We start from the raw sequence: 54,851 nt of genomic DNA, 5'->3' as shown, positions 1-54,851 counted from the left end.
GGGGATCGCCCAGTGGCTGATCGGCAGCGGCGTGCTGCCCGAGCGCTACACGGCCGCTCAGGGGGCGGCGCTGGGCCGCGCCGGGCGCGTGCGCGTCGAGAGCACGGACGGCGCGATCTGGATCGGCGGTGCGACGGTGACCCTGATCGACGGGGTCGTCGAGCTGTAGCGGGTCCGCCGGGGCGGCGCGGCTCAGCTCCCGAGGAGGCGCTGGACGACCGCGAGGACGTCCTCGGCCTCGCCGCGCGACTGCGAGCCCGTGGGGAGCAGGGCGGAGTTGTAGTAGAGCCCGTCGCTCATCAGGACGATCGCCCGGGCGACGAGCGGGTCGCCCACGGCGTCGGCGACCACCTCGTTCCAGCTGTCGTGGATCCGCGCGAGGCCGCCGCTGGCGCGCTCGTCGTGCCCCTGCGCGATGCGCGACACGGCGAGGATCGTGCGGTCGAAGGCCGAGTCGGCGGCGAAGGAGGTGCGCAGCAGGTAGGCGACCACGCCCTCGGGAGCGGCGAGGCTCTGCGCGACGTCCGCCTCCCGCCGCGCGTCGAGGCGCTGCAGGAGCCCGTCGACGAGGGCGTCCTTCGAGGGGAAGTGGTAGAGCAGCCCGCCCTTGGAGACTCCGGCCTCGCGGGCGACGGCGTCGAGGGTCGCGGCGCGCTCGCCCTGCTCGATGAGGAGCTGCTCGAACGCGTCGAGGACGCGGTCGCGGGCGGGGGCAGGAGGCACGGCGACCATCCTACGGCGGATCAGTGTCGACTGTACCGGCTGGACGGTATACTCTCTCCGTTCTCCTCTGAAAGGTCGTCCCCGTGTCCGCGCGCACCGCTCCCGTCTCCACCCACGACACCGCCGGCGCCGCCGACCGGGTCGGGCGACGCGCCTGGGTGGCGCTCGCGGTGCTGATGCTCCCGGTGCTGCTGGTCTCGGTCGACAACACGGTGCTGAACTTCGCGCTCCCCTCGATCGCCGAGGATCTGGGGCCCTCCGGCACCGAGCTGCTGTGGATCGTCGACGCCTACCCGCTGGTGCTCGCGGGCCTGCTGGTGGCGATGGGCAGCCTCGGCGACCGCGTCGGGCGGCGGCGCCTCCTGCTGGTCGGCGCGGTCGGCTTCGCCGCCGTCTCGGTCGTGGCCGCGTTCGCTCCCACCGCCGCGGCGCTCATCGGCGCCCGCGCGGCACTGGGCTTCTTCGGCGCGATGCTGATGCCCTCGACGCTCTCGCTCCTGCGCAGCGTCTTCCCCGACCGCGACCAGCGCCGCCTCGCGATCGCGATCTGGGCGACCGGCTTCGCCGTGGGCTCGGGCATCGGCCCGCTGGTCGGCGGCGTGCTGCTCGAGCACTTCCCCTGGGGGTCGGTGTTCCTGCTCGCGGTGCCCGTGCTGCTCCCGCTGGTCGTCCTGGTGCCGATCCTGGTGCCGGAGTCGCGCGACCCGCAGCCCGGCCCGGTCGACGTGGTCAGCATCCTGCTGTCGCTGGCGACCATGGCGCCGGTCGTCTACGCGGTGAAGTCCTTCGCCGAGCACGGGATCGACGCGGTCGGCGTCGCGGCGCTCGTCGTGGGCGTCGTCTCGGGAGTTCTGTTCGTCCGCCGCCAGCAGAGCCGGGCCTCGCCGATGCTCGATCTCTCGCTCTTCCGCCGCGGCTCGTTCAGTGCGGCGATCGTGGTCAACCTCCTCAGCGTCACCGCGCTGGTCGGCGGGCTCTTCTTCCTCTCGCAGCACCTGCAGCTCGTGGTCGGGCTCTCGCCCCTGGAGGCGGGTCTCGTGCTCGTGCCGGGCCTCGCCGTGATGATCCTGGCCGGGCTCGGCGTGGTGCCGATCGCGCGCCGCGTCGCTCCGCGCCTCGTCGTCCCGGCCGGACTGCTGGTCTCGGCCGTCGGGTACATCCTGCTGGCCCTCGGCAGCGGGGCGCCCGGAGGAGCGTCCGCGCTCACCGTCGCCGTCGCCTTCGCGTTCCTCGGCCTGGGCATCGGTGCGGCCGAGACGGTGTCGAACGAGCTGATCCTGGCCAACGCGCCCGCCGACAAGGCCGGTGCGGCCTCCGCCGTCTCCGAGACCGCCTACGAGCTCGGTGCCGTCCTCGGCACCGCGACGCTCGGCACGGTCCTCACCGCCGTGTACCGCGGGGGAGTCGTGCTGCCCGAGGGCCTCGACGCCGCGCAGGCGCAGCGGGCCGGGGAGACCCTCGGCGGCGCCGTCTCGGTCGCCGGCGAGCTGCCCGCCGACTCCGCCGCGAGCCTCGTCGCGTCGGCGAGCGCGGCGTTCGACTCGGGCGTCGGCTGGTCGGCCTGGCTCGGTGTCGTCCTCGTGCTGGCCGCCGCCGCGGTCGGCGCCTGGCGCCTCCGCCGGAGCTGACGCTCCTCCTCTCCTCCCGAGGGAGGCCGCCCGGGACGCGCAGCGCCTCCCGGGCGGCCCTCGCCAGCCCGACGGGGCGCGTGCCCCGGACCGCGGCGCGGGCGGGCCGCGAGTACGCTGGGGGGACTCCGACCCCGTACGCCTGAGGACCGCCATGCCCCGCACCGTGAAGCTCGCCGTCATCCCCGGAGACGGGATCGGGCCCGAGGTGACCGCCGAGGCCGTCAAGGTCCTCGACGCCGTCACCGCCGACTCCGACCTGGTGCTCGAGACGACCACCTTCTCGCTCGGCGCCGCCCGCTACCTCGAGACCGGCGACGTCCTCACCGACGAGGACCTCGCGGCGATCGCGGGGCACGACGCGATCCTCCTGGGCGCCGTCGGCGGAGCACCGGGGGACCCGCGCCTCCGGGACGCGAACATCGAGCGCGGGCTGCTCCTGCGGCTGCGCTTCGAGCTCGACCACTACGTCAACCTGCGGCCCACCCGTCTCTACGCGGGCGTCGCCTCGCCGCTCGCGGCTCCCGGCGAGGTCGACTTCGTGGTCGTCCGCGAGGGCACGGAGGGGCCCTACGTCGGCACCGGCGGCTCGATCCGGCAGGGCACCCCGCACGAGGTCGCCAACGAGGTGTCGGTCAACACCGCCTACGGCGTCGAGCGCGTCGTCCGCCACGCGTTCGAGCTCGCCCGCACGCGCCGCTCCCGGCTGACGCTCGTCCACAAGACGAACGTCCTCGTCTTCTCCGGCTCGCTCTGGAAGCGGATCGTCGACGAGGTGGGGGCCGCCTTCGAGGACGTGGCCGTCGACTACCTCCACGTGGACGCCGCCACGATCTTCCTCGTGACCGACCCTGCTAGGTTCGACGTCATCGTCACCGACAACCTCTTCGGCGACATCCTGACCGATCTGGCCGGCGCGATCAGCGGCGGCATCGGACTCGCGGCCTCGGGCAACATCAACCCCGACGGCGCGTTCCCCAGCATGTTCGAGCCGGTCCACGGATCCGCGCCCGACATCGCCGGACGGCAGCTCGCCGACCCGACCGCCGCGATCCTCTCGGCCGCGATGCTGCTGGACCACCTCGGCCGGAGCGACGAGGCCGCCCGCGTCACCGCGGCCGTGACCGCCGACATCGAGTCGCGCGACGGCACCCCGCGCTCCACGGCCGCGATCGGCGACTCCGTCGTCGCCCGCCTCCGCTGATCCCCCGCAGAAGGACACCACCACGATGAGCACCGACTCCGCCCCCGCCGACCTCGCCTTCGAGGTGACCGCCGCCCCCGCGCCCCGCTCCGCCGAGGAGCGCGCCCGGATCCTCGCGAACCCCGGCTTCGGCATGCACTTCACCGACCACATGGTCGGCCTCCGCTGGACCCGCACGGACGGCTGGCACAGCGCCCGCGTCGAGCCCTACGGCCCGCTCGCGCTCGACCCCGCCGCCGCAGTCCTGCACTACGCGCAGGAGATCTTCGAGGGGATGAAGGCCTACCGCCACGAGGACGGCTCCGTCTGGACCTTCCGCCCGGAGGCGAACGCGCGCCGCCTGCAGCGCTCGGCCCGCCGCCTCGCGCTGCCGGAGCTCCCGACGGACCTCTTCGTCGAGTCGCTGCGGCAGCTGATCGCGGTCGACGGCGACTGGGTCCCCTCGGAGCCGGAGACCAGCCTCTACCTGCGCCCGTTCATGTTCGCGCAGGAGGCGTTCCTCGGCGTGCGCGCGGCCGAGGACGTCGGCTACTACGTGATCGCCAGCCCCGCCGGCGCCTACTTCTCGGGCGGCGTCGCCCCCGTGTCGATCTGGCTCTCCACCTCCTACGCCCGGGCGGGCAAGGGCGGCACGGGAGCGGCGAAGACGGGTGGCAACTACGCCTCCTCCCTCCTCCCGCAGCAGGAGGCCTACAGCCACGGCTGCGCGCAGGTCCTCTTCCTCGACTCGCAGGAGTCGCAGTGGATCGAGGAGCTCGGCGGCATGAACGTGGTGCTGGTGAAGAAGGACGGCACGCTGGTCACCCCGGAATCGGACTCGATCCTCGAGGGCATCACGCGCGACAGCGTCCTGCAGCTCGCCGAGGACCGCGGCCACCGCGTCGAGCGGCGCCGCGTGAGCATCGACGAGTGGCGCGACGGAGTGGCCTCCGGCGACGTGGTCGAGGTGTTCGCCTGCGGGACCGCCGCCGTGATCACCCCGATCGCCGAGCTCAAGGGCGAGGGCTTCTCCGTCGGCCGCGAGGGCGCGCCCGCCGGGGAGCTCACGATGTCGCTCCGCGAGGAGCTGACCGGCATCCAGTACGGACGCCGCGAGGACACGCACGGATGGATGACGAGGCTGGACGCATGAAGATCGCACGATTCGCCACGCAGCGCGACGGGGACAACGGGGGAGCGATCCACTTCGGGATCGTGGACGAGGACGACCTGGTCGTGCTCGCCGGCGACCCGATGTTCGCCGGGTTCGACACCACGGGGGAGCGCATCCCGATCGCGGAGGCGAAGCTCCTCGCGCCGGTGATCCCGCGCTCCAAGATCGTCGGCATCGGGAAGAACTACGCCGACCACGCGGCCGAGATGGGCGGCGACGCCCCGGCGGAGCCGCTGGTGTTCCTCAAGCCGAACACGTCGGTCATCGGCCCGGACGAGGCGATCGTCCTCCCCGAGGACAGCCAGCAGGTGGAGTTCGAGGGCGAGCTGGCGATCGTGATCGGCGCCGTGGCCCGCAACGTCCGCGCGGAGGACTACGAGGACGTGGTCTTCGGGTACACGATCGCCAACGACGTCACCGCGCGCGACCTCCAGCGCTCCGACGGCCAGTGGGCGCGGGCGAAGGGCTACGACACCTTCTGCCCGCTCGGCCCGGTCATCGAGACCGAGTTCGTCTGGAACGAGAGCGCGATCGAGACGCGCGTCAACGGGCGCGTGCAGCAGTCGGGCAGCACCGGCGACATGATCCACGGGGTGCCCGAGCTCGTGGCCTACGTCTCGCGCATCTTCACGCTGCTCCCCGGGGACGTGATCCTCACCGGGACGCCCGCCGGCGTCGGGCCGATCGCGAACGGGGACACCGTCGCGGTGGACGTCGAGGGCATCGGCACGCTGTTCAACCCGGTGGTCGTCCGGCGCTGAGCCCGGGCCCTCCTGCGCGGAGGGACGAGCGCCTCCGGCCCGCAAGGATCCTCGGATCCGGCGGGCCGGACGCGTCCGAGCGGGACGTCAGTCGGCGCTCGCCGGGTCGCTGCCGACCGCGCCCTCGGTCTCGTCCGGCAGGTCGGCGTCGCCGGAGACGGTGTCCCCTCCGCTGTCGCCGTCGGTCACGGCGTCCGTGACACCGCGGTCGATCGCGGTGCCCCCGGGAGCGGCCCCCGCGGCGGAGGCGTCGGCCGCGTCCTCGCCGGGCAGCACCGTCTGCGCGCCGCCGGTGTTCGGGGCGGCGTCGCCGCCGGATCCGGGAAGGTCCTCGTTCACGTTCTGGTCGGCCATGTCGGCTCCTCTCGTCGGGGCTCCAGCCCAGCACGCGACGGGCCCCTCCGCAGGACGTTGACAGCGCGGGGGCGAGGGGGCAGAGGCGGGCCGTGAGGCCGGGCGACGCGCCTTCACCGTGCTCCCCGGCGCTGTCAAGCGGACTGCCTCCGGGGCCGTCTGGTCGTAGCGTCGAGCTATGAACTCCTCCCGCACCGACTCCGTCAGCCGCATCGCCCGGGAGGACTTCGGCTGGTCGTCGCTGCTCCCCGGTCAGCGCGAGGCGATCGAGTCGGCCGCCTCCGGGCGCGACACGCTGCTGGTGCTGGCGACGGGCGGCGGCAAGTCCGCGGTCTACCAGATCGCCGGAGCCGAGCGCGGCGGCGTCGTCCTGGTCGTCTCCCCGCTCGTCGCCCTGCAGGCCGACCAGCTCGCCGCGATCGAGGCGGCTCCGGCGGCCCCGCCCGCCGTCGCAATCAACTCCTCCCAGGGCGCCGCGGCCGTCGCCCGCGCCTGGGACCGGATCGACGAGGGCGGCCCGCTCTACGTGCTCCTGGCGCCCGAGCAGCTCGCCAAGCCCGAGAACGTGGCGCGTCTGGCGGCCGCGGGAGTGTCGCTCCTGGTCGTCGACGAGGCGCACTGCGTCTCCTCCTGGGGCCACGACTTCCGCCCCGACTACCTCCGCCTGGCCGATGTGCGCGGCGAGCTCGGAGACCCGCCGGTGCTCGCGATGACCGCCACCGCCTCCGGGCCGGTGCGCGACGAGATCATCGAGCGCCTCCGGATGACCGACCCCGAGATCCAGGTGCACGGCGTCGACCGTCCGGAGATCCGGCTGGTGGTGCACCGCCACGAGAGCGAGAACGAGAAGCGCGCCGCCGTGGTCGAGGAGGCGCGCAGCTGGACGGCTCCGGGCCTGGTCTACGTCGCCACCCGCAAGGAGACGGAGGCCTACGCGGCCGACATCGCGGCGGAGGGGCGCCGGGTCGCGGCGTACCACGCCGGACTCAAGGTGTCCGAGCGCAAGGTCGTGCACGAGCAGTGGCGCGCCGGCGAGCTCGACGTCGTCGTCGCGACCTCGGCCTTCGGGATGGGCATCGACCGGGCCGACGTCCGCTTCGTGCTGCACGCGACGACCACCGAGTCGCTCGACGCCTACTACCAGGAGATCGGCCGCGCGGGCCGCGACGGCGAGCCGGCCACGGGCGCGCTGCACTACCGCGCCGAGGATCTGGGTCTCCGCCGCTTCTTCGCCAAGCGCTCGGTCGACAAGGCCGCGCTGCGCGTGATCTGGGCGGCCGTCTCGGAGCAGCCGGGGCTCGACACCGCGGCTCTCGCGAAGGAGCTGGGGAAGCCGGCCCGCACGATCGCCCGGATCGTCAACGATCTCGCGGACGCGGGGCTGGTGGAGACCGGCTCCGGACTGCGCGCGACGCGCGAGGCCTCGGGCGACGAGGCCGTGCACGCGGTGAAGGAGGCTCTGGCCTCTCGCGAGCGGATCGCGGAGTCGCGCCTGTCGATGATGCGCGCCTACGCGGAGACCAGCCAGTGCCGCCGCCGAGTCCTGCTGGACTACTTCGGCGTGGAGTCGGCCGAGTGGTGCGGCAACTGCGACGGCTGCGAGCGGCACGAGTCGAGCGGCGAGACCGTCGAGGCGCCCGTGGACGCCCCTCTGAGCGTCGACGAGTCGGTGGAGCACCGCGAGTGGGGCGCCGGCACCGTGATGAGCGTGGAGGCCGACCGGGCGACGATCTTCTTCGAGTCCGAGGGCTACAAGGTGCTGTCGTTCCAGGCGCTCAAGTCCGGCGTCCTGCGCGAGCGCGAGCACGCCTCCGCCTGACCCCGGCTCTCCGCGCCGGCCGATCGCCGCTCGCGGGACGCCGCTCCGGTACGGCAGGCACGGCGTGCCGTGCACCGGAGCGGCGTCCCGCGGAGGGGGTCAGACCTTCGAGACGGCCGAGCTCACGTCGGTGGGCTTCTCGTAGTCGCCGTCCGGGATCGCACGGAGGGCCTCGAGGACGTCGCCGTCCGCGCCCTCCTTCTCCGCGGTCTCGACGATCGTGTCCTTCGAGGCGGGGTAGTCGATGCCCGAGAGGTACTTCTGGATCTGGATCGGGTTGGGTGCGTCCATCGTGCTGTCCTTTCGTCGCCTTGCTGAGTGTTACGAGTGCTCTTCGGCGAAGAGCCGGTCGAAGGCGTCGACGCGCCGGTCGGTGACCGTCGTGGGCGTCTCGAGGTGCACGGCGCCGCTGGGCACCAGGCCCGCGCCGCCGAAGCGCTCCATGACGCGCCACTGCGCGGCGACGTCCTCACCGCTGTGCTCCGGGGGCAGCTGCTCCCAGAAGTCGAAGCCGCCGACGGCCAGGAGGGCGTCGCGGCGGTAGAGGACGCACGCGCCCAGCCAGGCGACCCGGTACGCGCGCCAGGCGCCCTCCGGGACGTCGAGGCGGGCGGCGACGTGCGTGAGATTGGCCGCGTTGTGCAGCGGCCAGCGCTCGAACTCCGGGGTTCCGCGCCGCACCCGCTCGGGCTCCACGCGCTCCTCCCAGGTCTCGAACGACTCGGTCTCGTGCGGGCGCACGTCCTCGAGGTAGGACAGGCCCTGCACCGCGGAGCCGACGAAGCCGCAGTCGAGGCGCTCGAGGGCCTCGTGCAGCCGCGAGAGCGTGCCCGGCTCGAGCCACACGTCGTCGTCGAGGAAGAGGACGGCCGGGGCGGTGGCGAGGGAGAGGAGGTAGTGCCTCTGCTCCGCGAGCCCGCGCCGGGGCAGGTGCCGACGCACCACCGGAGCCCGGCCCTGCGCCTCCAGCACGCGCAGCATCGCGAGGATCGTCGGGTCGCTCTCGGCGACCGCGTCGTCGGACTGGTCGCTGACGATCACGCGGAAGGGCGGGTCGTCCTGGGCGGCGAGTCCGGCGAGCGTGGCGGCGAGCTCGGCACGGCGGCCGACCGTCGGCACCAGCACGTCGATCAGCGGCTGCCGGGGAGCCTCGGGGACCCCCCAGCGCCCGGACCACCGGCGGCTGGTCACGGCGCGGCCGATCGGATGCGCTGGACCATCTCGGTCGTGGAGTGCTCCGAGACGTAGCCGACCGTGGTGACGACGCCCCCGTAGGAGCGGACGACGGCCGCCTCCGCGAGCATGTCGGGGTTGTAGTCCCCGCCCTTCACGTAGACGTCGGGCTGCACGCGCTCGAGCAGCGGGATGGGGGTGTCTCCGCCGAAGAGAGTCACGTAGTCGACGCAGCCCAGCTCGGCGATCACACCCGCGCGGTCGCCCTCCGGGTTGATCGGCCGTCCCTCGCCCTTCAGCCGCCGGACGGAGTCGTCGTCGTTCACCGCGACCACGAGCACGTCGCCGAGCTCGCGGGCCTGGCGGAGGTAGGCGGTGTGGCCGCGGTGCAGGACGTCGAAGCAGCCGTTGGTGAACACCACGCGGCGACCGCGGCGCGACTGCTCCGCGAGGACCTCGACGAGGGCGTCCTCGCCGAGCACGACGGCGCCGGGAGCGGCGAGGGAGGCGAGCAGGTCGTCGCCCGAGCAGACGGAGGTGCCGGGGCGCTGCACGACCACGTCGGCGGCGGCCTGCGCCAGATCGACGGCGGTGGCCAGGGAGCGGCCGGCGGCGAGGGCGAGGGTGGCGGTCGCGGCGAAGGTGTCGCCGGCGCCGGACGCCTGCTTCTCCTCCGCGGGCTGAGCGAAGGTGCGGCTGACCGTGCCGTCGGCGTCGAGGGCGGTGGAGCCGTCCCGGTCGAGGGTGACCACGACGTGCCGGGCGCCCGAGCGGGCGCGCAGGTCGTCCGCCGCGTCGCGCACGGCGGCGGCCCGCTCCGTCCCGCGGCCGAGGGAGCCGCCGAGCAGCCGCTCCGCCTCCTTGGCGTTCGGGGTGACGAGGTCCGGCCGGGCGAAGGCCCAGTCGGCGAGCTCGTGCGCGTCGATCACGAGGAGGCCGGGGCGCCCGACGGCGAGCAGGCGCTCGACGGCCTCGCGGAGGATCCCCGAGCCGTAGTCGCAGACCAGGACGGCGTCGGCGCCCGAGGCGGCCTCGGCGGCGGCACCGGCGAGCAGGGCCAGCTCGTCGTCGGCCGGGCGGTGCGGGCCGGAGTCGACGCGCAGCATCACGCTGTCGCCGCCGACCACGCGGGTCTTGATCGTCGTCGCGGCGCCGGTGCGGACGACCCGGGAGGTGTCCAGGCCGGCCCGCTCGAGCGCGCGCACGAGCCGGTCGCCCTCGGAGTCGCGTCCGGCCACGCCGACCGTGCGGACGACGGCGCCCAGCGCGCGCAGGTTGGCGGCGGTGTTGGCGGCCCCGCCCGCGACATCGACGACGTCCTCGAGCCGCAGGACCGGCGCGGGCGCCTCCCGCGTGACGCGCTCCGCCTCGCCGAGCCACCAGGAGTCGAGGATGAGGTCCCCGATCACGGCGACGACCGGTGGGCGCTCGTGGACGTGCGCCAGGAGGGCGCTCGCCCGCTGGAGCGCCGAGCCCTCGAGGCTCATCGCGCGCCTCCCGGCAGGACGGGCAGGCCGAAGTGCACGACCGTGGTGGTGGTCATCTCGTCGAGCAGCTCCGGGCCGTAGCCGAAGCCGGAGCCGGATGCTCCGCGGGGCTGGGCGCTGCCGCCCGGCGCTCCTCCGAAGACGCCGTTGACCTTGACTGTGCCGACCGGCAGCGTCGCCGCGGCGCGGTGAGCGTGCTCCATGTCGGCGGTGAGGATCGAGGCGGCCAGGCCGTAGGGGCTCGCGGCGGCCAGGTCCAGGCCCTCGTCGAAGGAGTCGACGACGCGGATCGGCGCGACGGGCCCGAAGGTCTCCTCCGTCATCACCAGCATCGACTCGGTGCAGTCGGCCAGGACGGTCGCGGGGTAGAAGGTGCCGTCCCCGGGAGTGCCGCCGGTGAGGGCGCGCGCGCCGCTGCCGAGCGCCTCCGTGACGTGCTCGTGGACGGCGTCGCGCATGCGGGCGTCGACGAGGCGGGGGAGCGGGCCCGCGCTCCAGCGGTCGGCCTCGGCGACGAGCGCCGCCGTGAACGCCTCGGCGATGTCGCGGTGCACGTAGATCCGCTCGACGGAGGTGCAGATCTGGCCGGCGTTGGCGAAGGCGCCCAGCGCGGCCTGCTCGGCGGCCCAGACCGGGTCGACGTCGCGGTCGACGACGAGCGCGTCGTTGCCGCCGTTCTCGAGGATCACGTGCGCGCCGGTGACGGCGGCGACCCGGGCGAGCGCGCGGCCGGTGGCGGTCGAGCCGACGTGGGCGAGGACGTCGACGCCCTCGGTGCGCGCCAGCTCGTCGCCGACCGCCCCGTCGCCCTCGACCAGGGTCAGCACGCCCTCGGGCAGCGCCTCGGCGAGGATGCTCGTGAAGAGGGCGCCCGTGCCCGGACTGCGCTCGCTCGGCTTGTGCACGACGACGTCACCGGAGACGATCGCGGCGCCCAGGAGGCCCGCAGCGACGGCGACCGGGTCGTTCCACGGAGTGAGGGCGAGCACGACACCGCGCGGGTGCGGCAGGGCGAGATCGACGTTGAGCGCCCCTCCGCGCAGGCTCCTCCCGCGGTGCAGCGGGCCGAGCTCGGCGTACTGGAGCAGCGTGTCGACACCGGCGCGGACGCCGCCCAGGGCGTCGCCGGCGGGCTTGCCCGTCTCCTGCGTGTTGAGGTCGGCGAGCTCCTGCTCGCGCTCGGCCACGCGGTGGGCGGCGGCACGGAGCAGGGCGCCGCGCTCGGCGGGCGCGGTGGCGGCCCACGCGGGGAACGCGGTCCGCGCGCGGCGGACGGCGTCGGCGGCGGTCGTGGCGGGGGTCGTGATGTCGATGGTCACGGTCACCTCTCGGTCGGGGGCGCCCGCGGAGTGGCGGACGCATCCGTCCGGTACCCGGGTGGTGCGCGCCTAGACACGCCGCCTCCGGAATCCGCCCCCGGATCGGCGACGGGCTCGCCCCCGATCCGGTTTCGGATCGGCCCCGGCGGGGAAGTGGAGGAGTGCACCGTCCCCGGAGCGGCGCCCGCGCGCCCTCCGCACCTGAGAGGAACCCGTCGTGGTCGCCATCGCCCCCCTCCGAGAGCCCTTCGCCGGAGTCGAGAGGATCGCCGTCCTGCGCGGCGGCGGACTCGGCGACCTGCTGTTCGCGCTGCCCGCCGTCGACGCCCTCGCGGCCGCCTACCCGGGAGCCGATATCACCCTGCTCGGGACGCCGGCGCACCGGGTCCTGCTGACGGGCGTCGAGTCGCCGATCGCCGACGTCGAGATCCTGCCGGTGGCGCAGGGCGTCCGCGACGGAGAGGGGGAGGACCCCCGGGTCGTCGAGGACTTCACCGAGCGGATGCGCTCGCGCCGCTTCGACCTGGCCGTGCAGCTGCACGGCGGCGGGCGCTACTCCAACCCGTTCCTTCAGCGCCTCGGCGCGCGCCACACGGTCGGGTCGCGCACCGACGACGCCGCGGAGCTCGAGCGCACGATCCCCTACGTCTACTACCAGCACGAGATGCTGCGGGCGCTCGAGATCGTCGGGCTGGCAGGAGCGCCCGCGACACGCCTCGAGCCGGCGCTCGCCGTGGATCCGGAGCGGCGGGACCGCCTCGCCGCGGCGCTGCCCGCGGGCGGACCGCTGGTGCTGATCCACCCCGGCGCGACCGATCCCCGCCGCCGCTGGCCCGCCGCCTCCTTCGCCGCCGTGGCGACGGAGCTGCTGGCGGACGGCGCGCGCGTGCTGGTGGTGGGCGACGCCTCGGACGTGCCCGCCGCCGACGAGATCGTCGCCGGAGCGCCGGGAGCGGTCTCCTGGGCGGGCGTCGTGGACCTTCCGGACCTCGCTCCGCTGCTCTCGCTCGCCGACCTCGTGCTCGGCAACGACTCCGGACCCCGCCATCTCGCCGCCGCGGTCGGCGCTCCGACGGTCGGGGTCTTCTGGGTGGGCAACGCGATCAACGCCGCGGCCCTCGGGCGGCAGCGCCACCGGGTGCAGCTGAGCTGGACCACGCACTGCCCGGTCTGCGGGCGCGACGCCACGCAGGTCGGCTGGACCGCTCCGCGCTGCGAGCACGACGTCACGTTCGTCGGCGACGTGCGCGTCGAGGCGGTGCTCGAGGACGTCCGCGGGGTGCTCGCCTCCACCCGCTGAACCGCGAGACGCCACCTCGGTACGCGACGCGCCGGGGCGTGCGGACCGAGGTGGCGTCTCGCGGCGGGGGATCCGGGGCGCGCCCGGATCAGCGGATCACGGCCAGGACGGCTCCTCCTCGTGCGTGATGACGAGCTCGCGGACCTCGCAGCCGCGCGGCTGGCCGAGGACGAACATGACGGCGTTCGCCACGTTCTCCGGGTCGTTCAGCAGCGCGTCCGGACCCGGCTTGTACTGCTCGTCGCGGTCGTCGAAGAAGCGCGTCTTCATGCCCGACGGGATCAGCGTGGTCACGCCGATCTCGCCCTTGGTCTCGGCCGCGAGCGCGCGGGTGAAGCCGAGCACGCCGAACTTCGAGGCGCAGTACGCGGTCGCGTCCGAGACGGCCTTGATCGCGAGCGAGGAGGCGACGGTGACGACGCGGCCGTGCGTCTCGGTGAGGAAGGGCAGGGCCGCCCGGACGACGGCCGCGGTGCCGAGGAGGTTGACGGAGATGACGCGCTCCCACTCCTCCGGCTCCACGTCGACGAGGCGGCCGCAGCGGTCGATGCCGGCCGCGGTCACGACGGCGTCGAGCCCGCCGTGCTCGCGGGCGATCTCGACGACCGCCTTCTCGGCCTCGCGGGTCTTCGCGACGTCGACCTGGTAGGCGGCGACGCCCTCCTTCACCGACGAGACGTCGCGGTCGAGCACGATCGGGGTGCCGCCGGCGGCGGTGACCGCGGCGGCGACGGCCGCACCGAGCCCGGAGGCTCCTCCGGTAATCAGGACGCGGCCGATGGGGGTGGGAGTGGTGCTCATGGTTTCCTTCCGGGGGTGGTCTGCGGGCCTCGTGGGCCGCGGGTCAGCCGACACGCGCGAGCGCGGCGGCGAGATGAGTGGTCGAGCGGCCCGGGTGGTACGGCACGGTCAGGACCCGGCCGCCCCACTCCGCCACCGTCGCCGTCTCGGGGAGGGACTCGGCGGAGTAGTCGCCGCCCTTCACCCAGACGTCGGGGCGGATGCGGCGCAGCGCCTCGTCCGGCGTGTCCTCGCCGAAGACCAGCACGGCGTCGACGCACTCGAGCGCGAGCAGCAGGTCGACGCGGTCGTCCTCGGGGATGATCGGCCGCGCCGCGCCCTTGAGGCGCCGGACGGAGTCATCCGAGTTGAGGCAGACGATCAGGCAGTCGCCGAGCGCGCGCGCGGCCGAGAGGGTGCGGGCGTGGCCGGCGTGGAGCAGGTCGAAGCAGCCGCCGGTCGCGACCACGGTGCCTCCTGCCGCGCGGACGGACTCGGCGACGCGCAGGGCGTCGACACCGCCGCCGTGGAGGGGAGCGGGGTCGGCGGGAGCGGACAGTGAGGCGACCCCTCCCGCGAGGAGGTAGGCGCCGGCCGCGGCGACCGCCGCCTGCACCGCCTCCGAGGTGCTCGCGCCCTCGGCGAGGGCGACCGCGGCGGAGGCGGCGAACCGGTCGCCCGCGCCGCACGGGTCGGTGGGCGGCACGGCGACGGCCGGTGCGACGACCGGGACGCCGGCGCCGCGGGAGCGCAGCAGTGCGCCGGAGGATCCCATCGTCACGGTGACCGCACCGCAGCCCCAGCGCTCGAGGAGGGTGGTCGCGGCGGACTCGGCGCGCGTCACTCCGCGGCCGACGGCTCCCGAGAAGGCGGTGGCCTCGGCCAGGTTCGGGGTGGCGAGGGAGGTGGCGGCGACCGGCTGCGAGCCTCGCGGGTGCGGATCCCACACCAGCGGCACGGTGAGCGCGTCGAGCGCCGTGCGGAGCGACGGCTCCTCGGTCAGGCGGCGGCCGTAGTCGGCGACGATCACGGCGTCGGCGTCGGCGAGCGCGGCGAGCATGGCGTCGGTGACGCCGGGGACGGGCGGCGTCTCGCAGCCGCGGTCGATCCGTACGACGGCCTGGCCGGAGGCGGCGACGCGGGTCTTCACCGGCGTCGGCGCTCCCGAGGGCCCGGCGACCAGGCGGACGCCGGACATCTCGGCGCGCAGCTCCGCCACGTCCGGATCCGAGTCCTCGGCGAGCGCGGTCACCAGCGTCACCTCGTGCCCGTCGCGGGCGAGCATCCGGGCGACGAGCCCGGCACCGCCGGCGCGGGCGCTGCGGGCCGACACGTCGACCACGGGGACGGGGGCGTCCGGGCTCAGCCGCTCGGCGGGTCCGGAGAGGTCGACGTCGAGCATCACGTCGCCGACGACGACGAGGCGCAGGCGGCTCACGCGGCGGCCGCCGTCCGTGCGCGGATCCGGTGCTCGAAGGCCCGGCAGAGCGCGTGCACGAGCACCAGCTGCGCCTCCTGCACATTGGAGCCGTGGCCCTCGAGGGCGATCGCCTCGTCGCAGAGCTCGGTGAGCGGGTTCGGCCCCTCGCCGGTCAGCGCCCACGACCGGGCGCCCGCCGCACGGGCGGCCTCCGCGGCGTGGAGGAGGTTCGCGCTGCGTCCGCTGGTGGAGAGCAGCACCACGACGTCCCCCGCCCGGGCGTGCGCGGTGACCTGGCGCGAGAACACGTGGTCGAAGCCGTAGTCGTTGCCGATCGCGGTCAGGCTCGACGTCTCGGCGTGCAGCGAGATGGCGGAGAAGGGGACGCGGTCGCCGTCGAAGCGGCCGACGAGCTCGGCGGTGAGGTGCTGCGCCTCGGCCGCGGAGCCGCCGTTGCCCGCGGCGAGCAGGCGCGCGCCGGAGTGCAGGCGGTCGGCGAGCTCGACGCCCCAGGCGGCGATCCTGTCGGAGTGGCGCTCCAGCTGCGCGACCGCGTCGAGCGCGCGCGCCAGGTGGTCGTCGACGAGGCGCCGGGCGGCGTCGGCCGGGGTGTCCAGAACGGTGTCGATGGTCGCGGTGTCGATGGTCATCGTCGCGGAGCCGCCTTCCGGGTGGTGGGGGATGAGGGTGCGCTCGTGGCGCCGGTGAGGAGCGACTCGTCGCCGAGGCCGGCGAGGGTCGTGACGTAGGCGCGCTCGGTGTCGGCGGCGACGCGGTCCCAGGAGTAGCGGGACTCGACGCGCTCGCGTCCGGCGGCCCCGTAGGCGCGGGCGCGGTCGGGGTCCTCCAGCAGCGAGCCGAGGGCGGCGGCCAGGGCGACCGGGTCGCGCGGAGGCACGTGGACCCCGGTGACGTCCTCGACCACGGTGTCGATCAGGCCGCCCACGGAGGAGGCGACGACCGGCACGCCGCAGGCCATCGCCTCGAGCGGAGTGATGCCGAACGGCTCGTACCAGGGCGCGCAGACCACGACGTCGGCCGAGCGGAGCATCGCGGGCATCTCGGTCTGCGAGAGCTGGCCGACGAAGTCGACACGGTCCGCGACGCCGAGGCTCTCGGCGACGCCGTGCAGCCGCTGGTACTCGGGGTCCGCCGTCAGCGCGTCGCCGGAGCCGGAGCCCCCGACCACGACGAGCTCGGCGTCGTGGCCGGCCGCGACCAGGTGCGCGAGCGCCTCGATCGCGATGCCCATTCCCTTGCGCGGCACCAGGCGTCCGATGGTCATCAGCCGCGAGCGCTCGCCGCGGGGCGCGACCGGGCCCTCGACCGAGAACCGGTCGATGTCGACTCCGCAGGGCACCACCGAGATGCGCGAGGTCGGCACGCCGAGCCCCTTGAGCTCGAAGGCCTCGTCCGAGCAGGTGGCGACGACGCCGTCGGCCTTCTGGCCCACTCCGGGCTCGAGCCAGGCGCGCTCCTCGGGGCTGGTGTCGAGCGCACCCTGCTGGCGGCGCTTGACCACGCCCAGCGCGTGGAAGGTGTGGAGGACGGGCACGCGCCGCCCGGTGGCGCGCTCCACCCGCTCGGAGGCGTCGAGCGCGGCGACCCCGGACATCCAGAAGTGGCTGTGCACGAGGTCCGGCCGCTCCTGCAGCCACTCCTCGGTGAGGTCGACGGCGAAGTCGCCCATGAAGGGCAGCAGCTCGTCCTTGGACACCCGGCGCGGCGGTCCGGCGTCGATGTGCACGACCTCGACTCCCGAGGTGAAGGGCACGCGCCGGGGGAGGGAGGGGTCGTCGCGGCGGGTGTAGACGACGACGCGGTGGCCGCGGCGGGCGAGCGCGTCGGCGAGCGCCGCCACGTGGACGTTCTGACCGCCGGCGTCGACGCCGCCGAGGGTCGCCAGCGGGCTCGCGTGCTCCGAGACCATGGCGATCGTCAGCGCGGGCGCGGCGGAGAGGTGCTGCTTCATCGGGTGCTCCCTTCCAGAGCGGGCTCCGGCGACCGGCGTCCGGGGAGGTCGGCGAGGACCTCGTCCCAGTCGCGGTGGAACCGGGCGAGGCCGTAGCGCGCGAGCGCGGCCTCGCGGGCGACGGCGCCGGCGCGGGCGGCCCGGTCCGGGTCCTCGACGAGCGCCCGGGCCGAGGCGACGAGGGCGTCGAGGTCGTTCGAGATCGCTCCGGCCTCGGGCGGGACGGCGCGCCCCGCCTCCGTCACCTCGAGCGCGACGACGGGCATCCCGAGGTGCATCGCCTCCAGCAGTGCGAGGCCGAGGGAGGTCCATCGGAACGGGTGCAGGTAGACCCGGCGGCGGGCCAGGGCCCCGTGCATCGCCTGCGTGCGGACGTCGCCGAGGACCGTCACGTCCTCCAGGCCCGGCAGCTCGGCGAGCCGGTCGGTCTTCATCCCGAAGACGTCCAGCGGAGCGACGGCGCCGAAGCGGGGGAGCAGGTCGGTCCCCGCGACCCGGCCCCGGCGGATGGGCTCGTTGACGACCACGCCGAAGTGCGGCAGCTCGCCGGTGTAGAGAGGGCCCGGGTCGTGGATCCCGTGCTCGATCACCGTCGTCCGCGTCGATCCGGTGTCCCACATCAGGGCGTTGAAGTGGGTGACGTGGACGATCAGCAGGTCGTCGCGGTCGGCGAGCGGGTGGCGGTTGTCCGGCACGTCCCCGCGGGGGGTGTTGTGCTCCACGTAGACGGCGGGCACGTCGCGGCCGAGGCGTCGCCCGAGCAGGCGCTCGGCCTCGGCGAGCTCCTCGGGCCTCTGGAGGAGGACCGCGTCGACGTCGGCGTCGTGCAGCTCCTCGGGCGCGATCTCGACGGCGCTCGGCCAATCGCGGCCGCCGGTGCCCAGGCCCCAGCCGTCGCGGGCCGGAGTCGTGGGGAGCAGGTAGGTGTGGGCGCCGCGGACGAAGGCGTCCGCCCAGCCGCCGTGCACGTGCCAGAGCAGGATCCTCATGCGATGGCCTCTCTCGGGGAAGTCGTGGGTCGGAGTCGGAGGGCGGCGGCGACCGCCTCCTCGGCGCTCACCCCCGCGAGGCACGGATGGCCGGGGACGGGGCACACGCGGGCGCGCGAGCCGGCGCAGGGCGCCTCCTGGTCGCCGAGCAGCGCGACCGGGACGCCGTAGGGCGCCCAGCGCACGGCCGGGACGACCGGCGCGAAGAGGCTGACCACGGGGGTGCCGACCGCGGCGGCGAGGTGCGCGGGGCCGGTGTTGCCGCAGATCACGACGTCGGCGCCGGCCAGCACCTCGGCGGCGCCGGGGAAGTCCGTCGCCCCGCCGAGGTCGATGCCGCGGGAGCCCGCGACCTCGGCCGTGAGGGAGCGCTCGCCCGGGCCGCCGGTGACGACGACGGCGAGGCCCGCGTCCGCCAGCAGCTCGACGGCGCGGGCCGCGTTCGCCGCGGGCCAGGCGCGGGCGGGGACGGCTGCCCCGGGGTGCACGACCGCGTAGGGGCCGATCCCCTCGAGAGCGGCGGGCAGCACGCCCTCGCGGCGCACGCGGAGCCGTCCGTCGTCGCCGGCGGGCAGCGCGAAGCCGGCCGCCGCCGCGATCGCGAGCGCGCGCTCCGGCTCCGGCTGGTCCTCCTCGAGGGTCTCGCCCGGGACGAGGCGCACATCGAGCAGGGCGCCCGCGAAGTCGACCGAGGCGCCCGTGATGCGGGCGACACCGGCGAGGCGGAGCAGCAGGGCCAGCGGAAGCGGCGACTGGTGGAAGGAGGTGAGGATCACGGCCTCGTCCGGCGCGAACTCCTCGACGATCGCGCGCAGCTCGTCGACGAGCTCGGCGTCGACGGGGCGGGAGGCGTCGCCGATCCACGGGCACCACCAGGTGCGGACGGAGGAGGGACCCGGCAGCAGCGCGGCCGCGGGCGCTCCCTGCGGACCGCTCAGCAGCAGCACCTCGGCGTCGGCCGCGATCGCGCGGACGGCGGGTCCGCACAGCAGGACGTCTCCCGCGCTGTCCAGGCGGGCGACGAGCACGCGGCGCCTCACTCGGCGTCCTCGTCGGGCTGCATCGCGAGCAGCAGCTCGACCGCCTCGAGGAGCGTCGCCGCCTGCAGCGGAGCGGCGTCCACCTCCTCGGCGCGGGTGACCGGAGTCGGCACCAGCACTCCACGGGCGCCGGCCGCGGCGGCGGCGCCGACGTCGGCCCCGATGTCGCCGATCACGGCGAGGGACCGTGCCGGCAGTCCCAGCTGCTCGGCGGCGCCGAGAACCATGCCGGGCCGGGGCTTCCGGCAGGAGCAGTCGTCCTCCGGGCCGTGGGGGCAGAGCATCCACACGTCGAAGCCGCCGAAGAGCTCGTCCACGCGCCGGTTCACCGCGTCGGCCTGGCCGCGGTCGATGATCCCGCGGGCGATCCCGGACTGGTTGGTGACCACGCCCAGAACCAGTCCCGCCTCGCGCGCCCGCTCGACCGCCGCGAGGGCGGTGGGCATCGGGGAGACCTGCGCCGGGTCGCCGTTGTAGGGCACGTCGACCACGAGCGTCGCATCGCGGTCGAAGAGGATCCCCCGCAGGCGCGGGGCCCTCGCGCGCTCGTCGGCGCTCCGGGAGGAGGAGTCGTTCACCTTCTCCTCGTACCCCTCGACCGGGGATGTAAACCCCCTTCCGGGGAAGTCGGTCCCTCCGGGCGCGTCGCTCGCATCTGCGGGCGGCGCGTCTGAGGTGCGCGCAGCGGGGTACGGGGACTCCGACAGGAAGGAGGCGCCGTGCGCGCTCTCACCGCCCCGGACGGGACTCCGGAGATCCTCGCGCTGCGCGCCCTCAAGCTCGGCGACCTGCTCGTCGCCGTCCCGGCGCTCAAGGCTCTGCGCCGCGGCTTCCCGGACCACCGGCTGATCATGGCGACCACGCCCTGGCTCGAGCCGATCGTCGACCTGGTCGAGGGCGTGGACGCGCTCGTGCCCACCCTCCGCGGACTCGACGACCCGCTGCCGATGGCCGCCGGCCGGGTCGAGCTCGGCGTGAACCTCCACGGCAACGGCCCCGAGTCGCGGCTGCGGCTGCGCGAGATCGCGCCCGAGCGCACGCTGGAGTTCCGCGTCCCGGCGCTGGACCCGGGCGCGGGCCCGGAGGACCCGCGGCCGCTCTGGATCGACGGCGAGCTCGAGCGCGCCCGCTGGGCCCGGCTGGTGAACTCGATCGGTCTCGACGCCGACCCCGAGGACGTCGCGATCGCCGTCCCGGAGGAGCCCGCCTCGGCCCCCGGAGCCGCCGTCGTGCACATCGGGGCCTTCTACGGCTCGCGCGAGTGGCCGGAGGAGCGCTTCGCCGCGGTGGCCCGCTCCCTCACCGCCGAGGGGCACCGCGTCGTCTACACCGGGGGCGCGAACGAGGCCGACCGCGCCCGCCGCGTCGCCGAGCTCGCCGGCACGGGCGAGGTGCTGGCGGGTGAGCTCGCGCTCAGCGGGTTCGCCGCGCTCGTCGCGGCCGCCGAGGTCGTGGTGACCGTCGACACCGGGGCCGCGCACCTCGCGTCCGCCTACGGCGTCCCCTCGGTCGTGATCTTCGGTCCGGCACCTCCCGAGGCCTGGGGTCCTCCGGCCTCGGGTCCGCACGTCGTGCTGACCGACGCCTCCCTCCGCCGCGGCGATGTCTTCTCCGCCGAGCCGGACCCGGCGCTGCTCGCGGTCCAGGTCGACGACGTCCTCGCCGCCCTCTCGTCGCTCCCGTCGCGTGCCGAGGCCCACCTCAGGCGGACTTCAGCCGCGTCGCCGGTCGGACCGGAGTGACCGTGGCCACGCGGGCCCGGGGAGCGCGCGGCTGATGGCTGCGCGAGGGGGCGCCGAGCCGGTCGGCGAGCTGCGCGAGGATCCGCCGCTGCAGGCGCGAGACCTGCATCTGCGTCGTCCCCAGGGCGTCGGCTATCTGCTGCTGGGTCCGCTCCTCGACGAAGCGCATGCGCAGGAGCTCGCGCTGGCCCTCCTCGAGCTCGGCGAGGGCCTCGGCGAGCCCGTGCCGCCGGTCGATCTCGAGCAGCCGCTCGTCCTCGCCGCCGAGGGTGTCGCCCAGGCCGACGCCGCCCTCGCCCACGGTCTCGTCGAGGGAGAGCGGATGCCCCGCGAGGCGCGCGTCGGCCACCTCCGTCGCGTCCACTCCGAGGCGGCGGGCGATCTCCTGGTCGGTGGGGTGACGGCCGAGCTCCTGCGCGAGCTCGTCGGCGACGACGGCGGAGCGGCGGTGCAGCTCCTGCACGCCGCGCGGCGGCCGGATCATCCAGCCGAGGTCGCGGAGGTGGCGCTTGAGCTCGCCGGTGATCGTGGGGACGGCGAACGCGGCGAAGCTGTCGCCGCGCTCGGGAGTGAAGCGGCGGGCGGCCTTCACGAGGCCCACGTAGGCGACCTGGCGCAGATCCGCCCAGTCGCCTCCGCTCCGGGAGACCCGGCGGGCCATGGCCTCGGCCAGGCCCAGGTGGTCGAGCACGATGCGCTCGCGGATGCGCGCGCCCTCGGCGGCCTCCGCGCTCACCGCGGCCTGGAAGAGCGAGAGCGTGCGGGCGTCCTTCTCCTCCCGTGCCGCCTCGGTGAGGGCGCTCGGGCGGTCGGTGCGGGGGTCGAGATCGATCGTGCTCATCAGTGCTCCTTCCGGGCACGCTCGCGCGGAGGCCCGGCGCGGCCTGCGGTGCGGCGCTCGGGCCCTCTCGACGAGAGGCCCGGGGTCAGCGCACCACTGCTCCTGCTCGCTCGGGGAGTCCGTTGACTCGGAGCAGTGCTGTCCGGTAGAAGCAGTCGCCGCGAGGCGCGCACCGTGCCCGGGGCGGAGGCGCCACGGCCCCCGCGATCCCGGGCGCCGCACCGCCTCCCGCCGGTAGGATCGGCCTCGTATGTCTGAGCTCACCCCGCCCCTGGAAAGCGCGCCGGACGCGCACCCGTTCACGACCGCGACCGGGAGCGACGTCCGCGTCCGCTTCTGCCCGTCGCCGACCGGGACCCCGCACGTCGGCCTCATCCGCACCGCCCTGTTCAACTGGGCGTACGCGCGCCACACCGGCGGCACGTTCGTCTTCCGCATCGAGGACACGGACGCCGCCCGCGACAGCGAGGAGAGCGTGGAGCAGATCCTCGACGCGCTGCGCTGGCTGAAGCTCGACTGGGACGAGGGCGTCGGAGTCGGCGGCCCGCACGGCCCGTACCGGCAGTCCGAGCGCACCGATGTCTACCTCGACGTGATCGCGCGCCTGACGGCCTCGGGGCACCTCTACGAGAGCTTCTCCACGGCCGAGGAGATCGACGCGCGCAACGAGGCGGCCGGCCGCGCGAAGCAGCACGGGTACGACAACCACGACCGCGATCTCACCGAGGAGGAGCGCGCCGCCTTCCGCGCCGAGGGCCGCGCCCCGGCGCTGCGCCTGCGCGTGCCGGACGCCGACCTGTCCTTCGACGACCTGGTCCGCGGCCCGATCACGTTCCCCGCCGGCTCCTTCAGCGACTTCGTCGTGGTGCGCCCCAACGGCCAGCCGCTCTACACGCTGGTGAACCCGGTCGACGACGCGATCATGCAGATCACCCACGTGCTGCGCGGCGAGGACATCCTCCCCTCGACCGCCCGGCAGATCGCGCTGTACCACGCGCTGATCGACATCGGAGTGACGACCTTCGTCCCGCGCTTCGGGCACCTCCCCTACGTGATGGGCGACGGCAGCAAGAAGCTCTCCAAGCGCGATCCGTCCTCGAACCTCTTCCACCACCGCGACCGCGGCTTCATCCCGGAGGGCCTGGTCAACTACCTCGCCCTGCTCGGCTGGTCGCTCACGCACGACCGCGACGTCTTCTCGATCGACGAGATGGTCGCCGCCTTCGACGTCGCCGACGTGAACCCCAATCCGGCCCGCTTCGACCTCAAGAAGGCCGAGTCGATCAACGGCGATCACATCCGCCTCCTGGCCGTCGACGACTTCACCGAGCGGACGATCCCGTACCTCGTGGCGGCCGGAGTGCTCGCGGGCGAGCCGACCGCCGAGCAGCGCGCGGTGCTCGACGCCGCCGCGCCCCTCGTGCAGGAGCGGATCGGCCTGCTGGGGGAGGCCCCCGGGATGCTCGGTTTCCTCTTCACCTCCTCCGACGCGCTCGAGTACGACGAGGACGCGCTGAAGGGCCTGCCCGCGAACGCCGGCGAGGTGCTCGCCGCCTCGATCGGCGCTCTCGAGCTCGTCCCCGCGTCCGAGTGGCTGACGGCCTCGATCCAGGAGGCGCTCGCCTCCGCGCTGATCGAGGGCCTCGGCCTCAAGCCCCGCATCGCCTACGGGCCGCTGCGCACCGCGGTCTCCGGGCGCCGCGTCTCGCCGCCGCTGTTCGAGTCGATGGAGATCCTCGGCAAGCAGGAGTCGATCGCCCGCCTCGACCGCCTGGGCGCTCACCTCGGCGCCTCCCGGCAGGCCTGACCGTGGCGGAGACGGTCGGCGGACGCTACGACGTCGTCGTGATCGGCGGGGGCCCCGCCGGGCTCTCGACCGCGCTCAACCTCGTCCGGGCGCGCCGCAGCGTGCTGCTGCTCGACAGCAACCGCCCGCGGAACGCCGCGACCCTGCACTCGCACGGGTTCCTCACCCGCGACGGCATCTCGCCGCTCGAGCTGCGCCGCCTCGGCCGCGAGGAGTTCGAGCGCTACGAGGCCGCCGAGGTGCACAACGCCCTGGTGACCTCGGTCGAGCGCTCCGGCGGCGAGTTCGTCGTCGGCGCCCGGGGCGTGCGCGGCAGCGCCGACCGCTCCGTCGTCGCCACCGCCGTCGTGGTCGCCGCGGGGCTCCTCGAGACGCCGCCCGCGCTCCCGAGCCTGCGTGCCTACTACGGCACCGCCGTGCACAGCTGCATGGAGTGCGACGGCTACGAGAAGGCGGGGGAGGCGCTCGCCCTGATCGGCGAGACCGACGACCTCGCGGAGCGGGCCATGCTCCTCTCGCAGTGGTCGACCGACCTGATCGTCTTCACCAACGGCGTCGGGACGGTGAGCGACGCCGACGAGTCGCTGCTCGCCTCCATCGGCATCCGGGTCGACCGGCGCCCGGTCGCCGACCTCGCCGGGGAGCGCGCCGAGATGACCGGCGTCCGCCTCGTCGACGGCGACGTCGTCCCGCGCACCGGGGCGTTCGTCCGCCCCGTCTGGACGCCCGCGCTGGACTACCTGGACGCGGCCGGCCCCGACCGCGACGCCGACGGCTTCCTCCGCGTCGACGCCGGCGGCCGCACGTCCGTCCCCGGCCTCTACGCCGCCGGCGAGGTCACCCCTCCCGGCCCGCAGCAGCTGATCGTCGCCGCCGGATCGGGCGCCCAGGTCGCCTCCGCGATCAACCGCGACCTCGTCCGCGCCCGCCTCGGCGAGGCCGCCCCGGAGTCCGAGGGCAGCGTCGTCCGCGGCTCGATTTGAGCGGGATGCCCGCGTAGGGTACTGTCGTCTCTCGGCGCTCGGGTCTCGATCCGGTCGCCGCCTGGTCCCGGGATCACCTCCGGATGACCATTGGGGTATGGTGTAATTGGCAACACGGCTGATTCTGGTTCAGTTGTTCTTGGTTCGAGTCCAGGTACCCCAGCACTGCTCTCCTCCGCGGCACTCCGCGCGACGCCCTCGTTCGTGGCGTCCTCCTCCGGGCCCGCCCCCTCGTGATCCGCTCTCGGCGGCGTCCGCAGTATCCCCCCTCCGGCCGACGCGGCCGTCCGAGGCGCTGTGACACGATGGAACCTGTACGTCTCTCAGGTACCCGCGTCGCGCGGGTCGGACGAAAGGTCGCCCGCCCATGGAACCGGATCTCCTCTGGATCGTCCTCGCAGGGATCGCCGTCGGCGCCGTCCTGCTGATCGCCCTCATCGGCTTCTTCCTCTTCCGCGCCTGGTACCAGGTGCCGCAGGCCGACGAGGCGATCGTGATCGTCGGCAAGAAGCAGAAGGGCGAGGACGGCCTCACCTCGAACATGACCGTCATCACCGGCGGCGGTGCGTTCGTGAACAAGCTGACCCAGCGGTCGGACCGCATCTCCCTGCGCTCCCGCCAGATCAAGATGGAGCCGGTCGCGCAGACGAAGAACGGCGTGACCATCCACCTCGCGGGCGTCGCCCTGGTCAAGATCGGCTCCACGGCCGATCAGGTCCGCGCCGCCGCCGAGCGCTTCGCCTCGCAGGACCAGTCGATCGACGTCTTCACGACCGAGCAGCTCGAGGGCGCCCTCCGCGGCGTCGTCGCGAAGCTCAGCGTCGAGGAGGTCATGCAGGACCGCCAGAAGCTCGGCGACGAGATCGCCGAGGGCATCAAGGGCGACCTGCTCGCTCAGGGCCTCGTCCTGGACTCGTTCGCGATCCAGGGCGTCACCGACCGCAACGGCTACATCGAGGCGCTCGGTGCGCAGGAGATCGAGCGCGTCCGCCGCGAGGCCGACGTCGCGCGGATCAACGCCGCCCGCGAGGTCAAGGCCCGCCAGCTCGCCACGGACGAGGCGAACCTGATCGAGCAGACCGCCTACGACAAGAACACCGCCGCCGCGAAGTCCGAGGTCGGCCGCGCCAACGCCGAGGCCGAGCAGGCCGAGAACCTGGCCCGCGCCGAGCGCGAGCAGGCCGTCCTCGTGCAGCGCGCCGAGAACCGGCAGGCCGAGCTCGACGCCGACGTCAAGCGCGTCGCGGACGCCGAGAAGTACCGCCGTCAGACCGAGGCCGACGCCGACGCGTACGGACGCGAGAAGAAGGCCGAGACGGACCGCCAGGTCGCGCAGCAGGTCTCCGACGCCGAGGCGTACGCCGTCCAGCGCCAGGCGGAGGCGCGCCAGGCGTCCGCCGCCGCCGAGGCCGCCGCCGTGAGCGCCCGCGCCGAGGCCGAGGCCCACGCACTGCGGGCCAAGGCGGGCGCCGAGGCCGAGGCGCTGCGCGCGAACGCGACCGCCGAGGCGGAGGCCATCCGTGCGAAGGGCGAGGCGAGCGCGGCGGCCATCGCGGCCGAGGCGGAGGCGCTCCGCGAGAACCAGGAGGCGATCCTGGGTCGCGAGCTCATCGGGCAGCTGCCCTCGCTCATGGCCGAGTTCGCGAAGGGCTACCAGAACGTCGGCTCGGTGACGCTGATCGGCGGCGACACCGCCGGCACCCACATCGCGCGCGAGCAGGCGGCGGGTCTCGCCGCGACGTTCGACAGCGTCAGGTCGGCGACCGGCGTCGACCTCGGCGCGATCCTCCAGGGCCAGGCCTTCGGCCGGGGGATGGCGACCGGCGGCACCGTCGTTCCGACCGGCGCGTCGGTGGCGACCGGATCGGGTGACGCCCCGCGTCCGTCCGGCACCGGCGACCCGACCGCCGTCGCCTCCACGAGCTGACCGCAGGGTCCCGCCGATCCCCGGCGGTTCCACCACTGCCGCCGCCGTGCTCGTCGGTGGGCGCCCGTCGGCGTCCGCCCTCGAGCACGGCGTGCGGCGTTCTGCACGACCGGGTCGTGCCCCTGCCCGGCGTCGAGCAGCCCCCGCTCAGGCCAGCGGCTTGCGCATCTGCAGGGACGTCGTCTCTTAGCCGAGCGACTCGTACAGCGCCCGCGCGGCGGTGTTGAAGCCGAACACGTTCAGCGCGAGGGCGGAGCCGCCCTGGGAGCGGACGTGCGACTCCGCGAGCAGCATCGCCGCCCGGCCGAGGCCGCGGCCGCGCTCGGCGGCGTCGATCTGCACGTCCCAGACGTACCCGACGCCCTCGAGTCCGCTCGGGTGCGGGCCGAGCCAGAGCGACCCGACCGCGCGGCCGTCCTCGGAGACGAGGAGCACGTCGTGCCCGGCGGCGGGGGAGCCGCCCGGGAAGTACTTCTCGTACGAGGCGTCGGCGTTGCGGGTCGCGGCCGCCTCGTCGTCGCCCGCCCGCATCCGGTCCTCGATGTACGCCGAGCGCTGGACCCGCATCCAAGTGGCGAGAGCAACGGGGGTCATCGGCTCGAGCGTGACGGTCATCCCCTCACGATCCCACTCCTCACCGCCCCCCGCGATCGATCCGTCGCGGACGGCCCGCAGGGGATCCGCGGACGGGCCGCTCGCGACGGATCGCCGCCGGCCCGGATCAGTCCGGGGTCCGCTCCGCGTGCTTCCGCTTCCCCAGGCGGGTGGCGAGGAACAGCAGCGTCCCCACGACCACGTAGCCCGCTGTCGCCAGCCAGACCACGCCCGTCTGCTGCGTCAGCAGCACCACGCTCGCGATGGTCGCGAGCACCGGCACCACCCGCGGCACGGAGTAGTGGGCGTGGTCGACGCGGTCCTTCTTCAGCACCAGCACCGACACGTTCGCCGCGATGAACACCAGCAGGAGCAGCAGCACCGTCGTCTCGGCGAGCGTGCCGACGTCGCCGATGAGGCTGAGCAGCATCGTCACTCCGCCGACGACCACGATCGACACCCACGGCGTGCGGCGGCCCGGGAGCACCTTGCCGAAGGCGCTCGGCAGCAGCCCGGAGGTGGCGAGCCCGAAGCCGACCCGCGACGCCATCACCATGAACAGCAGAGCGCCGTTCGCGATGGCGACGAGCGCGATCAGGCCGAACAGCCACGGCGGCACCGCCACTCCGCTCGCCGCGACCACGTCCAGCAGGGGGCCGCTGGAGGCCGCGAGCAAGTCGTTCGGCAGCACGATCACGGCGCCGAGCGCGATCAGGAGGTAGACCACGGCGGCGGTGATCAGCGCACCGAAGAGGGCCCGCGGGTAGACCTTCGAGGGGTTCCGCACCTCCTCGGCCATGTTCGCCGCGGCCTCGAAGCCGAGGAACGAGAAGAAGGCGACGATCGAGGCGGCGAACGCCCCCTGCAGCGGAGCGACGTCGGGGTTGAACTCGAGCACGCGGGAGGCGTCGCCGTCGCCGGAGCCGAAGAAGACCGCGGCGCAGACGATGACGATGACCAGTCCGCTCACCTCGATCACCGAGGCGACCAGGTTCGCCGTCAGCGACTCCTTCACCCCGCGCAGGTTCACCAGGGTGAGGATCGCGATGAAGACGATCGCGGTGGGGATCGGCGGCACGTCCAGCAGAGCCCCGAGGTAGTCGCCCGCGAACGCGTTCGCCAGGGAGGCGGCCGTCGTGATGCCGGAGGCCATCATCAGGAAGCCGATCAGGAACGAGAGGTACGGCTTCCCGAACGCGCGGTCCACGTAGCGCGCCGCCCCTCCGGCGTGCGGGTACTTGGTGATCAGCTCGGCGTACGTGCCCGCGGTGAGCAGGGCGACGACCAGCGCGATCAGCAGCGGCAGCCAGATCACGCCGCCCACGTCCTCGGCCATCGTGCCGACCAGGGTGTAGATGCCGGCGCCGAGCGTGTCGCCCACGATGAAGGCGAACAGCAGCGGCCCGGTGATCACCCGCTTGAGCGACGCCTTCCCGGGAGCGGTCTCGGCGGTGTCCGTCGTGTCGGTCATCCGGACACTCCACCGAAGTGAGGGGTTCGAGCGCAAGCCTCGCCGCCCGATCGCTGCGAGATTTCTCATCATCGCGACCCGTGTGGCAGGGGCCCGAGCGGCGAGGCCTCCCACCGCGCGCTGATCCCAGGACTCGGGCGATCGGCCGTATCAGAGCGAGCGGACCCGGTGCGCACAGGGTGAACAGGGGGCGACCGCGCGTGCCGCCGCGCGCCCGCACTGGGTAGGCTGGAGCGCTTCGTCGTGAGTGGAGCGGTCGCGGAGGAATCATGGGCAAGAAGCGCAACCAGGGACGATCCGGAGGCGGTCAGAGCGGGCCCGGCGGTCAGGGCGGCGGCCGTACGGCCGAGACCGCGCTGATGGTGCGGTTCCGCAGCTGGTACCGCTCGCACCTCGCCGAGGTGGGCATGCAGCACGAGCACCTCGAGGCCGACGAGGCCGTCGAGGTGCTGACCGACCTCTTCGCGATGACCCGCGACCTGCGCCCGCGCGGCTCCTTCGCCCAGCCCGACGCCGAGCTGCTCGAGGCCGTCTTCGACCAGATCGAGGCCGACCTGTCGGGGGAGGAGAGCGAGGCCGACCTCGACGACACCCTCTTCACCGTCGCCGAGGTCGTCGAGCACTTCCTCGACTTCCTCACCGACGAGGACCTCTGGACCGGCACCGACGAGGAGCTGGACGAGTGCCAGGCCGTCCTCGACGAGGTCCTCGACCTCGCCGGCTCCTTCGTGGAGGCCGTGCTCGACGACCTCGCCGAGCTCGACGAGGTCCCGGCCGAGGAGCAGCTCTCCGCCGTGCGCGCCACCGCTCTCGTGCACGCCGCCGACGTCGTGGTCGAGCACCTCGCCGCCGACGACGGCGCGACCCTCACCGAGCGCGCCGCCCGCGAGATCGCGGTCGAGGCGGGCATCTCCTCCGCGGGATCCACCCCGAGCGACGACTCCGTCCGCATCCCGGTCTCGGCCTGGTGGGACGCGCTGGTCGGCTCGGCCGTGCTCGAGCAGGAGGGATCCGCCGCAGGTCTCGGCGAGGCCGCCGTGCTCTGGCGCAGCTCCGACGCGCACGAGGCCGCCGCCGAGCGCATCGCCTACGTCGCCCGCTTCCTCGAGCAGTGGATCCTCAGCGCCCAGACCGCGCTGGCGGCCGCCGACACCGAGGACGGCGCCTTCTCCCCGGAGGAGCGCGCGGTCACCACCACCGACGCCGTGCTGGTCCGCATCGCGGTCGCCTGCCAGGCCGAGATCCACCCGGGCCTGGTCGTCGGCGAGCTGGTCGACGAGCTGGCAGCCGACTCCGGAGTCTCGCTCGACGAGGCCCTCGACGAGCGCGAGCGCATGGTCGGCACGGCCGAGCGGATGCTCGACGACACCGCCGAGCTCGGGCTGCTGCTGCACTCGCCCGAGTTCGGCTATGCGGTGCCGGAGGGCCTGGCGCCCGTCCTCGCCTCCGTCGTCCGCGCGACGGTCGTCCTCCTCGGAGAGCGCGAGGCCACCCGCCTCGAGATCCTCGACGAGGCGACCCAGGACACGGCGACGGCCTACGCGCTCCACGTCGCCCTGCTCGGGACCAAGCCCGTCGTCTGGCGGCGCCTCGAGCTCTCCTCCGAGTCGTCGCTGCGCGATCTGCACCTCGCGCTCCAGCTCTCGCTGGGCTGGACCGACGCGCAGCCGCACTACTTCAGCGTGGGCGTGCCCGACGAGGAGCAGGCTCCGATCGGCTCGCCGTCCGACGCGGAGGAGTTCGGCGCCGACCTCGTGGACGAGGCGGGCGTCGCGCTCGCCGAGGTGCTCGAGCAGGAGCAGGACGAGCTCTTCTACGTCTACGACCTCGAGGACGAGTGGCGCCACGTCATCCGTCTGGAGTCGATCGCGCCGCTGTCGTCGGCTCTGCCGCGTTGCACGGGCGCGCGCGGCGCGGCTCCGCTCGACGTGCCGGGAGGCCCCGCGGCCTGGGCCGACACGGTGCGGGCGGCGACCGACCCGTCCTCGGCCGACCACGCGGAGGCGCTCGAGGCTCTCGGCCTCGCCGCCGGAGCCTCGTTCGATCCGGCCGCGGTCGACGTCGACGGCATCAACCGCTCGCTCGGACTCCTGCGCTCCGCGGTCTGACGCCCCGCCGGAGGGCATCACCGGAGGAGGCCCCCGCTCCCGCTCACCGCGGGCGGCGGGGGCCTCCTCCGGTGCGGGGCGTCACGGGGTGAGCAGCAGCTTGCCGATGTGGCCGGAGGAGCGCATCACGTCGTGCGCCCGCTCGGCCTCGGCGAGCGGGACCACCTCGTCCACCACCGGTCGCACCGTTCCGGCGGCGACCAGCGGCCAGACCTCCGCGCGCACCCGCGCGACGATCGCGCGCCGCTCCTCCAGGGGCCGGGCGCGGAGGGTCGTGGCGTGCACCGCCCCGCGCTTGCGCATCAGCACCCCGAGGTCGAGCGAGCCCAGCGCGCCGGACTGGTTGCCGATGAACACCACGCGCCCGCCCACGGCCAGCGCCTCCAGGTCGCGGGCCAGGTAGTCGCCGCCGACGGGGTCGAGGATCACGTCGACGCCGCGCCCGCCGGTCGCCTCGCGGATCCGCTCGACGAAGTCCTCCTCGCGGTAGTCGATCAGGACGTCGGCGCCGAGCGCGCGGCACGCCTCGAGCTTGCGGGCGCTGCCGGCCGTGACGGCGACGCGGGCGCCGAGGGCGGCGGCGATCTGGATGCCCGTGGTCCCGATCCCGCTCCCGCCGCCGTGGAGGAGGACGGTGTCGCCGGATCCGAGCCCGGCCACCATCACGAGGTTCGACCAGACGGTGGACGTCGTCTCCGGGAGGGCGGCGGCCGAGACGAGGCCGACGCCGTCCGGCACCGGCAGTACCAGGCCCGCGTCGACCGCGACGTACTCCGCGTAGCCGCCACCGGAGAGCAGCGCGCAGACCTCGTCGCCCTCCGCGAACCCGGTCGCGTCCTCGCCGAGCGCGACGACCGTGCCGGACACCTCCATGCCGAGGATCTCGGAGGCGCCGGGCGGCGGCGGGTAGACCCCGCCGCGCTGGCCGAGGTCGGCGCGGTTGACGCCGGCGGCCGCCACGCGGACGAGGACCTCGCCGGGTCCGGGGGAGGGCGTCGGCACCTCCTCCAGCACGAGTCGGGAGTCGGGGCCGGGGTTCTCGATGCGGATCGCCTGCATGAGGGGGATGCTACGCCGCGGGCCTCGGCGCTCGCGGTGCTCCCGTCCGGCGCGGGGCCGGCTCAGCGCTGCTCCGCCAGGAACGCCAGCACCGCGTCCTTGAAGCCCCGCGCGGGCACGGTGCTGGTGTGGTCGCGGCCGGGGACGCTCACGAACCGCGCCCCCGCCTCCGCCGCCAGCAGCTCTCCGCCGGGAGCGATCGGGTCCGCGCCGCCGGTCACGAGCAGCGTCGGCAGGCCGGGGTGCCGCCCGTGCTCCGGGTGCGCCCCGCCGCGGACGCCGTCGGCCACCGCCACCAGTGCCGCGAGGTCGTTGCCCTGCACGCCCTCCGCCATGCCGATGAAGGCGCGGGTGAAGCCGTCGTCGATCTCGCCGCCGGAGGCGACGCGGGCCCGGGCCGCCTCCGCGTCGAAGGAGCGGAGGGGCTCGCCCACCGTCAGCCCGCCGAGGCTCAGCGATGCGAGCCGCTCCGGGTGCTCGAGCCCCAGCACCCAGCTCATCCGGGCGCCGAGGGAGTAGCCGAGGACGTGGGGCGCCTCGAGGTCGTAGGAGTCGAGCACCCGCACCAGGTCGGCCACCATGGCGTCCACGCTGTAGGAGTCGGAGTGGTGCGGCTTCTCGCTCGCGCCGTGCCCGCGCTGGTCGAGCGCCACGACGCGGTACCCGGCCCGGTGCAGCGTCCGCAGCCAGCCCGACGTCTCCCAGTTGAGAACGGCGTGGGAGGCGAAGCCGTGCACGGCGAGGACGGTCGGGGCGCTCTCCTCGCCGACGGAGTAGGTGGCCAGCCGCACTCCGTCGTCGGCCACGACGTACACGGGCGGAGGGAAGGCGATCACTCCACCACCCTGCCCGCCGCCGCGGGGTCGAGGGGGCACCGCGCCGCGGACACGCCGGGCGGAGTCCCAGGAGGAGAGCCGCCGTGCCCGGTGTCCCCGGACGGTCAGCGCGGCGGACGGGTGGAGCGGGCGAAGGGCACGGCGATCCAGAGGCGCACGGTGCGTCCCTGGCCGGACCGGATCCCGAGGACGACGCACAGCACGAGGTTGAGCACGGCCAGCGCGAGGATCGCCGAGATCGTCGCGAGCGGCCAGTCGGCGCCGAGCGAGTCGCGCACCGACACCAGCGCGAGGTGCAGCGGGACCAGCATCAGCTGGAGCGCGAGGTAGGTGAGCTGCCAGTTGACGGCGACCAGGCCGTTCCGGTCGCTGAGGGTGCCGATCCGCCGCCGCGACCCCCACACCATCACGGTCGCCGTGAGGGAGATCACAGGGGAGATCACCACGAAGCCGGCGAGCGCCGAGAGCCCGGCGAACCAGACGGCCCGGGCGCCCTTGCGGTCCCGGGTGCGGTGCCGCAGCTCGTCGTCGTCCATCGCCGCCTCCTCGCGCCGGGACCAGTCTCGCACCCGCCCCCGCGTCGAGGCGGGGGATCGCCCCCGAGTTCCGGGGGTTCCCCGGATGGGGCGGGTCCGGGCTCGTCCGTAGCGTGGAGGCATCGCCGGAGCACACCGGCAGCACCGCCGGCCCGCCCGGCGGGACCGCATCCCGCCGGGCGACCGGCACCCGAGAAGGAGCACACCGTGACCACCGACGACCGCACCGCCCGCCTCTCCACCCCCGCCGACGAGCAGCCGACCGTGGACCTGGGCGCGACCGCCGTCCTCACCGAGGAGCGGCCGTCCGCCGGGGAGCGCCCCGCCGCCGAGGAGCCCGCCTCCTCGCAGCAGGCCCGCGCCTCCTACGGCACCCCCGCCGTCCCGCCCGCGGCGCTCGCCCCGGCGCCCTCGACCCCGTTCTCGCTCACGAGCCTGATCCTCGGCGTCACCTCCGTCTTCTTCGGACTGACCGTGATCGCTCCGGCCGCGGGCCTCGTCTTCGGCATCCTGGGGCTGCGGAGGGAGCCGACCGGCCGCACGCTCTCGATCTGGGGCATCGTGCTCAACTCCGTCATGCTCGGCCTCGTCCTGCTGTTCGCGATCGCCGTGCTCGTCGTGGTCGTGCTCGTGCCGCTCGCGGCCCTCGCGTCGGGCAGCGACTACCGCTGATCCGCCGCTTCCCGCGTCCCGCGCCTCCTGTCCGCTCCGGCGGCGGGAGGCGCGGTCGTTCCGCGCCCGTCGACCGGACGCTCCGCGCCCGCGTCCGCCGCCGCCCCGCGCCCCGGCGATAGGCTGGCCGCGCAGTTCGCGAGCCCCCTGCACCCTCCGGGGCCGCACGACGACAGCAACGGAGCTGGACGTGACCCTCGCACCGAGCACCCTCCCCGACCGCGACCCGGAAGGCAGAGCCCTGGACGACACCGAGACCCCCGCCACGCGCACCGAGAGCGACTCCCTCGGCTCGATGGAGATCCCCGCCGAGGCCTACTGGGGCATCCACACGGCGCGGGCCCTCGACAACTTCCCGATCTCGAAGCGCCCCATCTCGATCTACCCCGATCTCGTCCGGTCCCTCGCGACGGTCAAGCTCGCGGCCGCCCGGGCCAACACCGAGCTCGGCACCCTCGCCCCCGCCAAGGCCGAGCTGATCGAGGCCGCGTGCCGCCGCATCATCGACGGCGAGTTCCACGACCAGTTCGTGGTCGGGGTGATCCAGGGCGGCGCCGGCACCTCGACGAACATGAACGCGAACGAGGTCGTCGCCAACGTCGCACTCGAGATCGGCGGCTTCGAGCGGGGCGACTACGCCCACCTGCACCCGCTCGACGACGTCAACCGCAGCCAGTCCACCAACGACGTCTACCCGACCGCGATCAAGATCGCGATGACCTGGTCGCTGCGCCGCCTGCTCGACGAGCTGGCGCTGCTGCGCGAGTCGTTCTCCCGCAAGGCGGTCGAGTTCGGCAGCGTCCTGAAGGTCGGCCGCACGCAGCTGCAGGACGCGGTGCCGATGACGCTCGGCCAGGAGTTCCACGGCTTTGCGACGACCCTCGGCGAGGACCACGCCCGTCTCTCCGAGACCATCTGGCTGCTCGCCGAGGTCAACATCGGAGCCACCGCGATCGGCACAGGCATCACCGCCGATCCGCGCTACGGCGCGGCTGCTGTCCGCCACCTCAACGAGATCACCGATCTCGACCTCGAGATGGCGCAGGACCTCGTCGAGGCGACGAGCGACACCGGCGTCTTCATGTCGTTCTCGAGCGCGCTCAAGCGCTCCGCGATCAAGCTGTCCAAGATCTGCAACGACCTGAGACTCCTCTCCTCGGGCCCCCAGGCCGGCTTCGGCGAGATCAACCTGCCTCCGCGCCAGGCGGGATCGAGCATCATGCCCGGCAAGGTGAACCCGGTCATCCCCGAGGTGGTCAACCAGGTCGCCTACTCGGTGGCCGGGGCCGATGTCACGGTCACGATGGCGGCCGAGGCGGGTCAGCTCCAGCTCAACGCCTTCGAGCCGGTGATCGCGCACTCGCTGCTGCAGAGCATCACCTGGATGACGCAGGCCTGCAGGACGCTCCGCGAGAACTGCATCGACGGCATCACCGCGAACGTCGACCGGCTCGAGGCCATGGTCGCCTCCTCGGTCGGGGTCGTGACGGCGCTCACGCCGAGCATCGGCTACACCGCGTCCGCCGCCCTCGCGAAGGCCGCCCTCGCGACCGGCCGCAACATCGCCGACCTGGTGGTCGAGGCGGGGCTGATGTCCCGCGAGGAGGTCATGCGGCTGATCTCGCCGGCGCGGCTCTCGGGCATCGAGGCGATGACCGCGGCGCTCCCGATCATCGACCCCGCGCCGGAGGCGTGACCGCGGCCGCGAGGCGCGCCCCGGCGTAGCTGCGCCAGGGCGCCCAGCGGCGTCCGGTCTCGGTCAGCGCGCGCTCGCCGGAGGGCAGGCCGAGCGCCGCCGCGCCCCGCCGGAGCACGGGATCCCCGGTGAGCAGGACGTCGGGATCTCCGGTCGCCCGCTGTGCCACCTCGGCCGCCGTGGCCGCGTCGATCCCGGGGACCGCCAGCAGCTGCTCGGCGAGCTCCTCCCGGTCGGCGTCGAGCCGCAGGGCTCCCTCGGCGAGCAGCGTGCAGGTCCGCACCAGCACGTCGGCGGATCCGCGGAGCACGTCGGCGGCGTGCTCGGCGATCACCGCGGGGGAGGGGAAGGCGCGTGCGATCGATCCGCTCGCCACGGACTCCGGGAGCGTCGCGCCGAGCGCTGTGACCAGCCGTGCGGCCTCCCGCCGGCCGAGCAGCGCGCGCACCAGCGTCTCGGCCGGATCGACGGAGCCGGGCACGCGGACACCGGGGCGGTCGGCGACGCTCGGAGCGAGTGCGGGATCGGCCGCGAGGGCCTCGTCCACGGCCCGGGCGTCCGCGTCCAGGTCGAGAACCCGCCTCACCCGGGCGACCAGCGGCCCGACGTCGGCGACGGAGACGAGCGTCGCGCTGCAGCGGACGCTCTCCCCGTCCGCCGCCAGCCGCACCAGTGCCGCGCCCCCGGGCAGGACGAGCGAGCGCGCGTAGCCGCCGGGGGACGCCTCCTCGATGCCCGGGAGCGCGGCGCCGCCGAGCACGTCGAGCACCCCGGGATCGAACGGAGCCCGAACTGCCAGCCGGAGCTCCAGCGTGGCCGCGCCGTCGTGGACGCTCGCCTCGGAGCGCGTGCCGCGGGCCGAGGCGCGCAGGGCCGTCGGGGTCCGCTCGTACACCTCCGCCAGGGTCGCGTTGAACTGCCGGATGCTCGTGAAGCCGGCGGCGAAGGCGACGTCGGACACGGGCAGGTCGGTGCTCGTGAGCAGGAGCCGGGCGGTCTGGGCGCGCTGGGCGCGAGCGAGGGCCAGCGGAGGCGCGCCCAGCTCCTCGCGCAGGATGCGGCCGAGGTGGCGCGCGCCGTAGCCGAGCCGGGCGGCCAGCCCCTCGACCCCCTCGCGGTCGACCACTCCGTCGGCGATCAAACGCATGGCGCGCGCCGCCGTGTCGTCGCGCAGGTTCCACTCGGGGGAGCCGGGGACAGCGTCCGGCAGGCAGCGCTTGCAGGCGCGGAGCCCCGCCTCGTGCGCGGCGGCGGCCGTCGGGTAGAAGCGCACGTTCGCGCGCCGCGGCGTGATGGCGGGGCAGCTCGGACGGCAGTAGATGCCGGTGGAGTGCACGCCGGTCAGGAACCGCCCGTCGAACCGGGAGTCGCGGGAGGCGACGGCGCGGTAGCGCTCCTCGAAGAGCGGATCGGAGTCGGGCACGCCTCGAGCCTCGCACGCGGCGACGTCGAGCAGGAGCGGGAATCGGACACGGGCGTCCGCACCCCGGCCCTCCTCCACGCGCCCGGCGCGTGTCAACCGCCGACAGCGCACCCCGCCCGTGCCCTACTGTCGGCCCCATGAGCGCCTATCCGCCGCCCGCACCACCCGCCACCGCCCGCCCCTCCGTCGTGCCGACCGTGCTCGGCTCGATCGGCGTGGCGCTCCTCGGGATCCTGCTGCTGCTCGTGCTCGCCTACGTGGTTCTCGGACTCGGCGTCAGCGCCGCGGGGATCTGCGCGGTCATCGCCCTCGTCCCGCTGACCGTGGTTCTGCTGGGCGTCCGCTGGGTCGACCGGTGGGAGCCGGAGCCCGCGCTGGGCCTGTGGTTCGCGTTCCTCTGGGGCGCGGCCGGGTCCGTCGCGATCGCGCTCCTGGTCGACCTCGGCGTGCAGATCGCCGTCTACGCGTCCGGGCAGCAGCCGAGCGGATCCGACTTCGTCGGCGCCGTGATCCAGGCGCCGCTGGTCGAGGAGACGGCCAAGGGGATCGGCGTCCTCCTCGTCCTTCTGATCTGGCGCCGGACCTTCGACGGACCCGTCGACGGCATCGTCTACGCGGCCGTCGTCGCCTCCGGGTTCGCCTTCGTCGAGAACATCCTCTACTTCGGCAGCTCGCTGGTGGACGGCGGTCTCGGCTCGCTGGCCGTGACCTTCTTCCTCCGCGGGGTGCTCTCGCCCTTCGCGCACGTGCTCTTCACCGCCTGCACGGGCGCGGCCCTCGGCTTCGCCTCGAACCGGCCCGCCGTCGCGCGGCTGCCCATCGCCCTGCTCGGGCTGGCGCTCGCCGCGTTCCTGCACGCGCTCTGGAACGGCTCGTCGTTCCTGGTGTCCGACTGGTTCGGCTTCTACGGCGTGGTCCAGGTGCCGCTGTTCGCGGTCGCCGTGGTCGTGGTGGTGCTGCTGCGCCGGCAGGAGCGGCGCGTGACGCTCCAGCGGCTCGACGACTACGCCGTCGCCGGCTGGCTCTCGCCGGCCGAGGTTCGGATGATCGGCACCGCGGAGGGGCGCCGCACCGCCGCTCGCTGGGCCCGGAGCGCGGGAGGGGACCGGCCGCGGGCGATGCGGGACTTCCTCCGCTCGGCGACGCGGCTCGCGCACCACCGGCAGCACCTCCTGCTCGGCCGCGGCGGACGCACCGGAGCGGTCGACGAGCAGGTCCTGCTCGACGAGCTCGTCGCCCGCCGGGCGGTGCTCACCCGCTGAGCCGGGGCCGCCCCCGCTCAGCCCCGGCGCGCTAGGCGGAGGCGCTGCGCACGCGGCGCTCGCCGGCCGTCACGGGCACGCCGAGCCGGTTCTGCGCGGGCGGCAGCGGGCAGTTGTAGTGGGGCGAGAAGCCGCACGGCGGGATGTACGCCCGGTTGAAGTCCAGGAGCACCGGACCGGGGGTGCCCGCGTCGGCCGCGCCGCCGATCCGCTGCACGACGAGGAAGCGGCCGACGGGGTAGCTCGCGAGCTCCGGGTCGTCGCTGCGGTTGGTCGGATCGCCGAACGGGACGAGGAGCGTGCCGCCGTCGTCGAACGCCGCGACCGTGTACTCGCGGGCGCGCCCGTCGTCCACGAGCGAGAAGGTGATGTCGCCGGGCACGACGAGCTCGCGGGTGGCGCCGTTGTCGCGCAGGTGCTCGAACGGGACCGTGCGGTCCTCGGCGACCGGCTGGAACCACGCCTCGAGCACCCAGGCGGCGTCGAACGGGAAGGTCTCGATGGCGTCGAAGGACCGGATGCCGTCGGAGGCCGCGTCCCAGACGCGGTAGCCGTACTCGGGCTCGCCGGTGTCGAGGTTCTCGCGGCGCATCCGCGTCAGGGTCGCCGAGGGGCCGTAGCCGGCCAGCGCCTGCTCGTCGGCGACGCTCTCGCCGGGCTCGAGCCAGCGCGTCTCGACGAGGGCGAGATCGCCCCGGGGTCCGGTGACGCGCTCGACGCGTCGGGCGAGCCACGACTCCCAGCCGGCGCGTGCCGACTCCGTGAGGTCGATCGAGGCGCGGGAGGGGGCGGTGACGCTGCTGCTCGGAGTGGCCATGGGGCGTGCAACGCGGGGCCGTCCGGTTCTCTTCCCGGTCGATGACCGTACGGAGGACGGACACCCGCGAGAAAGAGCTCGACGCCCTGCGGCAGCGGCAGGGCCGGCTGCTCGGACGGGGCGTCGAGCTCTTCGTGAGAGAGAGGATGCTCCTCCGCGGCGCCGAGCGCAAGAGGCATCCGGATCCCGCTGTCGGCACGGCCCGCTTCGGATCGCTCGGTAGACTGGACCGCCTGTTTTCCCGCGGCCCCCGGAGCGCATCCCGCGCCTCCCGGCCCGCGGCGGCGGACCCTCGGAAGGCGGACGATGACGGACGGCAGCACTGTGCAGGCCACCGAGCTCTCTCGGGAGCGCGACTACGTGGCGGCGCTCTACGCCCGCCTCGACGAGCTGATCGCCCAGGCCCGCGAGGCTCTGGACACGGTCCGCATCGAGAGCGTCGGCGGCAACCACCAGAGCCGCTCCGAGCGCGACGCCTACGCGCGGCTCTACGAGGACCGCATCCGCTCGCTCACCGGCGCCGACGACCGGCTCGCCTTCGGCCGGCTGACGCTCGCGGACGCCGACGCCGAGCACCGCTACATCGGCCGGATCGGCCTGCGCGACGAGGAGCAGGACACGCTGCTGCTGGACTGGCGCGCCCCGCAGTCGGCCGCGTTCTACCAGGCCACCGCCGCCCGGCCGATGGGGACGCGCGCCCGGCGCCACCTCACCACTCGGGGCCGCGAGGTCCTCCGCTTCGAGGACGAGGTCTTCGACGAGGAGCTGCTGCGCGAGGGCACCGTGCTGCAGGGCGAGGGCGCGCTCATGGCGGCTCTCGGCGCGCAGCGCACCGGCCGGATGCACGACATCGTCGCGACCATCCAGAGCGAGCAGGACCGCATCATCCGGTCCGAGCTGCGCGGCGTGCTCGTCGTGCAGGGAGGGCCGGGCACCGGCAAGACCGCGGTCGCCCTGCACCGGGCCGCCTACCTCCTGTACTCCTACCGAGACCGCATCGCCTCCTCCGGCGTGCTCGTGGTCGGCCCCTCGCGGTCCTTCCTCCGCTACATCGAGGCGGTGCTGCCCTCGCTCGGCGAGACGGGCGTCGTCCTCTCGACGCTCGGCCAGCTCTACCCGGGCCTCGACCTCGTCGAGGAGGACGTGCCCGCGGTCGCCCGCGTGAAGGGCTCGGCGCGGATGGCGGAGCTGCTCAAGCGCGCGGTCCGCTCCCGCCAGACCGTCCCGGCCGAGACCCAGGTGCTCGACGTCAACGGCGAGAAGCTCCGTCTGGAGCCGCAGGACGTGGAGCGCGCGATCACCCGCGCGCGCGACACCCGCAAGCCGCACAACGAGGCGCGCGTCTCCTTCGTCAAGACGCTGCTCTCGCAGCTCACCCGCCAGCTCGCCGATCAGCTGCGGAGCCACGGCAGCACGGTCGACGAGGCCGACGAGGCGGTGCTGCGCGAGGACGTGCGGACCGCCCACGACGTCCGCGTCGCTCTCAACACCGCGTGGATCCCGCTGACCCCCGAGAAGCTGCTGCAGGACCTCTACGCCCGTCCGAACTGGTTCGCGACCCTCACGCCGCGCTGGACCGCCGCGCAGCGCTCCCTCCTCCGCCGAGACCGCGACGCTCCGTTCACGGTCTCCGACGTACCGCTGCTCGACGAGGCCGCGGAGCTGCTCGGCGCCTACGACGACCACGCCGACGCCTCGAAGAAGGCCGAGAAGGAGCAGCGCAAGCGCGACGTCGAGAACGCGGAGGCCGCCATCCGCAACATGGGCGTCGACGGCCTCGTCAACGCCAAGGACCTCGCGGCCGGCTTCGCCGAGCGCTCGGTGCTCGGGACCACCGCCGAGCGGGCCGCGGCCGACCGCACCTGGACCTACGGGCACGTCGTGGTCGACGAGGCGCAGGAGCTCTCGCCGATGCAGTGGCGGGTGCTGCTGCGCCGCTGCCCGATGCGCTCGTTCACGATCGTGGGCGACGTCGCGCAGGCGTCCGGCGCCTCCGCCGCCTCGAGCTGGGACGCCGCGCTCCGCGACACCTTCGGCCGCCAGGGCCGGGGAGTGGAGGCGGCGCCGTGGCGCCTGGAGGAGCTGACGGTCAACTACCGCACGCCCGCGCAGATCGTCGCCTTCGCCGAGCGGACGGCGCGCGAGAACGGGCTGGAGATCACGCCGGGGGAGGCCGTGCGCTCCACCGAGTGGCCGGTGCGGACGATCCGCGATCGCGGCGACGCGAGCCTCGCCGAGCGGGTGCTGGGGGCCGTCGTCGAGGACCGGGCGATCGAGGCGGAGGGGACGCTCGCGGTCATCGCGCCCGACGACGACCTCGCCGCGATCACCGAGCGCCTCGAGGAGCGGTTCGGCCGGGAGGTGGGCCGCGGAGCGACCGGGCTCGACCGCGCGATCGCCGTGCTGTCGACGAACGACGCCAAGGGGCTCGAGTTCGACTCCGTGATCATCGCCCGCCCTCGCCTCATCGCGCAGACCGGCGAGCGCGGCGCCGCATCGCTCTACGTCGCGATGACCCGGCCGACGCAGCGCCTCACGCTCGTGGAGTGAGTGCTCGCAGCCCGCTCCCAGACTCCGCTCCCGAGCGCCGTAGGATCGAGGCATGAGCAGCGAATACCTGACCAAGCCCGAGGTCGACGCCCCTGAGGGCCCGGCCCCCGACACCCTCGTCGTCGAGGACATCGTCGTCGGCGACGGCGCCGAGGCGCAGCCCGGCTCGACCGTCGAGGTCCACTACCTCGGCGTCGAGTACGACACCGGCGAGGAGTTCGACTCCTCCTGGAGCCGCGACCAGTCGATCAACTTCCCCCTCAACAACCTCATCCGCGCCTGGCAGCAGGGCATCCCGGGGATGAAGGTCGGCGGCCGCCGCAAGCTGATCTGCCCGCCCGCGCTGGCGTACGGCCCGGCCGGCGGAGGGCACCCGCTCTCCGGCAAGACCCTGATCTTCGTGATCGACCTGCTCGGCACCGAGTAGCTCCGAGCACACGACGAAGGCGCAGCTCCTAGCGGGGCTGCGCCTTCTTCACGCGGTCGACCAGCTCGCGCCAGGCACCGTCGAGCTCGGTCTCGCCGAGGCGGACGTGGTGCGTCTGCACGCGGATCTCGTAGACGAAGCGGTCGGCCCGGCCGGGGGACTCGCCGTCGGCGGCGTCCCAGGGGAGCGAGCCGAGCAGGTCGCGCCAGGCGCGCTCGTCGGGCTGCTGCTCGACGTCGACCCGCCACACCCGGCGGAGGCCGGCGACTCCGCCGCTGCGCGACACGATGACGTCCATGCGCGCGATGCTACCCGCCTCCGTCCTCGAGCGGACCGGCTCAGGCGGACAGCGTCACGCCGACCGTCGTCCAGCCGGTGCGCACGGCGGCCTCGACCTCGGAGCCGGATCCGTAGCGCTCGGCGGCGGCCCGCACGGTGAGCGCCGCGAACGCCTCGAAGTCGGCCGTCGCGGTGAGGACGCCCCCGGTCAGCACGTCGTACCAGACCTGCCCAGCGCGCTCCCACGCCTTCCCGCCGAGGGTCGTCGCCGCCACGGCGAACGCGCGGTTGGGAATCCCCGAGTTGATGTGCACTCCGCCGTTGTCGTCGTCGGTCTCGACGTAGTCGGCCATCGAGCCCGGCTGCGGGTCGGAGCCGAGGACGTCGTCGTCGTAGGCGGTGCCGGGGGCGATCATCGACCGCAGGGCCGTGCCCTGCACCTCGTCGGTGAAGAGCCCCTCGCCGATCAGCCAGCTCGCCTCGTCGGCGCTCTGGCCCGCGCCGTACTGCTCCAGCAGGGCTCCGAACACGTCCGAGACCGACTCGTTGAGCGCTCCGGACTGGCCGCGGTAGACGAGGTTCGCCGTGTACTCGGTGATGCCGTGGGCGAGCTCGTGGCCGATCACGCTCTGCGAGACGGTGAAGCGGCGGAACACCTGGCCGTCCCCGTCGCCGAAGACCATCCGCGAGCCGTCCCAGAAGGCGTTGTCGTAGTCGTCGCCGAAGTGCACGGTCGCGTCGAGCGGAAGCCAGGCGTCGTCGATCGAGTCGCGGCCGTACGCACCCTGCAGGAAGGCCGACATCGCGCCGAGGCCGTCGTACGCCTCGTCGACGGCCGCGTCCCCCGTGGCCGCCTCGCCCTCGCGGCGGACGACCGTGCCGGGCAGGGTCTCCTCGGTCCGCGCGTCCGCGATGGTGCGCTGGAGGGACTGCACGCGGGTGCGCGGCGAGGACGTCGCGGCGGCGGTCGGCGCCCCGCGGTCGGGCGCGGGCTCTCCGGGCCGGACGCGCCGGAACGGCACGTCCTGCTCGAGCGAGCGGCTCGCGGCGCGCGCGGCCCGGGCGAAGGCCGGATCGTCGAGGCGGGCGATGCGGACGAGGAGGTACGGCGGCACGACGGTTCGTCTCATGCCCCGATCCTGGCACCGACGTCCGACACGGTCCCGGGCTCGCCCGGCGGGCCCGCATGCGGTAGCACCGAGCGGTAGCGTGAGCGCGACGAGCGGTTTCCAGCGATCCGGGGCCAGGCCCCGAGGACGACGAGGGCGGACATGGGCATCATCACGCGGGGCTTCTTCGGCAAGAGGGAGGCGGACCCGGACCTCCCGCCGGGCCAGCACCTCGAGAACGGCTTCCCCGTCCTCTCGATCGGGCCCACCCCGAACATCCACGAGTGGGCCTTCTCCATCGACGGCGGCCCCGCGGGCGTCCGCCGCTGGAACCGGGAGGAGTTCGACGCGCTTCCGCACGAGGACGTGCACACCGACATCCACTGCGTGACCCGGTGGTCGAAGCTCGGCACCAGCTGGCGCGGCGTCTCGGTCGACACGCTGCTGGAGGGCCTGGAGACGGATGCCGGCTTCGTCATGGCGCAGAGCTTCGGCGGCTACACGACGAACCTCCCGCTCGCCGAGATCCGCGGCGGGAGGGCCTGGGTCGTCACCGAGTTCGAGGGGAAGCCCCTCGCGGCCGAGCACGGCGGCCCCGCCCGGCTCCTGGTGCCGCACCTCTACTTCTGGAAGAGCGCGAAGTGGGTCCGGACGCTCCGCCTGATGCCCGGCGACGAGCCCGGCTTCTGGGAGCAGAACGGCTACCACATGCACGGGGACCCCTGGAAAGAGGAGCGCTACTGGTGATGTGGACGGAGGCGGTGGCCGAGTCGGTCGCGCCGCTCACGCCCACGTCGCGCCTCCTGGTGCTCCGCGTGCCCGGGTGGCCGGGCCACCTGGCGGGGCAGCACCTCGACGTGCGCCTCACCGCGCCCGACGACTACCAGGCGAGCCGCTCCTACTCGATCGGCGCCCCGGCCGACGGGGAGCGGGTCGAGCTCGCGGTCGAGCGGCTGGACGACGGGGAGGTCTCCCCGTACCTGGTCGACGGCCTCGAAGCGGGCGACCGGCTCGAGATCCGCGGTCCGATCGGCGGCTGGTTCGTCTGGCGTCCGGAGCAGGCGGAGCCGGTGCAGCTGATCGCGGGCGGGAGCGGCGTGGTGCCGCTGATGGCGATGGCGCGCGAGCACGCCCGGGCCGGGAGCGCGGCGCGGATGCAGCTGCTCTACTCGGTCCGCTCGCCCGTCTTCGCCTACTACCGCGAGGAGCTGGCGGCGCTCGCCGAGCGGCCGGCCGCGACGGGCGGAGTCGCGGTGGACCACGTCTTCACCCGGGTGGCGCCGGCGGGAGCGGCGCGTCCGGCCGGCCGCGTCACTCCGGAGCTGCTCGCCGAGGCGGCTCTGCCGGCCCCGCTCGAGCCGACCGTCTACGTGTGCGGCCCGACCTCGTTCGTCGAGGCCGTCGCCACCGCCCTGGTCGAGCAGGGCCACGCGCCCGAGCGCGTCCGCACCGAGCGCTTCGGCGGCGCCTGACGCCTGTCCCCGCGAGGCGCCGCGCCCCGGCGGCGCCTCGGGGGGAGGGATCACTCGAAGGAGACGGTGCGGTTCTCGCCGATGTCGGGCTGTCCGCCGGTGACGGCGGCCTTGAGGACCTTGAACAGCACGACCGGACGGGGCTCGTCGGTCGCCCACAGCTCGACGGTCTCGGCCTCGACGCGGATCAGCGCGACGGTCGGGTCGTCCTTGCCGTCGGGGAACCAGCCGGCGACGGCCGGGGACCACAGCTCGTCCACCTTCGCCGGGTCGTGCACGACAGTCGCCGAGCCGGCCACCGACAGGTAGCCCTTCTTCGACTCGAACGCGACGTTGACGCTCGGGTTCGCGCGGATGTCGTCGAGCTTGGGCGACGGGTCCTGCGTGAAGAACCACAGTTCGCCGTCGAAGTCGATGTCCTGGGCCTTGAGCGGACGGCTGACGAGCTGCCCGGTGGCGTTGACGGTGGTGAGGAGCCCGATCCCGGCGCTCTTCACCATCTCGGTGATCTGCTCGCGGTCGTCGGAGTCGGCGGGAGTGATGTCGGTGTCGGTCATGGTGCCGACGCTACGCGGACCGTGCGCCGCCGCAAGGGGTGGCGACGCCTCACCGCGCGTGTCTAGCGTCGAGGCATGGACACCGAATCGACGTACACCGCCATCCTCGACAGCGGAGCGGAGCAGGAGAGCATCCGCCTCGAGATGATCGACGGCTCCCCGCAGCGCTCCTTCACCCGCCTGGCCGACATCGACGGCGAGGAGGTCGAGGTGGTCTGGGAGCTGGAGCCCGACGACGACGGCTTCCACGTCTACCGCCCGGTGCGGGTCGAGGGCCGCGACGACGACAGCGGACTGGTCTCGGACGACCGGCTGACCGACGGCGGCGGCGCCGACGCGGCCTCCGGCGACTGATCCCCGGCGCGCCCGTCCGCCGGCCTGAGCCGAGCGGGCGGGCGCGCTGTCCCATCCGGCTCGAGGGAGACGCCCCTCCGCTCAGGCCGTCGGGTGCAGGGCGTCGTACCCACGGAACCCCGGTCGGAGTCGCAGCACCGCGGCGAGGATCGCGATGATCGCGAGCCCGCCCGCGAGCGGCGGCAGCCAGAGCAGCGCGAGCGAGGCGAGCAGTCCCGTGTAGAGGTCGCCGACCCGCGGGCCGCCCGTCACCACGACGATGAACACGCCCTGGAGCCGACCCCGCATGTTGTCGGGGACCGCGGTCTGCAGCATCGTCTGCCGGAAGATCGAGCTGACGTTGTCGGAGGCGCCCGCGCCGGCCAGGGCGACCGCCGCCAGCGCGATGAGCACCGCGTTCGGCGCCGACGCGTCGTGCTGCACGAGTGCGGCACCGAGCAGGACCGCGCCGAACGCGACCACGAACGCTCCGTACACCTGGATCGAGCGGCCGATCGCGAGGCCCTGCCGGCGGACCCCGGTCAGCCGGCCGGAGAAGACGCCGCTGATCAGCGCCCCGATCGCGAACGCGGCCGTGAGCGCGCCCACCGTCACCGCGCCTCCGCCGAGCAGCACGGCGGCGGCCGCCGGGAAGACCACGCGCGGCTGTCCGAAGGTCATGGCCACGATGTCGACCAGGAAGGACATCCGGATGTTCGGGGCGCCCTTGAGGAAGCCCAGGCCGTAGCGGAGGGACTCCAGCCCCGGCCGCTGCCGCTCGCCCTCGGGCACGAGCGCCGGCAGCCCCGCGATGCCGAGGAACGCGGCGAGGAACAGCACGACGTCGATCGTGTACGTGATCGCGAAGCCGGAGGAGGCGACCAGCACGCCGGCGAGGGCGGGCCCCACGGTCACCTCGACTCCGCTCGCGATGCCGCCCAGCGCGGCGGCGGCGGGGACCAGCTCGGTGCGGAGCAGCCGCGGAGCCAGCGTCATCCGGGTGGTCACGATCACCGTCGTCGCCACCGCGTTCACGGCGGTGAGCACGTAGAGGGAGAGCGGGGTCTCGGCGCCGAGCCAGGCGAGGGCCGCGATCCCCGCGGTCGAGCCCCAGGCCACGACCGCGGCGAGCAGGAGCACCAGGCGGCGGTCGAACGCGTCGGCGAGCATCCCGCCGTAGAGGCCGGCGATCACGGTCGGGACCAGCGCCACCACGCCGACCAGCGCGACCGCGAGGGTCGATCCGGTGAGCTCGTAGATGTGCAGGCCGACCGCGACGATCGTCATCTGGCCGCCGATGCCCGAGATCACGTTGCCGGCCCAGAGCCGGGCGAAAGCCGGGGACTCGCGGAGGGGGGAGACGTCGAGGACGTGGCTGCGCCGGGGGGCGCGGGGGGTCTGGCTCACTCGCTCCATTCTGCTGACTCCGCCGCCCCGGCGGGCCGCGTCGCGCCGATCCGGGGGCTCAGGGGTCATCCCCTAGGGTGAGAGGCATGAGCACGTCATCCGACGGCGCGCCCGGGCGTCAGGGTCCTCCTGCCCCGCGAGCAGCCGGAGCCGCCCCCTCGCGACGCTCGATCCGCACCGCCGCCGAGGCGGGCGCGCGTCGCGCGGCGGCCGCCACGGGCGGTCGGCGCAGTTCCACGGGCGGCGTCCGCGCCGGAGCCGCTCGGACCGGTGCCACGGCCTCGGGAGCCCGCGGGTTCCTCCGCCGCTACGGAGCCGGGATCGTCTCGGTCCTCCTGGCCGTCCTCGCCGTCCCGCTGTCGTTCTTCGTCTGGTACGCACTGATCTCGCTCGGCGCCTACCCGGGCGACCAGGCCGTCAGCGATCTGCTGGTCGGCGTGCTCTACACCGCGCTCGTGCACGCGGTCCTGCTCGCCGGGATCCTGCTCGCCGTCTCCACCCTCCGCGCCCGTCGTCGCGAGAAGCGCCCGCCGATCGCCGGCTGGATCGGCGTGGTCCTCAACGTCCTCGTGCTCGTCTACTGGCAGCTGCTGGTCTCGCCGTGGCTCGTCGTGCTCTGGAACCGGGCCACCGGCTCCTGATACCGCCCTCCCTCTGGTAGAGTCGTCCGGTTGCCGTTCGACGGCCGCGGATCAAGAGAGCCCACGCATCAGGCGCCGGGCACCGCGCAACGAGAGAGAGGGGATCCCATATATGGCACTCGAAGCAGATGTCAAGAAGGCGATCATCGAAGAGTACGCGACCCACCCCGGTGACACCGGATCCCCCGAGGTGCAGGTGGCCGTCCTGACCAAGCGGATCAAGGACCTCACCGAGCACCTCAAGGAGCACAAGCACGACCACCACTCGCGTCGTGGTCTGCTGCTGCTCGTGGGTCAGCGTCGTCGACTCCTCGGCTACCTGTCGGATGTGGACATCAACCGCTACCGCTCGCTGATCGAGCGTCTCGGTCTGCGCCGCTAGCTCCTCCCGGAGCAGGGCGCGGTCTCGATGACACCGCGAACTTCTTGCCGAACGGGCCGTTCTCCTCGCGGAGGGCGGCCCGTTCCGCGTTCCCGGGCGGACGAGGCGCGCGGCGCCGGTCAGGGCAGGGGAGCGGGGCGGTCGATTCCGCCCCACGAGTAGCCGCTCGAGGCCGAGAACCAGTCGGCCGCGGCCCGCTGGAGCGCCGTGTCCTCCTCGGGGCGGCCGGGAGCCTCCACGGCGTCGACGAGCCCGGGCAGGGCGATCCGCCAGGCCGCCGCGCTGCGCTGGGCGCGGGCCCAGTCGCGCGCGCACACCGGGTCCTCGGCCGCCGCGGCGAGAGCCCGCGGCGAGGTCACCCGCCAGCCGGTGTCCGACTCCGCGACCACGACCGCGCAGGTGAGCGCGGCGCCGCGGATGATGCTGTCGGGACCGGCGGAGGGGCCGATCGCCTGATCCTGAGACGCGACCACCGCGGTGAGCGCGAGCTGCAGCCGGGTCGAGGGCTCGTCGGGCCGCGGTCTGATCCTCCCGTCGCCGGCCGAGACCGAGGCCGCCGATCCGGGTGCGAGGAGCAGCCCGGAGGAGGACTGCGACGCGTGCAGGCTCAGCAGACCCGTCACTCCGTCCGTCCCGCTCGTCACGCCCCGCACCGAGGAGTCGCCGAGACTCCAGACGACGGGGGTGCGGTTGTGGATCGTGAGGCGCCGGTGGTCCTCGTCGAGGCAGGCCACGAGGTGGCCGGCCGGCACGCCCGCTCCGCCCTCGAAGGCGGACGAGGCGGCCAGCAGCTCCCGGGCGTCGTCACACTGGGCGGGGGCGTCGGAGGCGGCGGCGGCCTGGTCGGCGACCGGCGCCCGGGGGGCGAGGGAGCCCTGCACGCCCGCGACCGCCGCCGTGGTGAGCGCCGCGGCGGCGAGGAGGAGGACCACGCCGCGCCTGCCCATCCTCCGCACCTCCTGGTCGGAGGCTAGCCCGGCGCGGGCGCTCGGGCCAGCGCCGCGAGGGGCTCGCGAAGCGTCCGGCAGGAATTCTTTCGAGGAATCTCAGACCGGGTGCATCCGAGGAGGCGCCTCGGCCGGAAGTAGTGGTGAAGGCCCTTCTCGACCACCCCCCGACCCCTCGCGGGTCCCATCGTGAAAGAGGAACACCGTGACCACCTCCCGCTTCTCCCGCAGCCTGCTCGCCGGTGCCTGCATCGGAACCCTGGCCGTCGTCGGCATCGCCGCCACGCCCGCCGCCGCCGCCGACGCCGACTCGGCCGACCTCTCGGTCCTGCACGCCGTCCCCGACACCCCGGTCGACGTCTACGTCGACGGCAAGCTGACGCTCGACGACTTCACCCCCGGCTCGCTCGCCGGCCCGCTCGACCTCCCCACCGGCACCTACAAGGTCGCCATCACGGCCTCCACCGCCGCGGACGCCAGCGCCCCCGTGATCGGCCCGATCGACATCAGCCTCGAGGCGGGGAAGAGCTACACCGTCGCGGCGCACCTCAAGCCGGACAACACCCCCACCGCGACCCTCTTCACCAATGACATCTCGAAGACCGCCGCGGGCGAGGGCCGGCTCACGGTCCGCCACATCGCCGCCGCTCCGGCCGTGGACATCCTCGCCGGAGGGTCGCCCGTCCTGACGAACGTGACGAACCCGAACGAGGGCGTGCTGAACCTCGCCCCGGCCACGATCTCGACCGTGGTCGCCGCGACCGGGACCACCGCGCCGGTCATCGGCCCGGCCGACGTGCAGGTCCAGGAGGGCGTGAACACGATCGTCTACGCCTGGGGCAGCCTGGAGAAGGGCAACCTCGCTCTCGCGACGCAGACCATCGACGGACTGCACTCCTCGCCGTCGGGCGTCCCCGCCGGTGAGGCCGGCCTCGCCGCGGACAACCGTCCCGACGCCGCCGCGGGCTGGTGGGGCGGAGCACTGCTCGCCGCCCTCGCCGCCGCCGGCGCCGTGCTGATCGGCCGCCGCACCGCCGCCTCGCGTCGCTGACCCGAGGCTCCGACCGCCGGGTCGGCCGTGCTGGAGCGCGGCCGTCCCGGCACCCCCGACCACGACCCAGGAGGACGCCATGAGCCGGAGCCCCTTCCCTCTGCGCGTCCTCGCCGTGGTCGGGCTGATCGTGGCCGGTGCCGGTCTCGCCGGATGCGCGGCGCAGGAGTCCCGGGTGGAGCCCGCTCCCGCCGCCGTCTCCTCGGCGCCCCAGCAGCCGGTGCCGGCCACGGTCCCCTCCTCGCCCGCGGCGGCCCTGCCGGAAGCGGTGCCGTCCGTCCCGGTGGCGGACGCCCGGCTCGGCGCGACCCCCGCCCCCACCGCGCTCGCTCCCGAGCGGCTCGTCGTCGACGGGCTCCCCGTCGACATGGCCGTCGAGCCGGTCGGAGTCGCGGACGACGGCACGATGGAGCTCGTGCCCGACACGCAGGTCGCCGGCTGGTACCGCTTCGGCGCCGGCCTCGACGAGCCGGAGGGCACGGTCGTGATCGCCGCGCACGTCGACTCCCTCGCCTACGGCCTCGGGCCGTTCGTCGAGCTGAAGAAGGCGGTCCCGGGCCAGACCGTGACCCTCACCGGCGCGGACGGCGCGGAGCGCGCGTACACCGTCTCGACGGTGGAGACCACGGAGAAGACCACGGTCGACCTCTCGGCCGTGTTCGCCGCCGACGGACCGCCGCGGCTGGTCCTGATCACCTGCGGCGGCGACTTCGACTACGACACCCGCCACTACCTCAGCAACGTGGTGGTCACGGCCGTCCAGGCCGGCTGACCCGCCCGCCCGAGCCTCAGCGACGTACGATGAGCCTCGCAGCGCCGCACGCCCCCGGGCGGCAGCGCTCCCCGCAGCCCTGGAGGGACCCCCTGATCGAGACCATCGAGCCCGCCGACGGCGCCGAGGCCGACAGCGCTCTCGTGGCCCGGCTCGGCCGCCGCTTCGCCGCAGGGGAGGAGGCGGCGCTCGCCGAGGCGTACTCGCGCTGGTCGCCGCTGGTCTTCACGCTGGCGCTGCGCTCGCTCGGCGACCGCGGCGACGCGGAGGACGTGGTGCAGCGCGTGTTCGTCTCGGCCTGGACCTCGCGCTCGGGCTTCGACCCCGGACGGGCGGCTCTCGGAGCGTGGCTGGTCGGGATCTCCCGGAGGAGGATCGCGGACGCGCACGAGGCGCGGGCGCGCGAGCGGAGGCTCACCGAGGCCCTCGTCGCCGTCACGCCGGTCGAGGAGGGGGAGGCCCCCGTCGACCTCGAGGCGCGGATCCTGATCGCCGACGAGCTGGCCCGCCTGGATCCCGTCCCCCGGCGGGTGATCGGCCTCGCCTTCTACGAGGACCTCACCCACACCGAGATCGCCGAGCGCACCGGCCTGCCGCTCGGTACCGTCAAGAGCCACATCCGCCGCAGCCTCGACCGGCTCCGCTCCCGCCTGGAGGTGAGCAGCACATGACCCACCTCGATCCCGACGAGCTCGCCCTGCTCGCCCTCGGCGAGCACTCGAGCGACGCCGAGCAGGCCCACCTGCGCGACTGCCCCGACTGCGCCCGGCAGCTGGTCGAGCTCGGCCACGCCGCGGGCCTGGGCCGTGCGAGCCGTGCTGTCGAGCTGGAGGCGCCGCCCGCGATCGTCTGGGACCGTATCCGCGAGGAGCTCGCCCTCGACGACCTCGGGCCCGGCGCCCTGCCGTCGTCGGCCGCTGCCGTGCCGCCTCCGCTCGCCCTTCCCCGGGGACGGCACCGTCCCGCGCGCCGCCGCCGGCCCCGCGCTCTGAGCGCCGTGCTGGCCGCTCTCGGCGCGCTCGTCATCGGGGTCGCGGGCGGAGCCTGGTGGCAGGCCTCGCGGAGCGACGACACCGCCGCCGTCGTGGCGCGCGCTGATCTCGCCGCTCTCCCCGACTGGCAGGGAGCGAGCGGAACCGCGGAGCTGGAGGACGCCGACGGCGCCCGCCGCCTGCACGTGCACCTCGATGCGCAGAGCGCGGACGACTCGTACCGGGAGGTCTGGCTCCTCGCCGCCGACGCCTCCGGGCTGGTGGGCCTCGGCGTGCTCGACGGGACCGACGGTGTCTTCGCCGTCCCCGACGACGTCGACCTCGCCGAGTACTCGCTCGTGGACGTCTCCCAGGAGCCGTTCGACGACGACCCGGAGCACTCCGGCGACTCGATCGTCCGCGGCCCCCTGCGCGAGGGCTGAGGCCTAGGCCGACCGCTCCGCCAGCACGGCCGTGAGCGCCTGCACCGCGGCGGAGGGGCGCGGCGCCGTGCAGACCGAGAGCTCCCAGACCAGCCCCGGCCAGTCGAGCGCGAGGGCCGTGACGCCCTCCAGCGGCTCGACGCCCGCGCGCGGCACGATCGCCGGCCCCAGCCCCGCCTGCACGAAGCGGGGGATCCCCGGCAGATCGGCGACCTCGGTGGCCACCCGGCGCGACGCCCCGGCCTCGCGGAAGGCGAGGTCGACGGCGACCCTGTTGCCGAAGCCGGCGGGCGTGTCCACGAAGGTGAGCCCGTCGAGGTCCTGCGGGGAGGGCGGTCCCGCAGCGGCGAGCGGATGCGCGCTCTCCACCAGCAGGACGTAGTCGCTGCGCACCAGCCGCGTCACCGCCAGGCCCCGCAGCTGCGCCGCGGGCAGTGCCAGCAGAGCGGCGTCGAGCAGGCCGCGGCGCAGGTCCTCGGCGAGACCGGTGGAGCCGGTGGTCGAGGTGCGCAGGAGCAGGTCCACCAGCGGGTGCCGGGTGCGGAAGACGCCGAGCGCGCCGGGCAGGTCGACGAGGTCGAGGGCGGAGAAGGTGCCCACCCGCACCCGCCCGCGGAGCCCCGCCGCGTCGTCGGCCGCGAGCGAGCGCATCCGGTCGAGGCTGTCGATCGCCGATCGGGCCGAGGGCAGGAGCGCCTCGCCGACCGCGGTGAGCGCCACCCGCCGGGTCGAGCGGGCGAACAGCGGCGAGCCGAGCTCCTGCTCGAGCGAGCGGATGCTCGCCGAGAGGGTCGACTGCACGACGAACAGGCGCGCGGCCGCCCGGGTGAAGCTGAGCTCCTCGGCGACGGCGACGAAGGCGGCGAGCTGGCGGTCGTCCATCCGCCCATTATCCAGCAGGGACGATCAATCCAACCGAGATCCTCCGTTGGACACGGATGATGGGGCGGAGCACTGTGGACACCGTGACCACCACCGAGCGCTCCCTCCCGTCCGTCCACCGCCGCGAGCTCCCGCACCGCCACGGCTTCTGGGTGATCGCCGTCGCCTTCCTCACGGTGATGGCGTTCTCGACCGTGCCGACACCGCTCTACGCGATCTACCAGCAGCGCGACGGGTTCCCGGCCTTCGTCGTCACCGTGGTCTTCGCCGCGTACGCGGTCGGAGTCGTGGCGAGCCTCTTCCTCGCCGGGCACGTCAGCGACTGGCTCGGCCGCCGCCGGATCCTGCTCGCGTCGATCCTCGTCGAGGTCCTGGCGGCCGCCGTGTTCCTGCTCTGGCCGGACGTGCCCGGGCTGATCCTCGCCCGCCTGCTGACCGGGCTCGGCGTCGGCGCGCTCACCGCGACGGCCACCGCCCATCTCTCGGAGCTGCGCGCCGTCGCCCGCCCGGAGGAGGGCCCCGGCACCTCCCGCGCCGTCTCCGCCCTCGTCAACATGGGCGGGCTGGCGCTCGGCCCGCTCGTCGGCGGGGTGTTCGCCGTGACGGTGCGCGAGCCCCTGGTCGTCCCGTACGCCGTGTTCCTCGTCCTCCTGGTCGTCCTCGGGATCGGCGTCGCGCTCGTCCCCGAGACGGTCGAGCGGCGCGAGGTCCTCCCGGCCTACCGTCCGCAGCGCCTGGCCGTGCCGGCCGCCTCCCGCGGCGTCTTCCTCTCGGCCGCGGTCGGCGCGTTCGCCGGGTTCGCCGTGTTCGGCCTCTTCACCTCGCTGGCGCCGACCTTCCTCGCCGGGCGCTTCGGCGAGACCTCCCACCTCGAGGCGGGCGCGGTCTCCTTCGGGGTCTTCGCCGCCGGAGCCGTCGCGCAGCTGGTCTCGATCCGGCTGTCCTCGCGGACGGCGCTCCGCCTCGCGGCCGTGGCGCTGACGGCCGGGCTGCTGCTGGTCGCGACCGGCGCCGTGATCGTCTCGGTGTCCGCCTTCATCATCGGCGGGGTGCTCGCGGGAGCGGGCGTGGGCCTGCTCTTCCGCCTGGCGCTCGGAGTCGCCGGCTCGCTCGCCACCGACGAGACCCGCGGCGAGGTGCTCGCGGCCGTGTTCCTCGCCGCCTACCTCGGCCTCGCGGTGCCGGTCCTGGCGATCGGTGCCGCGCTCGCGCTCCTGCCGGCCGTCCCGGTCCTGCTCGGCTTCGTCGCCGTCGTGCTCGTCCTGGTGCTCGCGGCGATCGCCCGGATGCGGCGCACCGCCTGACGCGAGCGGGGGAGGGGCCGCGAGCTGGACAATGGAGGCATGAAGCTCTTCCCGTTCGGACGCGGCGACGCGAACCCCCTCCCCTCCGACGACCGCGGCTCGGGCAAGCTCGACGACTACGACTACGAGCTGCGCCCGAAGTCGCGGCGCGGTGACACCCTCCTCCGCCTCGCCGACTCCCGGCCGCACCAGGACGAGATCGCGCGGGTGCTCGCCCTCGGCGAGGACGAGGTCACGGCCGTGATCCCGCGCCGCACCGCGGAGGAGGAGCGCGTGGATGCTCCGATGCCGGTCCGCCTGTTCGCGGCCCAGCGCCCCTCGGGGCTCGTCGGCCAGGTGCCGCGCGGTCTCGAGAACGTGGTCGCGGCCGCCCTCGCCCGGCTCTCGGAGGCGGGGAGGTCGCCCCGCGTGCCGGCCCGCATCGTGAC

At 74.4% G+C, this 54,851-nt stretch carries 55 protein-coding genes and 1 tRNA gene (2 of these 56 running past the window's edge); 29 read left to right on the top strand and 27 right to left on the bottom strand.

Features of this window, described 5'->3' with window-relative positions:
• Nucleotides 1-169, top strand: partial view of a PhzF family phenazine biosynthesis protein gene (locus C5C44_RS06760; RefSeq protein ID WP_104268716.1) — the 3' portion only. 668 nt of this gene lie to the left of the window's left edge; the window shows 169 of its 837 coding nt (coding positions 669-837); its start codon lies off the left edge, out of view; it ends in the stop codon at nt 167-169.
• Between the two features lie 23 nt (nt 170-192).
• On the opposite strand, the gene C5C44_RS06755 is transcribed toward C5C44_RS06760, so the two are convergent.
• On the bottom strand, nt 193-732 hold the full coding sequence (locus C5C44_RS06755; protein WP_208543367.1) for a TetR/AcrR family transcriptional regulator: 540 nt from the start codon (nt 730-732) through the stop codon (nt 193-195).
• Between the two features lie 74 nt (nt 733-806).
• Here C5C44_RS06755 and C5C44_RS06750 point away from each other — a divergent pair, with 74 nt between their 5' ends.
• The 4 genes from C5C44_RS06750 to C5C44_RS06735 all read left to right on the top strand — a co-directional run bounded on the left by C5C44_RS06750 (nt 807) and on the right by C5C44_RS06735 (nt 5,469).
• Nucleotides 807-2,351, top strand: coding sequence for an MFS transporter (locus tag C5C44_RS06750; protein ID WP_258066683.1), 1,545 nt, complete (start codon nt 807-809; stop codon nt 2,349-2,351).
• A gap of 154 nt (nt 2,352-2,505) precedes the next feature.
• Nucleotides 2,506-3,555: a 3-isopropylmalate dehydrogenase gene (locus C5C44_RS06745; protein WP_104257252.1), complete on the top strand. Its 1,050-nt coding sequence runs from the start codon at nt 2,506-2,508 to the stop codon at nt 3,553-3,555.
• 25 nt (nt 3,556-3,580) lie between these two features.
• Nucleotides 3,581-4,687, top strand: a complete 1,107-nt coding sequence (locus C5C44_RS06740) for a branched-chain amino acid aminotransferase (RefSeq protein WP_104226252.1) — start codon at nt 3,581-3,583, stop codon at nt 4,685-4,687.
• A complete protein-coding gene (locus C5C44_RS06735; protein ID WP_104247446.1) occupies nt 4,684-5,469 on the top strand; it encodes a fumarylacetoacetate hydrolase family protein in 786 nt (261 codons plus the stop codon). Before C5C44_RS06740 ends, C5C44_RS06735 begins: the two co-directional genes overlap by 4 nt.
• An 87-nt stretch (nt 5,470-5,556) precedes the next feature.
• Here the strand turns inward: C5C44_RS06735 and C5C44_RS06730 are convergent, their stop codons facing one another.
• Nucleotides 5,557-5,823, bottom strand: a complete 267-nt coding sequence (locus C5C44_RS06730; RefSeq protein ID WP_104247445.1) for a hypothetical protein — start codon at nt 5,821-5,823, stop codon at nt 5,557-5,559.
• 178 nt (nt 5,824-6,001) lie between these two features.
• Here C5C44_RS06730 and C5C44_RS06725 point away from each other — a divergent pair, with 178 nt between their 5' ends.
• Nucleotides 6,002-7,642: a RecQ family ATP-dependent DNA helicase gene (locus C5C44_RS06725; RefSeq protein ID WP_104335573.1), complete on the top strand. Its 1,641-nt coding sequence runs from the start codon at nt 6,002-6,004 to the stop codon at nt 7,640-7,642.
• 99 nt (nt 7,643-7,741) lie between these two features.
• Here C5C44_RS06725 and C5C44_RS06720 read toward each other — a convergent pair whose 3' ends face one another.
• From C5C44_RS06720 to C5C44_RS06705, 4 genes are read right to left on the bottom strand one after another with little or no spacing between them, the layout of a single operon-like run.
• Nucleotides 7,742-7,933: a DUF2795 domain-containing protein gene (locus tag C5C44_RS06720; protein ID WP_104223528.1), complete on the bottom strand. Its 192-nt coding sequence runs from the start codon at nt 7,931-7,933 to the stop codon at nt 7,742-7,744.
• 30 nt (nt 7,934-7,963) lie between these two features.
• Nucleotides 7,964-8,833, bottom strand: a complete 870-nt coding sequence (locus C5C44_RS06715; RefSeq protein ID WP_219812158.1) for a glycosyltransferase family A protein — start codon at nt 8,831-8,833, stop codon at nt 7,964-7,966.
• Complete coding sequence (gene rfaE2, locus C5C44_RS06710) at nt 8,830-10,302, bottom strand: D-glycero-beta-D-manno-heptose 1-phosphate adenylyltransferase (protein ID WP_104335572.1); 1,473 nt, start codon at nt 10,300-10,302, stop codon at nt 8,830-8,832. The genes C5C44_RS06715 and rfaE2 overlap by 4 nt, the downstream gene beginning before the upstream one ends.
• Nucleotides 10,299-11,621 carry an aldehyde dehydrogenase gene (locus C5C44_RS06705; RefSeq protein ID WP_258063235.1) on the bottom strand — a complete coding sequence of 441 codons (1,323 nt, stop codon included), beginning with the start codon at nt 11,619-11,621 and terminating at the stop codon, nt 10,299-10,301. The genes rfaE2 and C5C44_RS06705 overlap by 4 nt, the downstream gene beginning before the upstream one ends.
• 217 nt (nt 11,622-11,838) lie before the next feature.
• Here C5C44_RS06705 and C5C44_RS06700 point away from each other — a divergent pair, with 217 nt between their 5' ends.
• Nucleotides 11,839-12,921, top strand: coding sequence for a glycosyltransferase family 9 protein (locus C5C44_RS06700; protein WP_104335571.1), 1,083 nt, complete (start codon nt 11,839-11,841; stop codon nt 12,919-12,921).
• Nucleotides 12,922-13,017: 96 nt separating this feature from the next.
• On the opposite strand, the gene C5C44_RS06695 is transcribed toward C5C44_RS06700, so the two are convergent.
• From C5C44_RS06695 to C5C44_RS16980, 7 genes are read right to left on the bottom strand one after another with little or no spacing between them, the layout of a single operon-like run.
• A complete protein-coding gene (locus C5C44_RS06695; protein WP_104250150.1) occupies nt 13,018-13,722 on the bottom strand; it encodes an SDR family oxidoreductase in 705 nt (234 codons plus the stop codon).
• A 43-nt stretch (nt 13,723-13,765) separates the two neighbouring features.
• The gene (locus tag C5C44_RS06690) at nt 13,766-15,130 is read right to left on the bottom strand and encodes a PfkB family carbohydrate kinase (protein WP_104335600.1); all 1,365 of its coding nucleotides are present in this window, start codon (nt 15,128-15,130) and stop codon (nt 13,766-13,768) included.
• A 5-nt stretch (nt 15,131-15,135) separates the two neighbouring features.
• On the bottom strand, nt 15,136-15,771 hold the full coding sequence (locus C5C44_RS06685) for an SIS domain-containing protein (RefSeq protein WP_104335570.1): 636 nt from the start codon (nt 15,769-15,771) through the stop codon (nt 15,136-15,138).
• Nucleotides 15,768-17,063: a glycosyltransferase gene (locus tag C5C44_RS06680; RefSeq protein WP_104287981.1), complete on the bottom strand. Its 1,296-nt coding sequence runs from the start codon at nt 17,061-17,063 to the stop codon at nt 15,768-15,770. Before C5C44_RS06680 ends, C5C44_RS06685 begins: the two co-directional genes overlap by 4 nt.
• Nucleotides 17,064-17,089: 26 nt before the next feature.
• On the bottom strand, nt 17,090-18,082 hold the full coding sequence (locus C5C44_RS06675; RefSeq protein WP_104335569.1) for a glycosyltransferase: 993 nt from the start codon (nt 18,080-18,082) through the stop codon (nt 17,090-17,092).
• Nucleotides 18,079-19,122: a glycosyltransferase family 9 protein gene (locus tag C5C44_RS06670; protein ID WP_219827835.1), complete on the bottom strand. Its 1,044-nt coding sequence runs from the start codon at nt 19,120-19,122 to the stop codon at nt 18,079-18,081. Before C5C44_RS06670 ends, C5C44_RS06675 begins: the two co-directional genes overlap by 4 nt.
• Entirely contained in the window at nt 19,119-19,700 is a 582-nt protein-coding gene (locus C5C44_RS16980) for an HAD family hydrolase (protein ID WP_181132751.1), read from the bottom strand. The genes C5C44_RS06670 and C5C44_RS16980 overlap by 4 nt, the downstream gene beginning before the upstream one ends.
• A gap of 141 nt (nt 19,701-19,841) precedes the next feature.
• Here C5C44_RS16980 and C5C44_RS06665 point away from each other — a divergent pair, with 141 nt between their 5' ends.
• Nucleotides 19,842-20,864, top strand: a complete 1,023-nt coding sequence (locus tag C5C44_RS06665; RefSeq protein ID WP_104335568.1) for a glycosyltransferase family 9 protein — start codon at nt 19,842-19,844, stop codon at nt 20,862-20,864.
• Here the strand turns inward: C5C44_RS06665 and C5C44_RS06660 are convergent.
• Entirely contained in the window at nt 20,824-21,705 is an 882-nt protein-coding gene (locus C5C44_RS06660; RefSeq protein WP_104226266.1) for a sigma-70 family RNA polymerase sigma factor, read from the bottom strand. The two genes, C5C44_RS06665 and C5C44_RS06660, sit on opposite strands and share 41 nt — an antisense overlap.
• Nucleotides 21,706-21,955: 250 nt before the next feature.
• On the opposite strand from C5C44_RS06660, the gene gltX reads away from it, so the two are divergent.
• From gltX to C5C44_RS06640, 4 genes are all read left to right on the top strand, one after another.
• Nucleotides 21,956-23,512, top strand: a complete 1,557-nt coding sequence (gene gltX / locus C5C44_RS06655) for a glutamate--tRNA ligase (protein WP_104335567.1) — start codon at nt 21,956-21,958, stop codon at nt 23,510-23,512.
• Between the two features lie 2 nt (nt 23,513-23,514).
• The gene (locus C5C44_RS06650; protein ID WP_104276156.1) at nt 23,515-24,495 is read left to right on the top strand and encodes an NAD(P)/FAD-dependent oxidoreductase; all 981 of its coding nucleotides are present in this window, start codon (nt 23,515-23,517) and stop codon (nt 24,493-24,495) included.
• A 91-nt stretch (nt 24,496-24,586) separates the two neighbouring features.
• Nucleotides 24,587-24,658 (top strand) — tRNA-Gln (locus C5C44_RS06645).
• Nucleotides 24,659-24,862: 204 nt separating this feature from the next.
• A complete protein-coding gene (locus C5C44_RS06640) occupies nt 24,863-26,422 on the top strand; it encodes an SPFH domain-containing protein (protein WP_104335566.1) in 1,560 nt (519 codons plus the stop codon).
• 186 nt (nt 26,423-26,608) lie between these two features.
• Here the strand turns inward: C5C44_RS06640 and C5C44_RS06635 are convergent, their stop codons facing one another.
• Both C5C44_RS06635 and C5C44_RS06630 read right to left on the bottom strand, forming a co-directional pair.
• Nucleotides 26,609-27,037 carry a GNAT family N-acetyltransferase gene (locus C5C44_RS06635; RefSeq protein WP_104335565.1) on the bottom strand — a complete coding sequence of 143 codons (429 nt, stop codon included), beginning with the start codon at nt 27,035-27,037 and terminating at the stop codon, nt 26,609-26,611.
• Between the two features lie 106 nt (nt 27,038-27,143).
• The gene (locus C5C44_RS06630) at nt 27,144-28,487 is read right to left on the bottom strand and encodes an APC family permease (RefSeq protein WP_104335564.1); all 1,344 of its coding nucleotides are present in this window, start codon (nt 28,485-28,487) and stop codon (nt 27,144-27,146) included.
• 269 nt (nt 28,488-28,756) lie between these two features.
• Between C5C44_RS06630 and C5C44_RS06625 the strand changes: the two genes are divergently transcribed.
• On the top strand, nt 28,757-30,595 hold the full coding sequence (locus tag C5C44_RS06625; protein WP_104335563.1) for a plasmid pRiA4b ORF-3 family protein: 1,839 nt from the start codon (nt 28,757-28,759) through the stop codon (nt 30,593-30,595).
• Between the two features lie 81 nt (nt 30,596-30,676).
• On the opposite strand, the gene C5C44_RS06620 is transcribed toward C5C44_RS06625, so the two are convergent.
• From C5C44_RS06620 to C5C44_RS06610, 3 genes are all read right to left on the bottom strand, one after another.
• Nucleotides 30,677-31,654 (bottom strand): NAD(P)H-quinone oxidoreductase, encoded by a 978-nt coding sequence (locus C5C44_RS06620; RefSeq protein WP_104255551.1) that lies wholly within the window; start codon nt 31,652-31,654, stop codon nt 30,677-30,679.
• A 62-nt stretch (nt 31,655-31,716) separates the two neighbouring features.
• Nucleotides 31,717-32,490: an alpha/beta fold hydrolase gene (locus C5C44_RS06615; RefSeq protein ID WP_181132750.1), complete on the bottom strand. Its 774-nt coding sequence runs from the start codon at nt 32,488-32,490 to the stop codon at nt 31,717-31,719.
• Nucleotides 32,491-32,594: 104 nt separating this feature from the next.
• A complete protein-coding gene (locus C5C44_RS06610) occupies nt 32,595-33,026 on the bottom strand; it encodes a DUF4870 domain-containing protein (RefSeq protein WP_159939525.1) in 432 nt (143 codons plus the stop codon).
• Nucleotides 33,027-33,233: 207 nt separating this feature from the next.
• On the opposite strand from C5C44_RS06610, the gene C5C44_RS06605 reads away from it, so the two are divergent.
• Entirely contained in the window at nt 33,234-33,698 is a 465-nt protein-coding gene (locus tag C5C44_RS06605; protein ID WP_104233242.1) for a DUF4190 domain-containing protein, read from the top strand.
• A gap of 241 nt (nt 33,699-33,939) precedes the next feature.
• Nucleotides 33,940-35,394, top strand: a complete 1,455-nt coding sequence (locus tag C5C44_RS06600; protein ID WP_258064082.1) for an aspartate ammonia-lyase — start codon at nt 33,940-33,942, stop codon at nt 35,392-35,394.
• Here the strand turns inward: C5C44_RS06600 and C5C44_RS06595 are convergent.
• Nucleotides 35,369-36,817, bottom strand: coding sequence for an Ada metal-binding domain-containing protein (locus tag C5C44_RS06595; protein WP_181132748.1), 1,449 nt, complete (start codon nt 36,815-36,817; stop codon nt 35,369-35,371). The two genes, C5C44_RS06600 and C5C44_RS06595, sit on opposite strands and share 26 nt — an antisense overlap.
• Nucleotides 36,818-36,954: 137 nt before the next feature.
• Here C5C44_RS06595 and C5C44_RS06590 point away from each other — a divergent pair, with 137 nt between their 5' ends.
• Nucleotides 36,955-38,079 (top strand): PrsW family intramembrane metalloprotease, encoded by a 1,125-nt coding sequence (locus C5C44_RS06590; protein ID WP_104335559.1) that lies wholly within the window; start codon nt 36,955-36,957, stop codon nt 38,077-38,079.
• Between the two features lie 31 nt (nt 38,080-38,110).
• Here the strand turns inward: C5C44_RS06590 and C5C44_RS06585 are convergent, their stop codons facing one another.
• Complete coding sequence (locus C5C44_RS06585; protein WP_104335558.1) at nt 38,111-38,896, bottom strand: DUF1684 domain-containing protein; 786 nt, start codon at nt 38,894-38,896, stop codon at nt 38,111-38,113.
• A 306-nt stretch (nt 38,897-39,202) separates the two neighbouring features.
• Between C5C44_RS06585 and C5C44_RS06580 the strand changes: the two genes are divergently transcribed.
• Together C5C44_RS06580 and C5C44_RS06575 are read left to right on the top strand one after the other, a co-directional pair.
• Nucleotides 39,203-41,446, top strand: coding sequence for a UvrD-helicase domain-containing protein (locus C5C44_RS06580; protein ID WP_104335557.1), 2,244 nt, complete (start codon nt 39,203-39,205; stop codon nt 41,444-41,446).
• 52 nt (nt 41,447-41,498) lie between these two features.
• On the top strand, nt 41,499-41,873 hold the full coding sequence (locus C5C44_RS06575) for an FKBP-type peptidyl-prolyl cis-trans isomerase (RefSeq protein WP_104335556.1): 375 nt from the start codon (nt 41,499-41,501) through the stop codon (nt 41,871-41,873).
• Between the two features lie 28 nt (nt 41,874-41,901).
• On the opposite strand, the gene C5C44_RS06570 is transcribed toward C5C44_RS06575, so the two are convergent.
• Nucleotides 41,902-42,171, bottom strand: a complete 270-nt coding sequence (locus C5C44_RS06570) for a protealysin inhibitor emfourin (protein ID WP_104233246.1) — start codon at nt 42,169-42,171, stop codon at nt 41,902-41,904.
• 40 nt (nt 42,172-42,211) lie between these two features.
• Complete coding sequence (locus C5C44_RS06565; RefSeq protein ID WP_104260613.1) at nt 42,212-43,282, bottom strand: M4 family metallopeptidase; 1,071 nt, start codon at nt 43,280-43,282, stop codon at nt 42,212-42,214.
• A gap of 141 nt (nt 43,283-43,423) precedes the next feature.
• On the opposite strand from C5C44_RS06565, the gene C5C44_RS06560 reads away from it, so the two are divergent.
• The gene (locus tag C5C44_RS06560; RefSeq protein ID WP_104224820.1) at nt 43,424-44,008 is read left to right on the top strand and encodes a molybdopterin-dependent oxidoreductase; all 585 of its coding nucleotides are present in this window, start codon (nt 43,424-43,426) and stop codon (nt 44,006-44,008) included.
• A complete protein-coding gene (locus C5C44_RS06555) occupies nt 44,008-44,733 on the top strand; it encodes a ferredoxin reductase (protein ID WP_104335555.1) in 726 nt (241 codons plus the stop codon). Before C5C44_RS06560 ends, C5C44_RS06555 begins: the two co-directional genes overlap by 1 nt.
• A gap of 50 nt (nt 44,734-44,783) precedes the next feature.
• Here C5C44_RS06555 and C5C44_RS06550 read toward each other — a convergent pair whose 3' ends face one another.
• Entirely contained in the window at nt 44,784-45,290 is a 507-nt protein-coding gene (locus C5C44_RS06550) for a pyridoxamine 5'-phosphate oxidase family protein (protein WP_104335554.1), read from the bottom strand.
• 75 nt (nt 45,291-45,365) lie between these two features.
• Between C5C44_RS06550 and C5C44_RS06545 the strand changes: the two genes are divergently transcribed.
• The gene (locus C5C44_RS06545) at nt 45,366-45,644 is read left to right on the top strand and encodes a hypothetical protein (protein ID WP_104224817.1); all 279 of its coding nucleotides are present in this window, start codon (nt 45,366-45,368) and stop codon (nt 45,642-45,644) included.
• A gap of 81 nt (nt 45,645-45,725) precedes the next feature.
• Here C5C44_RS06545 and C5C44_RS06540 read toward each other — a convergent pair whose 3' ends face one another.
• Nucleotides 45,726-47,030, bottom strand: coding sequence for an MFS transporter (locus tag C5C44_RS06540; RefSeq protein WP_258062855.1), 1,305 nt, complete (start codon nt 47,028-47,030; stop codon nt 45,726-45,728).
• Nucleotides 47,031-47,116: 86 nt separating this feature from the next.
• Here C5C44_RS06540 and C5C44_RS06535 point away from each other — a divergent pair, with 86 nt between their 5' ends.
• Both C5C44_RS06535 and rpsO read left to right on the top strand, forming a co-directional pair.
• Nucleotides 47,117-47,671 (top strand): hypothetical protein, encoded by a 555-nt coding sequence (locus C5C44_RS06535; protein WP_104224815.1) that lies wholly within the window; start codon nt 47,117-47,119, stop codon nt 47,669-47,671.
• Nucleotides 47,672-47,783: 112 nt separating this feature from the next.
• The gene (gene rpsO, locus C5C44_RS06530; RefSeq protein ID WP_068252328.1) at nt 47,784-48,053 is read left to right on the top strand and encodes a 30S ribosomal protein S15; all 270 of its coding nucleotides are present in this window, start codon (nt 47,784-47,786) and stop codon (nt 48,051-48,053) included.
• A gap of 119 nt (nt 48,054-48,172) precedes the next feature.
• On the opposite strand, the gene C5C44_RS06525 is transcribed toward rpsO, so the two are convergent.
• Nucleotides 48,173-49,000, bottom strand: a complete 828-nt coding sequence (locus C5C44_RS06525) for a hypothetical protein (RefSeq protein ID WP_104335553.1) — start codon at nt 48,998-49,000, stop codon at nt 48,173-48,175.
• 205 nt (nt 49,001-49,205) lie between these two features.
• On the opposite strand from C5C44_RS06525, the gene C5C44_RS06520 reads away from it, so the two are divergent.
• From C5C44_RS06520 to C5C44_RS06505, 4 genes are all read left to right on the top strand, one after another.
• Nucleotides 49,206-50,051 (top strand): DUF4397 domain-containing protein, encoded by an 846-nt coding sequence (locus C5C44_RS06520; RefSeq protein ID WP_104224813.1) that lies wholly within the window; start codon nt 49,206-49,208, stop codon nt 50,049-50,051.
• Between the two features lie 79 nt (nt 50,052-50,130).
• Nucleotides 50,131-50,823, top strand: coding sequence for a class F sortase (locus tag C5C44_RS06515; RefSeq protein WP_104335552.1), 693 nt, complete (start codon nt 50,131-50,133; stop codon nt 50,821-50,823).
• A gap of 29 nt (nt 50,824-50,852) precedes the next feature.
• Nucleotides 50,853-51,494, top strand: coding sequence for an RNA polymerase sigma factor (locus C5C44_RS06510; protein WP_104226288.1), 642 nt, complete (start codon nt 50,853-50,855; stop codon nt 51,492-51,494).
• Nucleotides 51,491-52,237, top strand: coding sequence for an anti-sigma factor (locus C5C44_RS06505; RefSeq protein WP_104335551.1), 747 nt, complete (start codon nt 51,491-51,493; stop codon nt 52,235-52,237). The genes C5C44_RS06510 and C5C44_RS06505 overlap by 4 nt, the downstream gene beginning before the upstream one ends.
• Nucleotides 52,238-52,240: 3 nt before the next feature.
• Here the strand turns inward: C5C44_RS06505 and C5C44_RS06500 are convergent, their stop codons facing one another.
• Nucleotides 52,241-53,119 (bottom strand): LysR family transcriptional regulator, encoded by an 879-nt coding sequence (locus C5C44_RS06500; protein ID WP_104226290.1) that lies wholly within the window; start codon nt 53,117-53,119, stop codon nt 52,241-52,243.
• 83 nt (nt 53,120-53,202) lie between these two features.
• Here C5C44_RS06500 and C5C44_RS06495 point away from each other — a divergent pair, with 83 nt between their 5' ends.
• Nucleotides 53,203-54,423: an MFS transporter gene (locus C5C44_RS06495; protein ID WP_258059399.1), complete on the top strand. Its 1,221-nt coding sequence runs from the start codon at nt 53,203-53,205 to the stop codon at nt 54,421-54,423.
• 39 nt (nt 54,424-54,462) lie between these two features.
• Nucleotides 54,463-54,851: the 5' portion of a hypothetical protein gene (locus tag C5C44_RS06490; RefSeq protein WP_104335550.1), read on the top strand. 52 nt of this gene lie beyond the right edge of the window; the window shows 389 of its 441 coding nt (coding positions 1-389); its start codon is at nt 54,463-54,465; its stop codon lies beyond the right edge, outside the window.

The sequence above is a fragment of the Rathayibacter sp. AY1F6 genome, assembly GCF_002932035.1.
In the GTDB taxonomy this organism is placed as follows: domain Bacteria; phylum Actinomycetota; class Actinomycetes; order Actinomycetales; family Microbacteriaceae; genus Rathayibacter.
The sequence above is the reverse complement of the archived record's forward strand: the minus strand, read 5'-3'. Positions and strand labels throughout refer to the sequence as shown.

Excerpts from the sequence above, each read along its gene's own strand:
- C5C44_RS06515 (WP_104335552.1), top strand. The coding sequence starts at position 50,131 with ATGAGCCGGAGCCCCTTCCCTCTGCGCGTCCTCGCCGTGGTCGGGCTG.
- C5C44_RS06525 (WP_104335553.1), bottom strand. The coding sequence starts at position 49,000 with ATGGGCAGGCGCGGCGTGGTCCTCCTCCTCGCCGCCGCGGCGCTCACC.
- C5C44_RS06675 (WP_104335569.1), bottom strand. The coding sequence starts at position 18,082 with ATGAGGATCCTGCTCTGGCACGTGCACGGCGGCTGGGCGGACGCCTTC.
- C5C44_RS06590 (WP_104335559.1), top strand. The coding sequence starts at position 36,955 with ATGAGCGCCTATCCGCCGCCCGCACCACCCGCCACCGCCCGCCCCTCC.
- C5C44_RS06535 (WP_104224815.1), top strand. The coding sequence starts at position 47,117 with ATGAGCACGTCATCCGACGGCGCGCCCGGGCGTCAGGGTCCTCCTGCC.
- C5C44_RS06755 (WP_208543367.1), bottom strand. The coding sequence starts at position 732 with ATGGTCGCCGTGCCTCCTGCCCCCGCCCGCGACCGCGTCCTCGACGCG.
- C5C44_RS06510 (WP_104226288.1), top strand. The coding sequence starts at position 50,853 with ATGAGCCTCGCAGCGCCGCACGCCCCCGGGCGGCAGCGCTCCCCGCAG.
- rfaE2 (WP_104335572.1), bottom strand. The coding sequence starts at position 10,302 with ATGAGCCTCGAGGGCTCGGCGCTCCAGCGGGCGAGCGCCCTCCTGGCG.
- C5C44_RS06640 (WP_104335566.1), top strand. The coding sequence starts at position 24,863 with ATGGAACCGGATCTCCTCTGGATCGTCCTCGCAGGGATCGCCGTCGGC.
- C5C44_RS06610 (WP_159939525.1), bottom strand. The coding sequence starts at position 33,026 with ATGGACGACGACGAGCTGCGGCACCGCACCCGGGACCGCAAGGGCGCC.
- C5C44_RS06565 (WP_104260613.1), bottom strand. The coding sequence starts at position 43,282 with ATGAGACGAACCGTCGTGCCGCCGTACCTCCTCGTCCGCATCGCCCGC.
- C5C44_RS06505 (WP_104335551.1), top strand. The coding sequence starts at position 51,491 with ATGACCCACCTCGATCCCGACGAGCTCGCCCTGCTCGCCCTCGGCGAG.
- C5C44_RS06660 (WP_104226266.1), bottom strand. The coding sequence starts at position 21,705 with ATGAGCACGATCGATCTCGACCCCCGCACCGACCGCCCGAGCGCCCTC.
- C5C44_RS06735 (WP_104247446.1), top strand. The coding sequence starts at position 4,684 with ATGAAGATCGCACGATTCGCCACGCAGCGCGACGGGGACAACGGGGGA.
- C5C44_RS06685 (WP_104335570.1), bottom strand. The coding sequence starts at position 15,771 with ATGACCATCGACACCGCGACCATCGACACCGTTCTGGACACCCCGGCC.
- C5C44_RS06745 (WP_104257252.1), top strand. The coding sequence starts at position 2,506 with ATGCCCCGCACCGTGAAGCTCGCCGTCATCCCCGGAGACGGGATCGGG.
- gltX (WP_104335567.1), top strand. The coding sequence starts at position 21,956 with ATGTCTGAGCTCACCCCGCCCCTGGAAAGCGCGCCGGACGCGCACCCG.
- C5C44_RS06500 (WP_104226290.1), bottom strand. The coding sequence starts at position 53,119 with ATGGACGACCGCCAGCTCGCCGCCTTCGTCGCCGTCGCCGAGGAGCTC.
- rpsO (WP_068252328.1), top strand. The coding sequence starts at position 47,784 with ATGGCACTCGAAGCAGATGTCAAGAAGGCGATCATCGAAGAGTACGCG.
- C5C44_RS06720 (WP_104223528.1), bottom strand. The coding sequence starts at position 7,933 with ATGGACGCACCCAACCCGATCCAGATCCAGAAGTACCTCTCGGGCATC.
- C5C44_RS06630 (WP_104335564.1), bottom strand. The coding sequence starts at position 28,487 with ATGACCGACACGACGGACACCGCCGAGACCGCTCCCGGGAAGGCGTCG.
- C5C44_RS06555 (WP_104335555.1), top strand. The coding sequence starts at position 44,008 with ATGTGGACGGAGGCGGTGGCCGAGTCGGTCGCGCCGCTCACGCCCACG.
- C5C44_RS06580 (WP_104335557.1), top strand. The coding sequence starts at position 39,203 with ATGACGGACGGCAGCACTGTGCAGGCCACCGAGCTCTCTCGGGAGCGC.
- C5C44_RS06545 (WP_104224817.1), top strand. The coding sequence starts at position 45,366 with ATGGACACCGAATCGACGTACACCGCCATCCTCGACAGCGGAGCGGAG.
- C5C44_RS06625 (WP_104335563.1), top strand. The coding sequence starts at position 28,757 with ATGGGCAAGAAGCGCAACCAGGGACGATCCGGAGGCGGTCAGAGCGGG.
- C5C44_RS06575 (WP_104335556.1), top strand. The coding sequence starts at position 41,499 with ATGAGCAGCGAATACCTGACCAAGCCCGAGGTCGACGCCCCTGAGGGC.
- C5C44_RS06620 (WP_104255551.1), bottom strand. The coding sequence starts at position 31,654 with ATGCAGGCGATCCGCATCGAGAACCCCGGCCCCGACTCCCGACTCGTG.
- C5C44_RS06740 (WP_104226252.1), top strand. The coding sequence starts at position 3,581 with ATGAGCACCGACTCCGCCCCCGCCGACCTCGCCTTCGAGGTGACCGCC.
- C5C44_RS06560 (WP_104224820.1), top strand. The coding sequence starts at position 43,424 with ATGGGCATCATCACGCGGGGCTTCTTCGGCAAGAGGGAGGCGGACCCG.
- C5C44_RS06585 (WP_104335558.1), bottom strand. The coding sequence starts at position 38,896 with ATGGCCACTCCGAGCAGCAGCGTCACCGCCCCCTCCCGCGCCTCGATC.
- C5C44_RS06725 (WP_104335573.1), top strand. The coding sequence starts at position 6,002 with ATGAACTCCTCCCGCACCGACTCCGTCAGCCGCATCGCCCGGGAGGAC.
- C5C44_RS06730 (WP_104247445.1), bottom strand. The coding sequence starts at position 5,823 with ATGGCCGACCAGAACGTGAACGAGGACCTTCCCGGATCCGGCGGCGAC.
- C5C44_RS06550 (WP_104335554.1), bottom strand. The coding sequence starts at position 45,290 with ATGACCGACACCGACATCACTCCCGCCGACTCCGACGACCGCGAGCAG.
- C5C44_RS06635 (WP_104335565.1), bottom strand. The coding sequence starts at position 27,037 with ATGACCGTCACGCTCGAGCCGATGACCCCCGTTGCTCTCGCCACTTGG.
- C5C44_RS06695 (WP_104250150.1), bottom strand. The coding sequence starts at position 13,722 with ATGAGCACCACTCCCACCCCCATCGGCCGCGTCCTGATTACCGGAGGA.
- C5C44_RS06570 (WP_104233246.1), bottom strand. The coding sequence starts at position 42,171 with ATGGACGTCATCGTGTCGCGCAGCGGCGGAGTCGCCGGCCTCCGCCGG.